A 51780-nucleotide genomic window follows, 5' to 3' on the forward strand; every position below is an offset into this window, starting at 1 on the left:
GCGCTGTTGGTGGCGGAGAACGCGCCGGCGGGGCGGCGGGGGCGGTACGGGGGGTTCCTGCAGTTGGGGCCGACGCTGGGGTTCGTGTTGGCGAACGGGGTGTTCCTGGTGCTGCAACTCGGTTTGAGTGAGCGGGCGTTCAGGGACTGGGGGTGGCGGGTGCCGTTCGTCGCCTCGCTCGCACTGGTGGCGGTGGGGCTGTTCGTGCGGTTGCGGCTGGAGGAGTCGCCGTTGTTCCGCGGGGAGGAGTGCGCCCGAAAGGTGAGGCTGCCGCTGGCGGAGGTGCTGCGGGAGCACTGGCGGCGGGTGCTGGCGGGCTGCGGGGTGATCACCGTGGGGTACGCGCTGTTCTACCTGACGACCACCTTCGCCCTGGCGTACGCGTCCACCGGTCTGGGGCTGGGGAGCACGCTGGTGCTGTCGGTGCTGCTGGTGGGCGCGCTGGGCATGGGCGGCACGGTGTGGCTGAGCGCCTCGCGCAGTGACCGGTGGGGGCGGCGGCGGACGCTGGGGTGGGCGACGGCGCTGGCGGGGTCGTGGTCGCTGGTGCTGTTCCCGCTGCTGGAGAGCGGGCGCAGGCCGTTGGTGTTCGCCGCGCTGGTCGGGGCGATGCTGGTGCTGGGGGCGATGTTCGGGCCGGTGGCGGCGTTCCTGCCGGAGCTGTTCCCGACGCGGGTGCGCTACACGGGCGCGGCGCTGACGTACAACCTGGGTGGTGTGGTGGGCGGGGCGACGACACCGCTGGTGGCGACCAGGCTGACGGAGGCGTACGGGACGGCGCAGCCGGTGGGCTGGTACCTGGCGGGGCTGGGCGTGGTGGCGCTGGCCTGTCTGCGGCTGCTGCCGGAGACGGGCGGTACGGAACTGGCGAAGGCAGGCCGCCGGGCGCCCGCGTTCAACGCGGACCCGGCGGCCTGAACCACGGATCAGGCGGAGAGGGCGGCCCGGCCGGCGAGGAGGACGGCGGTGTGGCGGGCGACGCGCTCGCCGAGGTGCTCGGCGGTGGCGATGTCGGCCTTGTGGACGGCCTCCGGGCCGGCGTCGGCCGGGGAGGAGGCGGCGGCGCCGTTGGAGAAGCCGAGGCGGTTGAGGTCGTCCTCGCTGGCGGTGGTGGCGTTCCAGCCGGGCTTGAGGCCGAGGTTGACCCAGCTCATGCCGTGCTGGGCGGCGAGGGTCTGGAAGTAGCCGAGGGTGCCGGACTTGTCGCCGCTCTTGGAGGCGGAGTTGGTGAAGCCGGCGGCGACCTTGTCCTTCCAGGTGTCGGTGAACCAGCGCTTGCTGGTGGCCTCGGCGAAGACGTGGAAGGCGCCGGAGGCGGTGCCCATATAGGTGGGGGAGCCGAAGACGATCGCGTCGGCGGCGTCGAGCTGGGCCCACTGCTCCTCGGTGATGGTGTCGACGGCGATCGACACGACCTCGGCCCCGCCGGAGGCGGCACCGCGGGCGACGGCCTCGGCGAGGACGGCGGTGTGGCCGTAGCCGGAGTGGTAGGCGAGGGCGACGGTCGGGCGGACGGCGGTCATGCGGGACTCCTGGCGATGAGGAACGGCGAAGGACGGACGCGGGGAGCGAGCCCCGCCTCGACGGTCTCCAATATAGACCAGGTCTCCATCGGTAACCAAGGGTGGATCGGAGACCGGAGGGCTACGCTGGACGGCATGACGACGGCGCAAGCCGCCCGGGCCGCGACGACCGGCCGGGGCGAGACGAGGGAGACCGGGGAGCCGGTGCTCGAACAGGCGGTGCTCGAGCACGACGTGTTCGCCCAGCTCTGCCCCAGCCGCGCGATGTTCGCCGAGCTGGCCGACAAGTGGTCGATGCTGATCCTGATGAGCCTGGTCGCCTGCGGCCCGCAGCGGTTCTCCGAACTGCAGCGCGGGGTCGGCGGGGTCAGCCGCAAGATGCTCACCCAGTCGCTGCGCACCCTGGAGCGCAGTGGCCTGGTGCGGCGCACGGTCTTCCCGGAGACGCCGCCGCGGGTGGTCTACGACCTGCTGCCGCTCGGCCGCGAGCTGGCCGAGCTGCTCGGGCCGCTGGGCCGCTGGACGGAGCTGCGCACCGGGCAGATGCTCGCCGCCCGTGAGGAGTTCGACGCCGCGCACGCCCCGGAGGCGGAGTAGGGCCGGGATCGATTTCCCTTCCGGCCGGGCGGCCGTGTAATGTCTTCCTTGTTCGACCGGCCCGGCGGAAACGCCCGGCAAGCCCCTATAGCTCAGTCGGTAGAGCGTCTCCATGGTAAGGAGAAGGTCTGCGGTTCGATTCCGCATGGGGGCTCCACACGAAGACCCCCGCCTCACGGCGGGGGTCTTCGGCATTCCCCGGCGAGGTCTGGCAGGTCGGGTACGGAATGCGCTGTGATGGTGCGTCATCGGCCGCCCGCCCGCCCGTGGGGCGCGGGCTCGGGCCGGGGCCCGACCTGGAGGCGTCATGGGCGTTCGACTCGTGGTGGTCGACGACCACCGGCTGTTGGCGGAGGCGTTGGCGACCGCGCTGCAACTGCGCGGCCACCGGGTGCTGGCGGTCGGCACCCCGGCCGCGACCGCGGCCGACCTGGTGGTCGGGCGCCGGCCCGAGGTGTGCCTGCTGGGCGTGGCGGCGCCGGGGGAGCCGGGGGCCTTCGACGGGCTGCGCCGGATCCGCCGCGAGCGCCCCGAGGTGGCGGTGATCGTGCTCGGCCCGGTGGGCGAACTGCGCGGCGTGGCAGGGGCGTTCGCGGCGGGCGCGGCGGGTTACGTGCCCAGCGACGAGCGGATCGAGGTGGTCGAGCGGGCGATCGGACGGGCCCGCGCGGGCGAGGCCGCCGTCGCCGTGGACGTGCTGCGCGGGGCCTTCGACCAGTTGCTTCGTCCGGCCGTCGAGCCGGACGACGAGGCCGTGCGGCTGCTGCGGCTGCTGACCCGCCGTGAGGTGCAGGTGCTGGCCCGGATCGCGGACGGCGAGGACACCGCGGCGATCGCCGCCGGGATGCGGATCGCCGCGAGCACCGCCCGTACCCATGTGCAGCGGGTGCTGATGAAGCTCGGCGCGCGCACGAGGCTGGAGGCGGCCGCGGTGGCGGCGCGCACGGGTCTGCTGGAGCGGATGTCCGGGAGCTGAGGGCCGGGAGCTGAGATCCGCTAGCCGGGATCCGCCCGCCGAGAACCGCGAGCCGAGATCCGCCCGCCGAGAACCGCGAGCCGATGCCCGGGGCCGCGCACGTGGTCCGGAGTACTCCGGCGGACAGGGAGAATGGCCCCAGTCGTTCGCACTTCTTCGACGGCGCCGCCGAAGGGGCGGGTCGTCGTCGCGCGCTGGAGGTCTTGACATGAGTAAGTACCTGGTCACGGGTGGCGCCGGCTACGTCGGCAGTGTGGTGGCCGCCCACCTGCTGGAGGCGGGTCACCAGGTGACCGTCCTGGACGACCTCTCCACCGGGTTCCGCGAGGGCGTCCCGGCGGGTGCCGAGTTCGTCGAGGGGCGCATCCAGGAGGCCGGCAAGGTGCTGGACGGCTCCTTCGAGGGCGTGCTGCACTTCGCCGCCTCCTCGCAGGTCGGCGAGTCGGTCGTGGACCCGGAGAAGTACTGGCGCAACAACGTGGCCGGCTCCCTGGAGCTGATCAGCGCGATGCGCGAGGCCGGCGTGCGCAAGCTGGTGTTCTCCTCCACTGCCGCCACCTACGGCGAGCCGGAGGTCGTGCCGATCGCCGAGACCGCCCGCACCGCGCCGACCAACACCTACGGCGCCACCAAGCTCGCCGTGGACCACCTGATCACCAGCGAGGCCGTCGCCCACGGCCTGGCCGCCGTCTCCCTGCGCTACTTCAACGTGGCCGGCGCGTACGGCGCCTACGGCGAGCGGCACGACCCCGAGTCGCACCTGATCCCGCTGGTCTTCCAGGCCGCGCTGGGTCAGCGCCCGCACATCGCGGTGTACGGCGACGACTACCCGACCCCGGACGGCACCTGCATCCGCGACTACATCCACGTCGCCGACCTCGCCGACGCCCACCTGCTGGCGCTGGACGCGGCCAAGCCGGGCGAGCACCTGATCTGCAACCTGGGCAACGGCAGCGGCTTCTCGGTGCGCGAGGTGATCGAGTCGGTCAAGCGTGTCACCGGCCGCGAGATCCCGGTGCAGGTCGCCGCCCGCCGCACCGGCGACCCGGCGGTGCTGGTCGCCTCCGCCGCCCGCGCCCACGAGGCCCTCGGCTGGACGCCGCGTCGCCCGAACCTGGACGACATCGTGGCCGACGCCTGGAAGTTCACCCTGGAGAAGAACGGTCGGTGATCCGGCCGCCGGGGGCGCCGCTTCCCATCCGGGAGCGGTGCCCCCGGTGTTTCCCGGGACGGTCAACACCGTTCACCTGCGCACCTCCTGACGAAACTTCACCAAACCGCCACGAGCGCCCTTTCCGGCCCGTACGCTGTTTGCGGCACCTGTGGGGGCGGGTGCCCTTCGGCCGGAACGGCCGGCTCGGACGGTCTGAGCAGGGGGGAACTGAGGATGGGGCGGATTCGGGTCCTGGTGGTGGACGACCACCGGATCTTCGCCGAGGCACTGGCCGCGTCACTGGCCGCCGAGCCCGACGTGGAGGTGGGCGCGGCCGGCAGCGCCGCCGCCGCCGAGCGGGCCCTGGAGCGGGCCGCCGGCGAGGGGCGGGCCTACGACGTGATGCTGGTCGACGCCGATCTCGGCTCCCAGGGCGCCGCCCCGGCGCTGCCGCCCTCCTCCGGCCCGGCCGTCGCACCGGGCCAGCCCGGCCAGGCGGGCGTGCGGCGGCGCCCTGCCCCGGCGGTGCCGCAGCCGCGCCGCCCGGCCGCCCCGCCCGGGTGCGCCCCGCCGGCCGGCGGGCACCCGGGGGACGCGCCGCGCGCCCAGCCGTCCCGCCCGGAGGCGCACCGGCCCGACCAGCTGAGGCCCGACCAGCCGAGGCCCGACCACCGGCCCGACCAGCTCAGGCCCGCGCCCCCGGCGCCGGACGGCATCACCCTGCTCGGCCGGCTGCGCCGCGCCCACCCGGGGCTGCGCGCCGTGGTGCTGGCCGCCGCCGACGACCCGCACCGGGCCGCCCGCGCCCTGCACGCCGGGGCCACCGGCTGGGTGGCGAAGGAGAGTTCACTGGCCAGGCTGCTCGCCGTGGTCCGGGGCGTGCTGCGGGACGAGACGCACCTGCCGCCCGCCCTGCTGACCGGGGTGATCCGCGAGCTGACCACCGCCCGGCGCGACCGCACCGAGAGCGAGCGGCTGGTGGACACCCTGACCCCGCGCGAGAAGCAGATCCTGCGCTGCATGGTCGCGGGGTTGGGCCGCCAGGCCGTCGCCGAGCGGCTCTACCTGTCGCCGCACACCGTCCGCACCCACATGCAGAACGTGCTGGGCAAGCTGGGCGTGCACTCCACGCTGGCCGCCGTCGCGGTCGCCCGCCGGGCCGGGGTCAGCCCGGCCGAGCCGGCCGCGCCCGCGCCGACGCAGCCGGTGGCGAGCAGCTCCGAGCGCGGCTGAGAGCACGGCCCGAGAGCGCGGCCGAGAACGGGGTAGCCGAACGAAGCAGCCGAACGGGGCAGCCGAACGGCCGTGTCAGCCCGGGAAGTTGTCGAACGGCGCGACCAGCAGCCGCAGCAGGGCCGCGAGTTCGCCCTGCTGGCCCGAGGTGAGCTGGGCGAGCAGCTCGCGCTCGTGGACGAGCAGCCCGGCGAGGGCCTGGTCGGCGCGGTCGCGGCCGTCGTCGGTGAGGCGGACGAGGACGCCGCGCCGGTCGTCCGGGTCGGGCAGCCGCTTGACGAGGCCCTTGCCGGTGAGGCGGTCGATCCGGTTGGTCATGGTGCCGGAGGTGACCAGGGTCTGGGTGAGCAGCTGGCCGGGGGAGAGCTGGTACGGGGAGCCGGCCCGCCGCAGGGCGGTCAGGACGTCGAACTCCCAGGGCTCGAGGCCGTGCTCGGCGAAGGCGGTGCGGCGGGCGCGGTCGAGGTGCCGGGCGAGCCGGCTGACCCGGCTGAGCACCTCCAGCGGCTCCACGTCGAGGTCGGGGCGCTCCCGGCGCCATGCTGCGACCAGCCTGTCGACCTCGTCCTCCATGACGATCAGTGTATCGGTGGATGTGTCGATGTGAAGTCTCTTGACATCGAGAAATGTGCCAGCAAGGCTACATATGGATATCTTGATATCGAGATACATGAGAGGTGCGCCGTGACCACCCCCGTCTGGGACCCCGCTCAGTACCTGCGCTTCGCCGACGAACGCAACCGTCCGCTGCGCGAACTGCTCGCCCGCGTCCCCGCCCTTCCGCACCCCGGCGCCGAGGTGGTCCTCGACATCGGCTGCGGCCCCGGCAACTCCACCGCCGCCCTGCGCGAGCGCTGGCCCGACGCCCACCTCACCGGCGTCGACTCCTCCGCCCCCATGCTCGCCACCGCCCGGGCCGAGGGCGAGCCCCGCGCCGAGTACCTGCTCGCCGACGCCCGCGACTACGACCCGGCCCCGGCCGCGCCCGACCTGGTCTTCTCCAACGCCCTCCTCCAGTGGGTGGACGGGCACCTGGCCGTGCTGACGCGCTGGGCCGACGCGCTGCGCCCCGGCGGGGTCGTCGCCTTCCAGGTGCCGGGCAACTTCGAGGCCCCCAGCCACACCCTGCTCGCCGACCTGCGCCGCAGCGCCCGCTGGCGCGACGCGGTCGGGGAGGAGGCCGTACGCGCCGGGGTCCACCGGCCCGAGCGCTACCTCGACGTCCTGGCCGGCGCCGGCTGCCTGGCCGACGTCTGGGAGACCACCTACAGCACCCTGCTCCCGGGGGAGGACCCCGTCCTGGAGTGGGTCAAGGGCTCCGCGCTGCGCCCCGTCCTCACCCGGCTCACCGACCCGGCCGACCGGGCCGCCTTCCTCGCCGAGTACGGGCGGCTGCTGCGCGAGGCGTACCCGGCCGGGGAGCACGGCACGGTGTTCCCGTTCCGGCGGATCTTCGCCGTGGGGACCAAGGGCTGACGCGGCCCCGTGCTCACCCCTTGCGGTCGCCGACCAGCCTCGGGTGCCGCTCCAGGCCCTCCAGCCCGTGCCAGGCCAGGTTCACCAGGTGCGCCGCCACCGTCGCCTTGTCCGGCTTGCGGACCTCCAGCCACCACTGGCCGGTCAGGGCGACCATCCCGACGAGCATCTGCGAGTACATCGGGGCCAGTCGCGCGTCGAAGCCCCGGGACTTGAACTCCAGGCCGAGGATGTCCTCGACCTGGGTGGCGATGTCGCTGATCAGCGAGGCGAAGGTGCCGGTCGACTGGGCCACCGGCGAGTCGCGGACGAGGATGCGGAAGCCGTCCGTCGAGGTGTCGATGTAGTCCATCAGCGCGAAGGCCGCCTGCTCCAGCAGCTCCCGGGAGTGCCCGCCGGTCAGCGCCCCGGTGACCATGTCCAGCAGCAGCTGCATCTCGCGGTCCACGACGACCGCGTACAGCCCCTCCTTGCCGCCGAAGTGCTCGTACACCACCGGCTTCGACACCCCGGCGCGCTCGGCGATCTCCTCCACCGAGGTGCCGTCGTAGCCGCGCTCCGCGAAGACCGTCCGGCCGATCTCCAGCAGTTGCTCGCGGCGCTGCTTGCCCGTCATCCGGACCCGCCCGCCGCGCCGGCGCGGGGCCGCGGCCCCGCCCCGCTCCGTACCCCCGTCGACGGCCCCCGTCGGTGCAGCGGCGCGCGGACGGGCGGGCGCCGCATCGGGCGCCGCGTCCGTCCGCGTGCTGTGGTGACCGCCTGTGCTGTCTGCGCTGCTCCCGTTCACCCCTACATCATGCTGGAAGCGCCGCCTCATGCGGCGCGGCGGGCGGCGATCCGCTGCGCGTCCGGCCAACGGACGTCCCGGACCCAGCCGGCCAGCTCGAACCAGCGGATCAGCCGGGCCGAGGAGTCGATCTGCCCGCGCAGCACCCCGTGCCGGGCGGCGGTCGGGTCGGCGTGGTGCAGGTTGTGCCAGGACTCGCCGCAGGACAGGACTGCGAGCCACCAGACGTTGCCGGAGCGGTCCCGGGAGCGGAAGGGGCGCCGGCCGACGGCGTGGCAGATCGAGTTGATCGACCAGGTGACGTGGTGCAGCAGCGCCACGCGCACCAGCGAGCCCCAGAAGAAGGCGGACAGCGCGCCCTGCCAGGAGAGCGTCACCAGGCCGCCGACCAGCGCGGGCAGCAGCAGGGAGATGAGCGTCCAGAGCCAGAACATCCGGGAGATCCGCCTCATGGCCGGGTCCTGGACGAGGTCGGGGGCGTACTTGAGCTGCGGGGTCTGCTCCTCGTCGAACATCCAGCCCATGTGGGCCCACCACAGGCCCTTCATCAGCGCCGGGACGGACTCGCCGTAGCGCCAGGGGGAGTGCGGGTCGCCGTCCTTGTCGCTGAAGCGGTGGTGGCGGCGGTGGTCGGCGACCCAGCGCACCAGCGGGCCCTCGACGGCCAGGCTGCCGGCGATGGCCAGGGCCAGGCGCATCGGGCGGTTCGCCTTGAAGGCGCCGTGGGTGAAGTAGCGGTGGTACCCGACGGTGACCCCGTGGCAGGTGAGGAAGTACATGGCGACGGTGATCGTCACGTCCGTCCAGCCGAGCCCCCAGCCCCAGGCCACCGGGGCGGCGGCCACCAGGGCGGCGAAGGGCACGAGGATGAACAGCACGAGCGCGAGCCGCTCGGCGAAGCCCTGGCTCTCCCCGCCGCGGGTGGCGGACAGCTGGGTGGCGTCGGCGGCGTCGGCGTCGAACACGGTGTCGGTGTCGGCGTCGGAATCGGCGGCGGAGTCGTCGGTGGAGGGATCGGGGGAGGGGGTGGGGAGCGCGGGGGTTCCCGCGCGCGCCTCGCCGGCCTGGATGGTCATGGGCGTCCCTTTGCGGCGTCCCGGAACGGGAGAGGAGCGGAAGCTACGTTCGCGTAACCTACGGCATCGTAGGTTGCGCTCCGTGGTCGTGGGAACACACCGCCGCGCGGCGCTTGAGTGAATTCACCCGACTGGATGGATGAACCGCCGTGTCGGTTCGGCGCCGCGAGGTCCGCGCCGGATCGGGCGGGACGGTTGGCGGCGGGTGGTAGATGTGAGGCCCGTCAAGCCGTACTCTTGGGCGAGCGCGCCGCCGGGAGTGACTGAGGGCGGCTGTGCGGTCCCGGATCGTCTAAGGGCAGGACAGCTGGTTTTGGTCCAGCTTATGGGGGTTCGAATCCTCCTCCGGGAGCACTCCGAACGGCCACGGGCGGGAATCCGCACGTCGAGGGCCCGGCGTTCGAGCCGGCTGCCTCGCACTATCCTCGAATGGCCAGGGCATCTGTGCGGATTCGCACCTCAGGCCGATCCGCCCTCGCTGTGAACCGATTGAGGAGCCTCCCCGCATGGCCAAGTCGCTTGCCGCCGTTGTCGTGCTCGCCGCCGGTGGCGGGACCCGGATGAAGTCCAACAAGCTGCCCAAGGTGTTGCACGAGGTGTGCGGGCGCTCGTTGGTGGGTCATGCCGTCTCGGCCGCCGGGGAGCTGAGCCCCGGTCAGCTGGTCGTGGTCGTCGGGCACCAGCGCGAGCAGGTCGAGGCGCACCTGGCCGCGCACCACCCGCAGGTGCGCGCGGTGGTGCAGGAGGAGCAGAAGGGCACCGGCCACGCCGTCCGTACGGCGCTGGAGGCGCTCGCCGGGGACGGCGTCGTGCTGGACGGCACGGTGATCGTCACCGCCGGGGACTCCCCGCTGCTCACCGGCGACACCCTGCGCCGGCTGGCCCGGGCGCACGAGGCGCAGGACAACGGCGTCACCGTGCTGACCGCCGTCGTCCCCGACCCCTTCGGGTACGGACGCATCCTGCGGGACGAGGACGGCACGGTCGCCGCGATCGTCGAGGAGCGCGACGCCAGCGACACCCAGCGGGCGATCACCGAGATCAACTCCGGCGTCTTCGCCTTCGACGCCAAGCTGCTCGCCGAGGCGCTGGCCGAGCTGACCACGGACAACTCCCAGGGCGAGGAGTACCTGACCGACACCCTGGAGATCCTGCGCAAGGCCGGCCACCGGGTCGGCGCCGTCGTCGCCGAGGACCACCGCGACATCCTGGGCATCAACGACCGGGTCCAGCTCGCCCAGGCCCGCCGGCTGCTGAACGACCGGCTGCTGGAGCAGGCGATGCGCGCGGGCGTCACCGTGGTGGACCCGGCGAGCACCTGGCTGGACGTCCAGGTGACGTACGAGCCCGACGCCGTCGTCCTGCCCAACACCCAGCTGCAGGGCGCGACCCACCTGGGCGAGGGCTGCGAGGTGGGCCCGAACTCCACCCTGACCGACACCCTGGTCGGCGCCGGCGCCCGCGTGAGCAACACCACGGCGGTCAGCGCCGAGATCGGCGAGCTGGCGGTCACCGGCCCGTACGCCTACCTGCGGCCGGGCGCGAAGCTGGCCCGCAAGGCGAAGGTCGGCACCTACGTCGAGGTGAAGAACTCCGAGCTGGGCGAGGGTTCCAAGGTGCCGCACCTCTCCTACATCGGCGACGCCACCATCGGCGAGGGCACCAACGTCGGCGCGGCCTCGGTCACCGTCAACTACGACGGCATCAACAAGCACCGCACGGTCATCGGCGCCCACTGCCGGACGGGCTCGGACAACATGTTCATCGCACCGGTCACGATCGGTGACGGCGCCTACACCGCGGCCGGCTCGGTCATCACCAACGACGTGCAGCCGGGCGCGCTCGGCGTGAGCCGGGCGCAGCAGCGCAACATCGAGGGCTGGGTGGAGCGCAAGCGCCCCGGGACCGCATCGGCGCAGGCCGCGAAGGCTGCGAAGGACGGGGCCGAGGAAGCCTGACGGGGCGGTCGGTTCGCCGAGGGAAGGTCCCGGGGCGGACGGTTTCCGCACGGGCGCGTAACCTTGGGGACATACGTGCGCCACTGGGCCTCACGGCCCGTGTCCAGGCGTACGGCAATTCCCCGATCCCTTGTTGCGCGCGGGCTTCGCCTGCCCGGAGCGGGCGGACGGGTTCAGCGTCCGCAACGCGAGGAGACGGTGCAGTGAGCGGGATCACGACGTCGGGTGAGAAGAAGCTGAAGCTCTTCTCCGGCCGTGCCCACCCGGAACTGGCGACGGAGGTGGCTGCGGCGCTGGGAACCGAACTGGTCCCGACCAAGGCCCTGGACTTCGCCAACGGCGAGATCTACGTCCGCTTCCTGGAGTCGGCGCGCGGTGCGGACTGCTTCGTGATGCAGAGCCACACGGCTCCCATCAACCAGTGGATCATGGAACAGCTGATCATGATCGATGCTCTGAAGCGGGCCTCCGCCCGGAGCATCACCGCGATCCTGCCGTTCTACGGGTACGCCCGCCAGGACAAGAAGCACCTGGGCCGCGAGCCCATCTCCGCCCGGCTGGTCGCCGACCTGCTGCGCCAGGCCGGCGCCGACCGCCTGATGGCCGTCGACCTGCACACCGCGCAGATCCAGGGCTTCTTCGACGGCCCGGTGGACCACCTGTTCGCGCTGCCGCTGCTGGCCGACTACATCGGCGGGAAGGTCGACCGCGACAAGCTCACCGTCGTCTCGCCGGACGCCGGCCGCGTCAAGGTGGCCGACCAGTGGTGCGACCGCCTGGACGCGCCGCTGGCGATCATCCACAAGCGCCGCGACATGACGCAGGCCAACACCATCCTGTCGGCCGACGTGGTCGGTGACGTCAAGGGCCGCGTCTGCGTCCTCGTCGACGACATGATCGACACCGCCGGCACGATCTGCGCCGCGGCCGACGCCCTGTTCGACAACGGCGCGGCCGACGTCCTCGTGGCGGCCACCCACGGCGTGCTCTCCGGCCCGGCCGCGGACCGCCTGAAGAACTCGCGGGTGAGCGAGTTCGTGTTCACCAACACGCTGCCCACCCCGGCCTCGCTGCAGCTGGACAAGATCACCACCCTCTCCATCGCCCCGTCGATCGCGGCCGCGATCCGCGAGGTGTTCGAGGAGGGTTCGGTCACGAGCCTCTTCGAGGGCGTGCACTGACGAAGCTCCGCCGTGGCGGCCCCGGTCCCTTCGGGGGCCGGGGCCGCCGCCGATTTCGCGTCAGCGCACCGGTGAGGTTAGACTCGTGAAACTGCTCGGCGAGGGATGCCGTGTGCCCGCTCTACGGGCGCCCGCTCCGTGATCGACGCGCTGCCGGTGCCGGATTCCCGTCCGCCGGCAGAGGTCGTTGCCGCCGAGTGACCCCCGAACGTACTGAGGGTGTGGTCCCGGCGGTTTTTCGTTGCCTGCACCCCCGCGCCATTTCACGAGGAGTGCAGTCGTGTCCGAGATCCGCATCGCCGCCGAGACCCGTTCCGAGTTCGGCAAGGGTGCCGCCCGTCGCGCCCGTCGCGCCGGCTTCGTCCCCGGTGTCGTCTACGGCCACGGCCACGCCCCGGTTCACCTGAACCTGCCCGGCCACGACCTGATGATGGCCCTGAAGACCCCGAACGCCCTGCTGGTCGTTCCGATCGAGGGCAAGGACGAGTACGTCCTGCCGAAGGCCGTCCAGCGCGAGGCCATCAAGCGCACCATCGAGCACGTCGACCTGCTGCTGGTCAAGCGCGGCGAGAAGGTCACCGTCGAGATCCCGGTCCACACCGAGGGCGAGCTGGCCCCCGGCGGCAACCTGCTGGAGCACGTCCTGCAGGCCCTGCCGGTCGAGGCCGAGGCCACCCACCTGCCCGAGGCCGTCACCGTGTCCGTCGAGGGCCTGGAGGCCGGTGCCTCGGTGCTCGCCAAGGACATCGCCCTGCCGGCCGGCACCACCCTGGCCGTCGAGGCCGACACCGTCGTGCTGCAGGTCATCGCCGCCCAGGCCGCCCCGGCCGAGGAGGCCGCCGAGGCCGAGGGCACCGAAGCCTGAGCTTCGCCCCGTAGCTGAGATCGACGGCTGACGCACAGCCGAGACCGCTGCCCCGGTCGCTCCCGCTGGAGCGTCCGGGGCAGCGGTGCGTCCGGGATGATGACCGCGAGCGCGAAGGAGAGGACCGAGATGGCGGACGAGTACGAGGGCCCCTGGCTGGTGGTGGGGCTGGGCAACCCGGGCGAGCAGTACGCCCGGAACCGGCACAACATCGGCTTCATGGTGGTCGACCTGCTGGCGCAGCGCATGGGCGCGAAGTTCAAGGCGCACAAGAGCCGGGCGCAGGTGGCCGAAGGGCGGCTGGAGGGCCGGCGGGTGGTGCTGGCCAAGCCCCAGTCGTTCATGAACCTGTCCGGCGGCCCGGTGACGGCGCTGCGGGACTTCTACAAGGCGCCCGCCTCGGCACTGATCGCCGTCCACGACGAGCTGGACATCGACTACGCGGCGCTGCGGCTCAAGCTCGGCGGCGGGGACAACGGGCACAACGGGCTCAAGTCGATCACCAAGTCGCTGGGCCCGGACTACTACCGGGTGCGCTGCGGGATCGGCCGCCCGCCGGGGCGGATGGACGTCGCGGACTTCGTGCTCAAGGACTTCTCCTCGACGGAGCGCAAGGAGCTGGACTGGTTCGTGGACCGCTCCGCCGACGCCGTGGAGGCGCTGCTGTCCGAGGGCCTGGAGCGGGCGCAGGGGACCTACAACTCCTGACCGCCGGCGCCTGACGTGTCGTCATGTGCACGGTGTGGCGGGTACGCAACAGTCGTACAACGCTTGCCGGTCCAAACCTGAATCCATGTGAGAACCCTGTGCGGGATCGGATACCGTCGCCCTGGTACGCGAACGAGTCCTGGGGAGTTCTCGATGCGGAGATTGCGTCCGGTGCGTCTGCTCCGGCGGCGCCGGGTGGTCCGGCTGGTGAAGCTCGGACGGCGGGTCGGCACGGTCGGCGCGCTGGGGGCGGCGGGGGTGCTGCTGTCGAGCGGTGCGTTGGCGCACGCCGACGCGGCCGCCGAGCCCGAGCCCGCGGCCACCCCCGAGCCTGCGGCGGCGCAGTTCGCCCCGCTCCTCGGCGACTCGGTCGGCCCGGATGCGGGCCTGTTCGCGGTCGGCGGGGGCCTGCTGGTCTCGGCCGGAGGCGCGGCCCTGTGGCTCAAGCGCCGCCGCGCGGGCGAGGCCGACGAGTAGGCGTACGCGGGTTCTTCGGGGCCGGTGTCCACGGGAGACGTGGGCACCGGCCCTTTTTTCCTCTCTCCGTGTCATCCGTTTTCCAGGGGCGGGGCGTCCAGGGGGTATGAAGCGCGAATCGGTACGTCAGGGGGACGGCGCCGGGGGTGATCCCTTCGACGAGTTCGTCGCGGCGAGGTACCAGGCCCTGCTGCGCGGGGCCTACCTGATCACGGGTGACGTCCACGACGCCCGTGACCTCCTCCACGACGCCCTGGCCCGGGTGTACCCGAAGCGTTCCGCGATCCGCGACCCGCAGGCGGCCGAGGGGTACGTGCGGACCACGATGGTCCGTGCGCATGTCTCGCGCTGGCGGCGGACCAGGCGGGAGGTGCTGACCTCCGAACTCCCGGACGCCCCGGGCGAACCGGTGGCCGTCGAGGACGAGCAGCTGGCCGCCGCCCTGCGGGCGCTGCCGGGGCGCCAGCGGGCCGCGGTGGTGCTGCGGTACTACCTGGACCTCCCGGTCGTGAAGGTGGCCGAGGAACTGGGCTGTTCCCTGCCGACGGCCAAGACCCACCTCGCCCGGGCGATGAAGTCGCTTCGCCAGGACCTTGCCGGTGAGAGGGAGTTGATGGGCCATGTCGGCTGAACGGCGGGACACGTTCGAGGAGCAGTTGGTCGTCAGGCTCGGCGTGAGGGCGGAGTCGGTGGGCGGCAGCGCGCCGCTGGCGGCGCTGCGGGAGGCCGGACGGCGGCGGGCGCGGCGGCAGTTGGCGGTGCGCGGGGTGGCCTCGGTGGTGCTGCTGGCGGCCGGGGTGGGGGCGCTGGGGCAGCTCGGCGGCGGCTCGGGCGGGGCGCCGCCGGCGGCCGGGACGTCGACGGGGGCGCCGACGGGGGCGCCGTCCGCCACGATGCCCTGGCGGGCGGCGGGGCCCGTGAACGGCTGCCAGGCGGGGCCGAGTTCGCTGCGGACCCCGGGGTGGTACGTGCCGCCGGGGGCTGGGCGGACGGCCGGGAACGAGCCGCTGGGGGCTCAGCAGAACATGCCGGGCATGGCCCCGGAGTCGGTGATGGCGACCCGCACGGACAGCTGGTTCCCGTTCGACCCGGCGCTCGACCAGGCGGCCCGGGCCGTCGCGGACCTGGGAGTCGGCAAGTACCGGGACCAGTTCTTCGGGATGTGCGTCGACACCGCCACCAAGACGCTCTACGTGATGCGCAAGCAGGGGGCGTACGCCTTCGACAGTGCCGTGCGGGAGCGGGTCTTCTCGGGGAACGTCCGCTACGAGTTCCGGGACGCCGCCGAGAGTCGGGTCGTCCTGGACGCGCTGGGCGCCCGGATCACGGAGGAGGCCCGGTCCTACTGGCCGTCGAAGGGCGTGACGCTCATCGCCGTCGCGGTCTGCGGCGACGGAGCCGGGGTGCGGGTGGACGTCGGGCCGCAGGCCGATCTCGAGGCCGTGCGGGCGGCGGTCCTCGCCCGCTACGGCCCCCTGGTCGTCGAGGTCGTCCAGCGCCACGGGTGACCTCGACGGCGAAGCGCCGGTGATCCACGGGGGTGGTCACCGGCCCTTCGCCGTTCTCCGGGGCGTCAGCCGGTGTTGCGCAGGCCGGCGGCGATGCCGTTGACGGTGAGCAGCAGCGCGCGGGCGCGCAGCGGGTCCTCGTGGCGGCCGGTGGCGACCTCCTCGCGCTGGCGGCGCAGGAGGGCGACCTGGAGGTAGGAGATCGGGTCGAGGTAGGCGTCGCGGACGGTGAAGGTCTGCTTCAGCACCGGGTTGTGCTCGAGCAGTTCGCTCTCCCCGGTGAGGCGCAGGACCTCGCGCAGGGTGAGGTCGTGCTCGGCGACGATCTGGTCGAAGACGTGGTGCAGTTCGGCGGGCACCAGCTGCTCGACGTAGTGGCGGGCGATCCGCAGGTCGGTCTTGGCCAGCGTCATGGCGACGTTGGACAGGAAGTTCTGGAAGAAGTGCCACTGGCCGTACATCTCGTCCAGCACGGCGCCCAGGCCCGCCTCGCGGGCGGCGGCGAGGCCGGAGCCGACGCCGTACCAGCCGGGGACGATCTGGCGGGACTGCGTCCAGCCGAAGACCCACGGGATGGCCCGCAGGCCGTCCAGCCCGGCGCCGGAGTCGGGGCGGCGGGAGGGGCGCGAGCCCAGGTGCAGGGAGGCGAGCTGGTCGACCGGGGTGGCGGCGAAGAAGTACTTCGGCAGGTCGTCCTGCTCGACGAGGGCGCGGTAGGAGGTGTGGGCGGCCTCGGAGACCTGGTCCATCGCGGCGTCCCAGCGGGCCAGTTCCTCGGGGGCCTGGCGCGGGGCGGTGTGCAGCGCGGAGGCGGAGAGGGTGGCGGAGAGCGTCAGTTCCAGGTTCTCCCGGGCGAGGGAGGGGAGCAGGTACTTGTCGGAGATGACCTCGCCCTGCTCGGTGACCTTGATCTCGCCCTCCAGGGTGCCCCAGGGCTGGGCGAGGATCGCCTCGTGCGAGGGGCCGCCGCCGCGGCCGACGGTGCCGCCGCGGCCGTGGAAGAGGCGCAGGCGGATGCCGTAGCGGTGGGCGACGTCGCGCAGGCGGCGCTGGGCGCGGTGGATCTCCCACTGGGAGGTGGTGATGCCGCCGAACTTGGAGGAGTCGGAGTAGCCGAGCATGACCTCCTGGACGTCGCCGCGCAGCGAGACGAGCAGCCGGTAGGAGGGGTCGGAGAGCATCTCGTCGAGGATGCGGTCGGCCTGCTGGAGCTCGTCGGTGGTCTCCAGCAGCGGCACGATGCCGATCTTGGCGATCCCGGCGTGCAGGTCGATCAGGCCGGCCTCGCGGGCCAGGACGGTGGCGGCGAAGACGTCGTCGGCGCCCTGGCACATGGAGATGATGTAGCTCTCGACGATCTCGTCGCCGAAGCGCTTGAAGCCCTCGCGGATGGTGTTGAAGACGCCGAGGGTCTTGGTGCCGGCCTCGTCGAGCGGGGCCGGGGTGGGGGCGAGCGGGCGGCGCGAGCGCAGCTCCTTGGCGAGCAGGCGCTGGCGGTACTCGCGGGGCATGTCGGCGTAGCGCCACGCCTCTTCGCCGAGGCGGTCGAAGAGCTGGCCGAGGGCGTGGTGGTGGGCCTCGGCGTGCTCGCGCACGTCCATGGTGGCGAGCTGGAGGCCGAACGCCTCGATGGTGCGGATGGTGCGGGCCAGGCGGCCGTCGGCGATGAGCTCGCCGCGGTGGGAGCGCAGGGAGTCCTGGATGAGGCGCAGGTCGGTGATCAGCTCGCGGGTGCCGAGGTAGTCGCGGCCCTCGACGTGCGGGGTGCCGCCGGCCAGGCGCTCGCGGGTGTTCTCCAGCTTCAGGCGCACGCAGGTGGCCTTGAGGCGGTAGGGCTCCTCGGCGTTCATCCGCTTGTAGCGGGGGCTGAGTTCGGGGAGCCGGTGCAGGTCGTTGTTGAGCGAGGCGAGCAGTTCGACGGAGGCGCCGGCGAGCCGCTCGGAGGTGGAGAGGGTGTTGCGCAGGTCGTCGATCGCGGCGAGGGCGTCCTTGATGCCGTACTCGTGCTGGAGGTTGAGGACGTCCCAGGTGACCTGCGGGGTGACGTTGGGGTTGCCGTCGCGGTCGCCGCCGATCCAGGTGCCGAAGGTGAGCGGGCGTACGCCGTCGGGCAGGTTCAGGCCGACGCGGGCGAGCTCCTCGTGCAGCTCCTCGAGTACCTCGGGGACGGCCTCGCGGTAGAGCTCGTCCAGGTAGTAGACGGCGTTGCGGGCCTCGTCGGTGGGCTCGGGGCGGGCGATGCGCAGCTCGTCCGTCTGCCAGAGCAGGTCGATGACCTCGGCGAGGCGGCGGTCGGCGGAGCGGCGGGCGCTGCTGACGCGGGCCGGGTCGGCGGCGGCCAGGCCGGAGCTGATCTCCTGACGGTGGATGCGGTCGAGGAGTTCGCCGATCCTGCGCAGCTTGTTGAGGACGCTGCGGCGGGCGGCCTCGGTGGGGTGGGCGGTGAAGACCGGGCGGACCGCGAGGTGGGCCAGGGTGTCCTGGAGGTGCTTGGGGTCGGCCTCGGCGAGCTGGTCCGCGGTCTGGGCGAGCAGCGAGCCCTCGCGGGCGCGGCGGGTGGCGAGCTCGCGGCCGCGGTGCACCTGTTCGGTGACGTTGGCGAGGTGGAAGTAGGTGGAGAAGGCGCGCACCAGCTTGGCGGCGGTCTCCAGGTCGATGTCGGAGAGCAGTTCGGCGGTGGCCTCGCCGTCGGTGCGGCTGAGCAGGCGGACCTGTTCGACCAGGCCCAGCAGCTGGGGGCCCTCCTGACGGACCAGGGTCTCGCCGAGGAGGTCGCCGAGACGGCGGATGTCCGCGCGCAGGGCTGAGTTATCGGCTTCCGGGCCGGCGGCGACGACCGGAGTCGGGCTGTCCGCCGGGCTGGGGACCGGAGCGGTCACGGCTGGCTCCCTGTGGTGGTGGGGTTCGGCAACGGCTCATCGTCACAGGTCCACGCGCAGAGTGGCGGGTGTGACGCGTGCGGACCGCGCTGTCCGACGCGACCAGCATAGGTGTCGGGACGTGCGGTGTCCGCGAGGTGGCCGGATGCCGGACAGAGCTGCCGAAAGGCACCTGTGGTCTGGACCACTTGGTGCGGGGCGCGGGTGTGCCGGGCGAACCGGGTGGGGAGGGGGGAAGGTTGCACCTTAGTCTGTGAGGCATGAGCAAGTCGCCTGGGGAGCGCGCGCCGGTCACGTCGTTCTTGTGGTGGAAGCGGCCGCGCAGCGCCTTCCTGGACATCGGGCTGGCGGTGCTCGCCGCGCTCGAATGCGTGGTGAACGGCGTCAACTTCTTCGACAGCCGGGTGCACGTGTCGGGCGCGGCCTCGATCGGGATCGGGCTGGCGGGCGTGCTGGCCGGCGGCACGCTGGTGCTGCGGCGGCGCTGGCCGGCCGTACCGGTGCTGGTGACGTTGCTGCTGATGCCCGTCATGCTGAGCGTGACGCTGCTGGTGGTGGCGCTCTACACGCTGGCGGAGACCTGGGAGTGGCCCTCGACCCGGCGGCGGGTGGTGGGTCTGTCCGCGCTGGCCTTCGCCGAGTGCGTCCTCGTCATGCTGGTCTCGATGCTCCACCCCGGCGACGCGCAGGTGGAGCAGCCTCCGTTGTGGGGCCAGGTGCTGCTCTCGGTGCTGGTGTCGGTCGGGCTGACCGTCCCGTCGGTGGTCACGGGACTGTACGTGGGGGCGCGGCGGCGCCTGATCGAGTCGCTCCAGGACCGCGCGCACGGCCTGGAGGCGGAGCTGGACCTGCTGGCCGAGCAGGCGCGCGAACGGGCCCGCCGGGCCCGGCTGGAGGAGCGCACCCGGATCGCCCGGGAGATGCACGACGTGGTGGCCCACCGGGTGTCGCTGATGGTGGTGCACGCCGGGGCGCTGGAGCGGATCGCCGCCAAGGACCCGGAGAAGGCCGCGCAGAGCGCCAAGTTGATGGGCGAGGTCGGCCGGCAGGCGCTGAACGAGCTGCGCGAGATCCTCGGCGTGCTGCGGATGGACGACGAACGGGGCCAGCCCGAGCAGGACTCGCTGGCCGGGCTGCCCAGGCTGGTGGACCAGTCGCGGGCGGCCGGGATGGCGGTGACGCTGACCGTCAGCGGCAGCCGCCAGGAGTTCACCGGCGAGGCGGAGCAGACCGCGTACCGGGTCGTCCAGGAGGGGCTGACCAACGCGCACAAGCACGCGGGCGGCGCCCAGGTGTCCGTGCTGCTCGCGTACGCGCCGAACGGGGTGCGGGTGAGCGTGGTCAACGCCTGCCCGGGCGGGGAGAGGGGTGCGGCGCAGCTGCCCAGCGGCGGCAACGGGCTGGTCGGGATGCGGGAGCGGGTGATCGCGCTGGGCGGCACCTTCTCGTCCGGGCCCGAGGCGGACGGCGGGTTCCGGGTGGAGGCGGTGCTGCCGTCCCGGCTGGCCGTGCGGACGGACCGGCTCGGCACGTAGGCCCCGCAGTCCTCGGCGCTCCCTCTTCAGCCCTCCTCGGCGGTGAGCAGCCGCTGCGGGGCGGTGCCCAGGACCAGGGCGGTGATCGCCTGGTCGATGCCGTGGCCGAGGAACCACTCGCCGGTGTGGTCCAGGCTGTAGACGCGGCCCTCCTCGTCGATGGCCAGCAGCGCCTGCCCGTACGCCTCCTCGCCGAGCGGGGCGAGCTGGGTGCCCAGGGCCCGGCCGAGGTCGAGCAGGGTGCGCGGCTGGTGCAGCCCGCACAGCGGGTCGAGCAGGAACGGGGAACGGGCGACCTGGCGGCCGGGGCCGCCCAGGTCGAAGGCGAGGCCCCCGAACTCGGCCCAGACCTCCACCGCCGCCGGGAACACCGCGTGCTGCGCGCCCGTCGGGGCGCCGTGCCCGACCAGCGTGTCGGCCCACTCCTCGGCCTGCCGGATCTCCCAGCGCCCGGGGTGCCAGCCGGCCGTCTTCAGCTCGGCGGCGACCTCGGCGGGGAAGCGCGGGCGGGTCCGCCCGAGGGCGCCGGGTGCGAGGGTGGCCGGCGGCGGCGGTGGCGGGCTGGGCGGATTCAGGACTGGCTCCGGGGCTCGGGGACGGGGGCGCCGTGCGTGATGCTCTGGGCGGGGCGCGGGCGGCGGTCAGTGCGCGGGTGGGCCGACCGCGACGCTCCGTACGGTGAAGTGCTCCAGCATCGGCGCGCAGGAGCGGCAGGGCGGGGCGTGGGTGCCGTGCGCCGGGTCGCCCTCCTCGCGGATGCGCACGGTCGTCATCCGCGCGCCCTTGAGCGCCTTGCGCGCCTCGTGCAGCGTCATCGGCTTGCGGGCGGAGCGCTTGGAGCGCTTCCCGTCGACCGTGGTCAGGTACCGGGAGAGCAGGACGGCCTCCGGGCACCGGCCGGTGAACCGCTCGCGCGCGTCGACGGGCAGGGCGTCCAGGAACTCGCCGACCAGCGGGTGCAGGGCCGGTCGGCGGGCGTCCTTGTCGCCCGCCAGGGTGTGCACCTCGCCGTCCTTGAGCGAGAGCGCGGCGGCGACGGCGGGCAGCAGGCTGTCGCGGTGGTGGCGCAGCACGGGCGCGCCGTCCGGCTCACCGGTGGTCATCCGTCCTCCCCCTCCTCGCTCCTGCTCGTCCCTCGGCGGCCCGGCCGTTCGGCCCGGTCCCGGTTCTTCCGGTGCAAGCCTGTCAAACGGCACCGACAACCGCACAACCGGGGTTGCGGGGCGCGCGCCGTCCCACCGCGCGCTCACCCGATGCTGCCCGAATCCCCACATTCCCGTCAGGACTTGTCCGCCGATTTCCGGAAACCGATCCGGGCCGGGGCACCGGCCGGTAACGTTCCGGCACCGCGCCGGGCGGCGGCCGGCGCCATAGCTGAGAGGGCCTAGACGATGACGTCGCGGCAGTGGGCGGCCGAGGCCGCCAACCAGGCGCCCGGAGGCCATGTGCCCACCCCGGGCGCGCCGCCGGAACCCGTGCCCGAGCGGCCGGTCGGGCTGGCCGTGGTCGGGGCCGGCTACTGGGGTCCCAAGCTGGTGCGCAACGCGCAGCACACCCCGGCGCTGCGGCTGCACTGGCTCTGCGACCTGGACGGCGCCAAGGCCCGCACCGTGCTGGGGGAGTACAGCACCGTCGGCGCGACCGACGACTACCGGCGGGTGCTCGCCGACGAGCGGGTCGGCGCCGTCGCGGTGGCCACCCCGGCCGCCGGGCACTACCGGCTGGTGCGGGCCGCGCTGGAGGCCGGCAAGCACGTCCTGGTCGAGAAGCCGATCACCACCTCCGCCGCCGAGGCTTCCGAGCTCGTCGAACTGGCCGGGCGTTCGGGGCTGGTGCTGATGTGCGACCACACCTTCTGCTACACCCCGGTGGTGCGCCGCATCCGCGAACTGGTGCACGGCGGCGAGATCGGCGACGTGCAGTTCTTCGACTCGGTGCGGATCAACCTGGGCCTCGTCCAGCCGGACGTGGACGTGCTCTGGGACCTCGCCCCGCACGACCTGTCCATCCTCGACTTCGTGCTGCCGCCCGGCGTCGAACCCGTCGCCGTCTCCGCCCAGGGCGCCGACCCGATCGGCGCGGGCCGCGTCTGCGTGGCGTACCTGACGCTGCGGCTCAGCAACGGCGCGCTCGCCCACTGCCACGTCAACTGGCTCTCCCCGACGAAGGTGCGCACCACGCTGATCGGCGGCTCCCGGCGCACCCTCGTCTGGGACGACCTCAACCCGCAGGCCCGCCTCGCCGTGCACGACCGGGGCGTGGACCTCACCCCGCCCGACGAGCTGACCGACGCCATCCGGCACCGGGCGCTGATCTCCTACCGGGTCGGCGACATGGTCGCCCCCGCGCTGGTCGAGCAGGAGGCGCTGCGCAACGTCATGGCCGAGTTCGCCGCCGCCATCCTGGAGGGCAGGCCCCCGCTGACGGACGGCCGGGCGGGGCTGCGGGTGCTGCGGTTGCTGGAGGCCGCCTCGCTGAGCCTCGAACTCGGCGGCGCCACCGTGCCGGTGGGCTCCGACGAGCGGGAGGCGGTGCGGTGACCGGCTCCGTTCCGCTGGTCGACCTGGCCGCCGCGCACGCCGAGGTCGAGGCCGAGGTCCGGGCCGGCTTCGACCGGGTGCTCGCCAGCGGCGCGTACGTCAAGGGCCCCGAAGTGGCCGCCTTCGAGCGGGAGTACGCCGCGTTCACCGGCGTACGGCACTGCGTGGGCGCCGCCAACGGCACCGACGCCCTCGAACTCGCCCTGCGCGCCCTCGACCTGCCGCCCGGCGGCGGGGTGGTGCTGCCCGCCAACACCTTCGTCGCCACCGCCGAGGCCGTGCTGCGCGCCGGGCTGCGGCCCGTCCTCGTCGACGCCGACCCCGAGCACCTGCTGATCGACCCCGGCCGGGCCGCCGAGGCCCTGCCCGGCGCGGTGGCGCTGCTGCCCGTCCACCTGTACGGGCAACTCGCGCCGATGAGGGCGCTGCTGGAGATCGCGGACGGCCGGCCGGTGATCGAGGACGCCGCCCAGTCCCAGGGCGCCCGCCAGCACGGGCGCGGCGCGTACGGGCGGATCGCGGCCACCAGCTTCTACCCCGGCAAGAACCTCGGCGCCTACGGCGACGCCGGCGCGGTGCTCACCGACGAACCCGAACTGGCCGACGCCGTCCGCCGGATCGGCGACCACGGCACACGCGGCAAGTACGACCACGAGCGGTTCGGCTTCAACTCCCGGATGGACGCCCTGCAGGCCGTCGTCCTGCGGGCCAAGCTGCGCCGGCTGCCCGCCTGGAACGCCGCCCGCCGCGCCGCCGCCGACCGCTACGGCGCCCTGCTGGGCGCCCTCGCCGGGGCCGGCGCGCTCACCCTGCCGGGCACCGTTCCCGGCAACGAGCACGTCCGGCACCTCTACCCGGTACGGATCGCCCCCGGCCGGGACCGGGACGCCGTGCTCGCCGCCCTGCACGCCGCCGGCATCGGCGCCGGGGTGCACTACCCCGCCCCCGTCCACCTCCAGCCCGCGCTGCGTCACCTCGGCCACCGCGCCGGGGCGTTCCCCGTCGCGGAGCGGGCCGCCCGCGAACTGCTCAGCCTGCCGCTGCACCCCCACCTCACCGAGGCCCAGCAGACGCGGGTCGTGGAGGTACTGGGCCGGGCCCTGGGTGCGGAGGGGTACGCCGGCCGGGTGACCCCCTAGGCTGGTGCCCGGCAAGCGCACCAGAGGACGCAGCAGCAGTGGGGGCTCCCAGATGACGACAGGTCGGCCCGGCGTCGCCGTCGCACCGAACGCGGCGTACGCAGGTCAGGTGGTGCAGTTCCCGGACCCGGTCCGTGCGGAGCGGCACCCTGCCGGGGTCCGGGTGGACGAGTACGGCTACCCGGACTTCGGCCCGTACGCCGCCGCCGCGGCCGAGGTCGCCGACCCGCCCGAGGGCTTCGGCGTGGACGAGCTGCGGCTGACCGACTACGTCTCGGCCAACGCCGCGCTGTTCACCCAGGGCCACCCGCTCTGGGCCGACCAGGAGACCGCCGTCGCCACCCCGGCCGGCTGGACCTGGCACCACGTGGCCGGCCACTCGGCGCCCGGCTGGCGGCGGATGGAACTCGTCCCCGTCGAGGTGAAGGCCCTGCTGCGCCACCACGGCGGCCTGGCCACCTCCGGCGCCGACCACACCCGGCGCGGCACCCGCCCGCTCCAGGAGCGCCGGGCCGTCCACTTCTCGCTGGCCAAGGACGGCGGGGACCCGATCGGCGTCCCCGAGGACCTGGTGCAGCGCGCCGAGGAGCGCCTCGGCTACCGGCTGCCCGGCGCCTACCGCTCCTTCCTCAAGGTCGGCGGCGGCCGCACCCCGGTCGGGGTGGCGCTGGACACCGAACTGGGCATGCTGCTCGACCAGCCGTTCCTCACCCTCACCGAGGAGTACGGCACCGAGGACGTCGTGTACGCCAACAAGTGCCTGCGCGACCACCTCACCAAGGACTACCTGGGCATCGCCTACGCGCAGGGCGGCCTCGTCGCGCTCAAGGTGCGCGGCGAGGGGGCCGGCTCGGTCTGGTTCCACCTCTACGACGACGCCCGCGACACCGGCGCGCCGGAGAGCCCGGAGGAGCGCTGCGCCCGGCTGCTGCTGCCCTGCGGGGACGACTTCGACGCGTTCCTGCTGCGGCTGGCCGGCAGCCCGCCGGAGCTGGAGACGGTCGCGGAGCTGATGGTGGACGGCGGGTTCGCCCGGGCCGTCCCGATGGGCTGAGCGGGATCTGACGGGTTCTGACGGGATCGACGGGGACTGACGAGGATGCGGACGACAGGGGTGAACCGGGCGTGGTGACGTACGCGCAGGCGCAGGAGCTCGCCGAGGAGTGGATCAACGGCGGGGTGCCGCTCGCGCGGCAGCGCGAGGTACGGGTGCGGGAGTTCGACCTGGGCTTCGTCTGCTGGGCGGTGCAGCCCGCGGACGCCGGGCCGGACGCCGACACGGGCGAGGCGCGGCTGGTGATCGCCCGGGACTCGGGCGCCAGCACGCTGTGGCCGGCGCTGCCGGTCAACGAGGTCGTCCGGCAGTACGAGGAGGCGTACGGGCGGCCGGTCGCGGCCAACCCGGCGGGGGCGGCGAAGCCCGCGCCCGGGCCGGTGGAGGCGACCTCCTTCCTGCTCAGCCCGCCGCAGTGGCTGCAGGAGGCGGGGGCCGCGGCGATCGCGGCGGAGGCGGAGAAGCTGGGAGGCCCGGCGGCCGCCGCGCCTGCCGAACCCGTCGTGCCCGCGGCGCCCGTCGCGCCCGCCGTGCTGACCACGCCGCCGGTCTCGGACCGGCCCGCCGGGGACGCGCCGACCATGCTCGCCCCGCCGCCCGGGGCCGAGGAACCGTTCTGGGCGCCGCCCGTACCGCCGAAGGCCGAGGAGTGGGCACCACCCGCACCGCCCCGGGCGGAGGACTGGGCGCCGCCCGCGCCGCCCGGGGCCGAGGAGTGGGCGCCGCCCGCGCCCCCCGCGCCCGTCCCGCCCGTGCTGATGCCCGAGGGCCTGCGGACCAGCGGCTCCGACCTGCCCGACACGCCCCCGCCGCCCGGCGCCGAGGCCGCGACCGTGCTGATGCCGCCGCCGCCCGCCCCTGCGCCCCAGGCCCAGGCCCAGGCCCCGGCCCCCGCGCCCGCTCCGGCCGCCGCCCCGGCCGCCGAGCTGGCGCCGACGCTGCTCGCGTCGCCGGAGGCCATGGCGGGCCTGATGGGCCTGCCCGGAGCCCCCGGCGCGCCCGGCACCCCTGGAACCCCCGGCACCCCGCCCGCGGGAACGCCCGCGGGCCCGGTGGAGCACGCGCCCACCATGCTGGCCGCCCCCGGCTCCGTGCCCGGCCTGATGGGTCTGCCCGGGGCCCCCGGCACCCCGCCGTCGGGCATCCCGGCCGGCCCGCCGCCGCCTCCGCTGCCCACCGCGCCCTCCCCGCAGGGCGGTCTCGGCCGTGCCGCCGCCTCGGCTCCGCCGCCGCCCCCGCCGGCCGCGCTGCGCGGCAACTCCTCCGGCCCGGCCGCCTCGGGCGGCTCGCTCGGCCGTGCCGCCGCCTCCGCCCCGCCGCCGCCCCCGCCCGCCGGGCTGCGGCACACCCCGGGCTCGGGCACGCCCGCCGCCGCTCCGCAGGCACCCGCCCCGGCTCCCGCACCCGCCCCGGCGCCGGGCGCGGGCACGGCGTACGAGGCGACCCAGCTGGCCGGCGCCCTCGACCCGGCGCTGCTCGGCGGCGTCCCGGCCGACCCGGGCACCCCGCCCTCGGGCGGCCCCGCCGTCCCGCCGCCGCCCGGCGGCCCGGCGGCCCCCGCCGCGCCCGTCGCCGGGTACGGCTACCCGGCCACGGGTGGCGCCCAGGGCGTCGTCCCGCCCGCGCCGGTCGCCGGCCAGCCGCCGGCCCCGGTGCCGCCGGGCGTGCCCGTGGTCGGGCCCGGCTACTTCGCCGCGCTCAGCTACCGGGGCCCGGACGGCTCGGAGCAGAAGCTGCTGCACCGCAGCGAGCCCGGCACCCCGCACCCGGAGTGGAAGATCCTCCAGGACCTGCGGCGGCTGAACGTGCCGCCGGAGCAGGTGCTGGAGCTGTACACCGAGCTGGAGTCCTGCGATCTGCCCGGCGGCTACTGCAACCGCATGATCGCCGCCTCCTGGCCGAACGTGCGGCTCACCCACACCGCCCCGTACGGCCAGGACCACGCCTCACGCCAGGCCGGGATGGCCGAGCTGCTGGACCACCTGGACGAGCTGCACCAGCAGGCCGCCGGCGCCCAGCGGGTCCGCCCGTCCCGGGTGCCGCCGCCCGCGCCCGGCACCGTCCAGGCCCTGCCGCCGCTGCCCCCGCAGCAGCTCGCGCAGGAGGTCGGCGCGGCCTTCGGGCAGAACCTGTTCCGCTACGAGCAGCGCGCCGTCGCGCGCCAGGGCGTGCCGGAACCGGTCGCGCAGAGCCTGATGTGGGCCGGGCTGCCGCGCGACTTCGGCCCGTTCTTCTGGGCCCAGGCGCAGGAGGGCCGCCCGATCCCGACGCTGGCCGAGCTGGCCGCCGAGCGGGGCCTGCCCGCCGCCCCGGACTTCGGCGGCTACCTGGTGCTCGGCAACGACTACGGACGGCAGCTGTGCGTGCAGTACGGCACCGCGAACGTCGTCGCCGTGGACGTCGACGGAACCGGCCGGCCGCCCCGCTTCGTCAACAGCGGTGTGCCGGAGTTCGTCCGCGCGCTGGCCCTGCTGGGCCGGATGTGGCGGCTGCGGTACGGGCTGACGCCCGACCAGGCCGGTCGCTGGACGACCGACTTCCAGGCGCAGCTCGCCGCGATCGACCCGGCGGCCCTGCAGAACGCGGACACGTGGTGGGCCGTGCTGTTGGAGCAGTTCTGGGACGGCCTGCTGTAGCGGGCCGCCGCAGATCCTCGCAGGTGGGGAGGGGTCGTTCCGGTGTCCGGAGCGGCCCCTCCGGCGTACCGCAGCGGCGGTGCCTCGTTGGGGTTTCGTCCGGATCTGCGCAAAATAGGTCAAGAGGATGGGTCTATTCGTCCATCCTTGACGCATTCCGGTCCGCGAGACGACCGGATCCGGCTCCGGCGACGGAACCGGTTCCGGATCCGTCCGCTCCGCACGATCATGGGCTCCGCAGCCCGCGAAACGAGGGGAAGAGCCCATGAGCGACGCCGTCCCCCAGTACGGCTTCACACAGGCCCGGCGCGGTTACGCGCCCGATCAGGTCGAGCGCGCCCTGACGGCGCTGACCGCGCAGCGCGACGAGGCGTGGGAACGGCTGAGTGTCCTCGGCGCCGGGATCCGGCAGATGGAGGGCCGGCTGGCCGACATCCGCCGGGCCGCCGAGGACGCGCCCGAGCCCGACTACGAGGTGCTCAGCGAGCAGGCCGCGGGCCTCGCCGCGATGGCGCACAACGAGGCCCGGGCCGTACGGGAGAAGGCCGAGCGCTTCTCCGAGGACCTGCGCGACGAGACGTACGACGCCGGGCAGGCCCTCGACAAGGCCGCCAAGGAGTACGCCGCGGCCACCCGCAAGGAGGCCGACGCGGCCGCCCGACGCACCGAGGAGCGCACCCGCGCCGAGGCCGAGGGCCTGCGCTCCGCCGCCGACCGGGACGCCCGCACCGCCCGGGACACCGCCACCGCCTACGCCGCCGGGGTGCGGGTGGCCGCCGCCGAGGCCAGCGAGAGCGCCGAGGCCGAGCTGGCCGCGCGGCGCCGCAAGGCCGACGAGACCTTCGCCGCGGCCCAGGCCAAGGCCGACGCCGAGGACGCCCAGGTGTCCTCCACCGCCGAGCGCCGGGTCAAGGAGGCCGAACAGCAGCGGGAGACCGTGCTCTCGCAGATCAAGCAGCAGGAGGCCGACGCCCAGGCCAAGGCCGACCAGCTGATCGAGCAGGCCCGCCGGGAGGCCGAGGAGATCAACGCGCGGATCGAGCGGGAGCAGCGCGAGTTCGACGCCCGGCTGGAGACGGTGCAGAAGCACCTCGACCACATCAAGGCCACCCTGGCCTCGCTGACGGGCTCGGCGGTCGGGCAGATCGAGCCCGAGCTGCTCGCCGAGGTGCTGCCGGCCGCCGCTGCCGCCTCGGCCGCTGCCGCCTCCGCCGGTCCCGCATCCGTCGGTCCCGCCGACGCGGCGCCCGCGGACGCCGTGACGGTGGCTTCGGCGGTGGACTCGGAGGCGGACACCGGTGAGATCCCCCGGCCGAGCCTGCGCAAGGTGCCGGTGGGGGAGGCGACGGCGGTGCTCCGGGCGCCGGTGCTCGGCGGTGCGGCGGACAAGAAGCCGGCGGAGAAGAGGCCGGCGGAGAAGAGGCCGGAGGTCGGGAAGCCGGTCGCCGACAAGCCGGTCGCGGACGAGCCCGCCGACACGGCCCCGGCGGACCGGAAGCCCGCCGCCGAGGGCGAGCCCGCGGTGGTGACCGGCCCCGTCGCGCCGTCCGCGCTGCCGCCCAGGCCCGCGACGCCGCCCGCCGCTCCGCCTGCGCCGCCCGTCCCGTCGGCGGTGTCGGCCGAGGAGGACGAGACCAAGATCGTCCCGAAGATCATCATCGTCGACGACGGCAGCGGCTACGCGACCCCGAATACGGTCTCCTACCGCAAGCGTTAGCTCTTCCCCTCACCGGTGATCGGCTTGGTGAGTTTCTCGTCCTGGGCCCTGACCGCCTCTCACGGCGGTCAGGGCCTTCGGCGAGGAGAAACGCGGAGGGGACACGGAGAGATCGGGCGGCGCCTTTGCCGGTTCCCCGGAGCGACTCGCGGAGGGGGCGGCCGGAAACAACTGTCCGCCTACGGTGCGTCGTGCGAATCTAGGGAGTTTCGAAGGGTGGTCCCGATCCGCCGGGCCGGTGCGGCGGCCCCCGGAGTGAGGACCCCGTGAAAGCGAAGAGGCCGAGACCCGTGGCGCCCTCCAGGAAAGGGCGCCACGGTTCCCGGCGCTTGGGCGGGCGCCCCCACCCAGGGTCGCCCGGCCTCGCACCCCCGACCCCCATCGGTGGTGCGACAGGTGCCCTCCACAGCCATCCCCCACGGTTGGGTGCGGCGGGCACATTCACCATGGTGCAGGAACTCCATGGACAGGCAGTGACAGGAGTATGTCCAGTTCGTGGCACCTGGGGCCTGTCAACCTTTAGGTCGCCCCCGGGCTGGTTCGTCCACCGGCCGCTCGGTGTTCCGTCCAGTCGTTCGTCCCCGGTCGTGTCCCTGACAGCGGGGGTGTGTACGGGAGCGGAGCATCTCGCGGCGCGCTCGACCCCCGGCGCCGCCACGGCCGTACGCCGCGTGGGTGTCCGTGGCGCGGCGTAGGCTTGAACCCCCCGGCCGCTCGGCGTGCCGGGCCGTTCGCGTTGCCCCGGCGGGCCTTCGCCGCCCGGAGGCAGCACCAGCCACGGGACGAAGAAGAGACCCCAGATGAGTCTGACCGGACTGCTCGACGTCGTCGCCCGGGACGCGGCGCTCGCCGAGGCGATCGAAGCGGCCACCGCCACCGGGGCCGCGGGCGGCGGCCGCCGCCACCTGGACCTGGTCGGACCGCCCGCCGCCCGGCCCTTCGCCATCGCCGCGCTGGCCCGCGCCCTCGCCGGACAGGCCGCCGGCGAGCGCGGCCGGCCGGTGCTCGCCGTCACCGCCACCGGCCGGGAGGCCGAGGACCTCGCCGCCTCGCTGCGCTCGCTGCTGCCGCCGGACGCCGTGGCCGAGTTCCCCGCCTGGGAGACCCTGCCGCACGAGCGGCTCTCGCCCCGCTCCGACACCGTGGGCCGCCGCCTCGCCGTGCTGCGCCGGATCGCGCACCCGAGGGCCGACGACCCGGCGGCCGGGCCGGTGCAGGTGGTCGTGGCCCCCGTCCGCTCGGTGCTCCAGCCGCAGGTCAAGGGGCTGGCCGAGCTGGAGCCCGTGGCCGTCCGGCGGAGCGAGTCGCACGACCTGGAGGAGGTGGCCCGCAGGCTCGCGGCCGCCGCCTACGCCCGGGTCGAACTGGTCGAGAAGCGCGGTGAGTTCGCCGTGCGCGGCGGCATCCTGGACGTCTTCCCGCCGACCGAGGAGCACCCCCTGCGGGTGGAGTTCTGGGGCGACGAGGTCGAGGAGATCCGCTACTTCAAGGTCGCCGACCAGCGCTCGCTGGAGATCGCCGAGCACGGCCTGTGGGCCCCGCCCTGCCGCGAGCTGCTGCTGACCGACGAGGTACGCGCCCGCGCGGCCGAACTCGCCGCCGAGCACCCGGGGCTGGCCGAGATCCTGGACAAGATCGCCGAGGGCATCGCGGTCGAGGGCATGGAGTCGCTGGCGCCCGTCCTGGTCGACGACATGGAACTGCTGGTCGACGTGCTGCCGCTCGGCTCCGTCGCCGTGGTCTGCGACCCCGAGCGGGTCCGCACCCGGGCCGCCGACCTGGTGGCGACCAGCCAGGAGTTCCTGCACGCCTCCTGGGTCGCCGCCGCGGCCGGCGGGGACCGGCCGATCGACCTGGAGGCGATCGACGTCTCCGCCGCCTCGCTGCGCTCCATCGCCGACGTGCGCGAGCACGCCGCCGAGATCGGGCTGCCCTGGTGGTCCGTCAGCCCGTTCGCGACCAGCGAGTCCACGGTCGACGGGATCCTCGAGTTCGACGCCAACACGCTGACGCTGGGCATGCACGCCGTCGAGGCGTACCGCGGCGACACCGCCCGCGCCATCGCCGACGCCAAGGAGCGGCTGTCCGCCGACTGGCGGGTCGTCATGGTCACCGAGGGCCACGGCCCCGCCTCCCGCCTCGCCGAGGTGCTCGGCAACGAGGGCATCCCGGCCCGCCTGGTCGCCGACCTCGCCGAGGCCCCCACCCGGGACGTCGTGTACGTCTCCTGCGGCTCCATCGAGCACGGCTTCGTCGACGAGAACCTCAAGCTCACCGTCATCACCGAGACCGACCTGTCCGGCCAGAAGTCCTCCACCAAGGACATGCGGCGGATGCCCTCCCGGCGCCGCAACGCCATCGACCCGCTGGCGCTCGTCGCCGGGGACTACGTGGTGCACGAGGCCCACGGCGTCGGCCGGTACGTCGAGATGGTGCAGCGCACCGTCCAGGGCGCCACCCGCGAGTACCTGGTGCTGGAGTACGCCCCCGCCAAGCGCGGCCACCCCGGCGACCGGCTCTTCGTGCCCACCGACCAGCTCGACCAGGTCACCAAGTACGTCGGCGGCGAGGCCCCCACCCTGCACCGCCTCGGCGGGGCGGATTGGGCGAAGACCAAGCAGCGCGCCAAGAAGGCCGTCAAGGAGATCGCCGCCGACCTGATCAAGCTCTACTCGGCCCGCATGGCCGCCCCCGGCCACACCTTCGGGCCGGACACCCCGTGGCAGCGCGAACTCGAGGACGCCTTCCCGTACGCGGAGACCCCGGACCAGCTGACCACCATCGCCGAGGTCAAGTCCGACATGGAGAAGTCCGTCCCGATGGACCGGCTGATCTGCGGCGACGTCGGCTACGGCAAGACCGAGATCGCCGTGCGCGCCGCCTTCAAGGCCGTGCAGGACGGCAAGCAGGTGGCGGTGCTGGTGCCCACCACGCTGCTGGTGCAGCAGCACTTCTCCACCTTCGCCGAGCGCTACGCCAACTTCCCGGTCACCGTGAAGGCGCTCTCCCGCTTCCAGAGCGACAGCGAGGCCAAGGCCGTCCTGGAGGGCCTGTTCGAGGGCTCGGTGGACGTCGTCATCGGCACGCACCGGCTGTTCTCCTCCGAGACCAGGTTCAAGGACCTCGGCCTGGTCATCGTCGACGAGGAGCAGCGCTTCGGCGTCGAGCACAAGGAGCAGCTGAAGAAGCTGCGTGCCAACGTGGACGTCCTCACCATGTCCGCGACGCCGATCCCGCGCACCCTGGAGATGGCCGTCACCGGCATCCGCGAGATGTCCACCATCACCACCCCGCCGGAGGAGCGGCACCCGGTGCTGACCTTCGTCGGGCCGTACGACGAGAAGCAGATCTCGGCCGCGATCCGGCGCGAACTCCTGCGCGAGGGCCAGGTGTTCTACATCCACAACCGGGTCGAGTCGATCGACAAGGCGGCCGCCCGGCTCAAGGACCTGGTGCCCGAGGCCCGGATCGCCACCGCGCACGGGCAGATGGGGGAGACCCAGCTGGAGAAGGTCGTCGTCGACTTCTGGGAGAAGGAGTTCGACGTCCTGGTGTCGACCACCATCGTCGAGTCCGGCATCGACATCTCCAACGCCAACACCCTCATCGTCGAGCGCGGCGACACCTTCGGCCTCTCCCAGCTCCACCAGCTGCGCGGCCGCGTCGGCCGTGGCCGCGAGCGCGGCTACGCCTACATGCTCTACCCGCCGGAGAAGCCCCTCACCGAGACCGCCCACGAGCGGCTGGCCACCATCGCCCAGCACACCGAGATGGGCGCCGGCATGTACGTCGCCATGAAGGACCTGGAGATCCGCGGCGCCGGCAACCTCCTCGGCGGCGAGCAGTCCGGGCACATCGCGGGCGTCGGCTTCGACCTCTACATGCGGATGGTCGGCGAGGCCGTCGCCGAGTTCCGCGAGTCGCTGGCCGGCGGCGGCGAGCCGGAGGAGGAGCCGCTGGAGGTGAAGATCGAGCTGCCCGTGGACGCCCACGTGCCGCACGACTACGCCCCCGGCGAGCGGCTGCGCCTCCAGGCGTACCGCTCGATCGCGGCCGTCAACTCCGAGGAGGACATCCAGCAGGTCCGCGACGAGCTCGTCGACCGCTACGGCAAGCTGCCCGAGCCGGTCGAGAACCTCCTCCTGGTCGCCGCGCTGCGCCTGTACGCCCGCCGCTGCGGCATCGCGGACATCACCCTCCAGGGCAACTTCGTCCGCTTCGGCCCGGTGGACCTGCGCGAGTCCCAGGAACTCCGCCTCAACCGCCTCTACCCGCGCAGCCAGGTCAAGGCCGCCTCCCAGCAACTGCTGGTCCCCCGCCCCAGCACCGGCCGCATCGGGGGCAAGCCCCTCGTCGGGCGCGAACTGCTGGGCTGGAGCAGCGAGTTCCTGTCGGCCATGTTCGACGACCTGGCGGGGTCGAAGAAGTAGCCTCCGCGCCGCTCGCCGGTGCTCACGGCGGTCCCGGGCTCTGCCCGGGGCCGCCGTTTCCGTGTGTACGGGCTCGGCGGCGAGGCCGGTGGCGGAGGGTGTCGGCGGGCGGCGGCTGTGAACAGGGCCGTCAGCCGATCTTCCACTGGCCGGTCTGCGGGGCGAAGCCGCTGTCGAGGCCGAACTGGGCCTTGTCGAGCTTGGCGTCCTTGGGCACCTCGAAGGTGACGAAGCCGAGGGCGCTCTCGCCGGGGGCGATGTTGGCGGGGACCTGGAAGCTCGGGCCGGCCTTGGTGTCCGCGACCGTCGAGCCGTACGCCTGGCCCTGGGCGTCCAGCACCTTGGCGCCGTTGCCCGGGGCGTCGCTGTACGCCTTCTTGCCGGTCGCCTTGATCCGGAACTGGACCGCGACGAAGCGCTTTCCGTCCGCCGGGTGGATGAACTCGTTGTCGGGCTCGGCGCTGTCGACGACCTTCACCAGCGTCACGTCGGCGGTGTCGGCCGGGTCGTTGCCCTTGAGCGGGATGGTGTCGCCGAGCTTCGCCACCTTGGGGGCGTCGGTCGGCTTGCTCTCGGCCGGCTTGCCGCCGGCGGGCGCGCTCGCGGCGGCGCTCTGCTTGGGCTCGGTGGAGACGGAGGAGCCGCCGGTGGAGTTGCAGGCCGTCGCGGAGAGCGTGACCAGGGCGGCGCCCAGCAGCAGGGCGGCGGTGCGGCGGGTGGTCGCGGACATGAGGTTCTCCCGGTGATCGGTGAGGCGTGCCGGGTGGTCTCCGCCTTCCCGGCGCCGCCCCCGTTCGGTGGCGACGGAGAGATCACACCACTCGGCTGTGAACGATGTCAATGGCAATTCACAAAAGCTCTCTGTTTACAGCGTGAACAGGATCGAGAAGGTGCGTCGCTATGCTGTGTGGCCACACGCCCTAAGGAGCCCCCGTGCCGGACCGCCCCGAAGTGACCGCCACCGAGATCGCCCGGCTGGCCGGGGTCGGCCGGGCCGCGGTCAGCAACTGGCGCCGCCGCCACCCCGACTTCCCGCCCCCCGCGGGCGGCACCGACACCAGTCCGACCTTCGCCCTCGACGAGGTCGAGACCTGGCTGCGCGCCCAGGGCAAGATCGCCGAACTCCCCCTGCTGGAACGGGTCTGGCAACTGGTCGACACCCTCCGCGACCCGGCCGGCCACCCCGCCGCCCCCCTGGTCGAGGCCGGCGCCCTGCTGCTCCTGCTGCACCGCACCCCCGCGCGCTGGGCCGAGCTCGCCGACCAGCCCGACACCCGGCTCGCCACCGCGCTGCCCCGAGCCGTCGCCGACACCGCTGTTCACGCCCTCGGCCCGGACGCTCCCCGCACCCTCCAGTTGTCCCACCTGCTCGGCAGCACCCAGCTCGACCTCGCCCGCGGGCTCGCCGCCCTCGCCGCCCGGTCCGGCGGCCCCGCGGACGCGTACGAGCAGCTGCTCACCCGCCACGCCGAGGCCAACACCCGCCAGCTCAGCCCCACCCCGCCGGAAGCGGCCCGGCTGCTCGCGGCCGTCGCCGGCGTCCCCGCCACGGTGCTCGACCCGGCGGCCGGACTCGGCGCCGTCCTGCTCGCCCACCCCCCGACCACCGGCCGCTACGGCCAGGACGCCGACCCGGTCGCCGCGGCCCTCACCCGGCTGCGGCTCGCCCTGCACACCCCCGCCGACGAACCCGGCCCGCTCCCGCTCGACCTGCGCACCGGCGACGCCCTGCGCGCGGACGCCTACCCCGGCGACACCTTCGAGGCGGTGCTCTGCCAGCCCCCGTACAACGAACGGGACTGGGGGCACGACGAGTTGCAGTTCGACGCCCGCTGGCCCGGCGGGCTCGTCCCGCCGCGCGGCGAGTCCGAACTCGCCTGGGTCCTGCACTGCCTCGCCCACACCCGCCCCGGCGGCCTCGCCGCCCTCCTCCTCCCGCCGACCGTCGCCACCCGCCGGGCCGGCCGCCGCATCCGCGCCGAACTGCTCCGCTCCGGCGCCCTGCGGGCCGTCGTCGCCCTGCCCGCCGGCGCCGCCCCGCCGTACGGCGTCCCGCTGCACCTGTGGGTGCTCCGCGCGCCCCGGCCGGGCGACGACTTCCGCCAGGTCCTGCTGGTCGACGCGGCGGCGGGTGCGGCCGGCTCCCCGAGCGCCCCCTCGACGGCCGCGGAGGGCGGCCGGGACAAGGTCGACTGGCCCGGGCTGCACCGCACCGTCCTGGACGCCTGGAGCGCCTTCGACCTCGCCGCCCGCGAGGGCCTGCCCGTCCCGGCCGACCGGCCCGGCGTCCACCGCGCCATGGCCGCCATCGACCTGCTGGACGACGAGACCGACCTCTCCCCGGCGCGGCACGTCCCGTCCGCCGCCCCGATCGGCGGCGCGGCCGAACTCTCGCACCTCGGCGGCCGGTTGGCCGAACTGCTGGCCGGGCTGGCCGACCCCGCCACGCTGCTCCCGCAGGACGGCCCCGGACTCGCGGCCGCGGGCGTGGTGACGGTGGGCGAACTGGTCCGCAGCGGTGCGCTGGAGGTGTACTCCTCCGGTACCGGCGCCGCCGTCCGCCCGGCCGGCACCGGCGGCGCCGCCCTCGGCGGCACCCTCGTGATCACCGACCAGGACCTCGCCGCCGACACCCCGCCCAGTGCCTTCCTGGCCGAAGCCCCCGAGGGCACCGAAAGCACCGGCGCCACCGGCCCCGCCGGCCCCGCCGGTGACGTCCGCACCCGCCCCGGCGACGTCCTCGTCCCCGCCCTCGGGAGCGGCCCCGCGCGCGTCGTCCCCGCCGAAGGCCCGCTGGTCGGCGCCGCCCTGGGCCGCCAGCTCCACCTGCTGCGGCCCGACCCGGCCGTCCTCGACCCGGAGTTCCTGGCCGGCCAGTTCCGCTCCACCGCCGGCACCCGGCGCGCCGCCAGCCACGCCACCACCACCGCCCGCCTGGACATCCGCCGGGTCGAACTGCCCCGCCTCCCCCTCCCCGCCCAGCAGCACCTCGGCACGGCCTTCGCCCGCCTGGCCGCCTTCGACTCCGCCCTCACCCGGGCCGCCGCCCTCGGCCGCGTCCTCACCCAGGCCGCGACGGACGCCCTGGCCACCGGTGCCCTCACACCGCCGGAGCGCTGAACCCGCATCGGCGTCCGTAACCGTCAGGCTGACGTCGGCTCAGCACGGGTGCGCCACCGGCGAGGTGCCGACCGGACGGAAGCCCTCCGTGGCGACCCGGCCGGACGGTACCGTGGGCCGGGCCGGGCCGTCCCCCGGTCGGCATCGGTTCCCATCAGCTCAGGAGCGCACATGTCAGGGCAGTACCCCGGGCCGTTCGGACCACCGCCCGGCGGCACGCCGTACGTTCCGGGACCGCCCCCGGCGCCGGCCGCGATACCGGGCCGCCTCGGCACGACCGCGCGGGTGCTGTTCGCCCTCGCCCCCGTCGTGACCTTCGGCCTGCTCGGCGCCGTCCCGTCGCTGGTCCTGGCGGTCCGGCGCCGACGGGCGTACGACATCGCCGGCGCCGTCGTGTTCTGCGGGCTGCTGCTGACGCTGATCGTCTCCGCCGGGATCGCGGGCCGCCTGAAGGACCCGACGGCCGACCTCACCGGCCAGATCACCCTGTTCGTGCTCTGGTTCGCGCCGACGCCCCACTTCCTGCTGATGGACCGCCGCGAGGTCTGGGAGGCGGGCCGCCCCGCACCGCAGCCGTCCCCGTCGTACGCGGCGCCGCAGGCCCAGCCCCACACCTCGCCGTACGCGCCGACCGCGCCCGGGTACGGCGCCCCGGCGGCCCCCTACGCCCCGCCCCCGCCGCAGGCAGCCGCAGCCCCCGCAGCCCTCGCAGCACCCGCCACCCCCGTCGCCCCGGTCACCGGGGCCGCCGACGACCTGAAGGAGCTCGGCGAACTGCTGCGCCGCCAGTCCCGCGAGGGCCGGCCGTGACGGCTCCCCGGCTGATCGCCTGCCGCTACCGCCTCACCGAGAAGATCGGCCACGGCGGGATGGGCCAGGTCTGGGCCGGCCGGGACGAACGCCTGCACCGCGCGGTCGCCGTCAAACTGCTGCGCCCCGAGCACCTGCTGCCCGGCACCGGCGCGGGCGCCGATCCCCGCAGCAGCGTCGGCGACAGCGGCATCGGCACCGGCACGTCCACCGAACGCCGCCGCCACGGCGACGAGTTGCGCCGCCGCTTCCTGCGCGAGTGCCGGGTCACGGCCGCGCTCGACCACCCGGGGCTGGTCACCGTCTTCGACGCCGGGGAGGACGGGAGCGAGCTGTACCTGGTCATGCAGCGCGTCCCCGGCGTCAGCCTCGCCGACCTCATCGCCGAGGACGCGCCGTTCCCGATCGAGCGGGCGGTGGCCGTCGCCGCCCAGCTGTGCGCGGCCCTGGCCGCCGTCCACGCCGTCCCGGTCGTCCACCGCGACCTCAAGCCCAGCAACGTGATGGTCCGGGAGGACGGCCGCACCGTCCTGCTCGATCTCGGCATCGCCACCGCCCTCGACACCGAGACCACCCGTCTGACCCTCACCGGGGTGCCGATCGGCAGTCCCGCGTACATGGCCCCCGAACAGGCCCTCGCCTCCACCACCGATCCGCGCAGCGACCTGTACGCGCTGGGCTGCATGCTGCACGAGATGCTCTCGGGCGAGGAGCCGTTCAGGGCGCCCACCGCCCTCGGCATCCTGCGCCGGCACGTCGACGAACCGCCCGTCCCGCTGCGCGACCTGCGCCCGGACGTGCCGCCGGCGCTCGAACGGCTCGTCCTCGACCTGCTCGCCAAGCAGCCCGCCGACCGCCCGGCCGACGCCCAGGCCGTGTACGGGCGGCTGCTCCCGCTGCTGCCCCCGGCCGCCGCCGCCCCGCAGCCCCGCTACACGCCGCTGCCCGACCCCGTACGGCCGTTCCGCTACCCGCACCAGCCGCGTCCCGCCGCCGTGGCGGGTGCGGCGGCGGCCCCGCCGGAACCGCGCCCGTTCCTGGTGCCGCCCGCCCCCGCCGTCCCGCCGGCGCCACCCGCCGCCCCGGTCGCACCCGCCGCCCCGGTCGTTCCAGCCGTTCCAGCCGTTCCGGCCGTCGGCTTCGACCTGGCGGCCGAGTGCGCGCGCCTCTCCGACCTGGTCGACGCCGGGCGCCACGAGGAGGTCCTCGACCTCGCGGCCCGCCTGCTGCCCCGCGCCGAGGCCGAGCAGGGCGGGCACGTGCCGCTCGTGCGCACCATCCGCACCATCTACGCCCGCACCCTCCTCCACCAGGGGCACCCCGGGCGGGCACTCCCCGAGTACCAGCGCCTCGCCGTCACCGCGGAGGGCGGACCCCACGGACCCCAGGGCCTCGACCACCGCTACCGCGCCGCCGTCTGCCTCGACCGCCTCGGCCGCGGCCCCGAAGCCCTCGCCGAGTACCGGGCCCTTCTCACCGCCCACGCGGAGGACCCCGATCCCGAGCGGGCCTTCGACCTCCGCGAGCGCATCGGCCTCCACCTCGCGGCCGCCGGCGATCCCCAGCAGGCGTGGCAGTGGCTGCTCCAGCTCCTGCTCGAACGCGAACGCCGCGACGGCCCCCACCACCCGGCCGTCCGTCGCCTGCGCCAGTCCCTCGACACCCTCCACCCCCAGCAGCCGACGCCCTGGCCCCCCGTCTCCCGCTGAACCCCCTGCCTCCCGCTGAACCCCCGTCTCCCGCTGAACGGCAGCACCGGGACCGGTAGGTTCGGAGGGTGACGACGAATGGTGCGGACGCCAAGCTGATCCTGCTCACGACGACCCACCGGGTGGCCCCCGGCCTGCTGTCCTGGCCCGCGTGGGAGGCGCTGCGTTCGGCGGGGAGGGTGCTGGCGGCCGATGCCGGGCATCCGCAGCTGCCCGCGCTGCGCGGGGCCGGGGTGGAGGCGGAGATCGTCGCGGAGCTGTCCGCGCCGGCGCTGGCGCGGCTGCTGACCGGGCAGCCGGCGGGCGAGGGCCCGGTGGTGTGGCTGGGGAGCCCGGACGGGGACCCGGGGCTGACCGACGCGCTCGCCCGCCTCGCCGTGGAGCACGCCGGGGAGGTGCCCGAGATCGAGGTGCTGCCCGGCTCGTACGACCTGCCGGGGGCCCGCCTGCTGGACCTGGTGTCGGTGATGGACCGGCTGCGCTCGCCCGGCGGCTGCCCCTGGGACGCCGAGCAGACGCACGAGAGCCTGGTGAAGTACCTGGTCGAGGAGGCGTACGAGCTGGTCGAGGCCATCGAGGAGGGGGACCGCGACACCCTGCGCGAGGAGTTGGGCGACGTCCTGCTCCAGGTGTTCTTCCACTCCCGCATCGCCGAGGAGGACGAGCGGGAGCCGTTCTCGATCGACGACGTGGCCGGGGACATCGTCGACAAGCTGATGTACCGGCACCCGCACGTGTTCGGGGACGCGGAGGCCGAGGGCGCCGCCGAGGTGGAGGCGAACTGGGAGCAGTTGAAGGCGGCCGAGAAGTCGGACCGCGAGTCCGTCCTGGACGGCGTCCCGGCCGGGCTGCCGGCGCTGGCGTACGCGGCGAAGCTGGTCTCCCGGGTGCGGCGGGCGGGCTTCGGCGGGGTGGCGGACGAGCCGTACGAGCTGCCGGCGGAGCTGACCGCCGAGTCGGCGGGCCGGCTGCTGCTGGCGGTGGCGCAGCGGGCGCACGACGCCGGGGTGGACGTGGACGCGGCGCTGCGCTCGGCCGCGCGGGGCTACCGGGACGCGGTGCGCGCGGCCGAGGGGCTGACGTCGTAGGAGGGGCTGAGGTCCTGAGCGGTCAGGCCGCGGCCTGACGGGGCAGCGGGAGGACGACCTCGGCGATGGCGTCGCCGACGAGGGCGACGAGTTCGGCCAGCCGCTCCAGGTCGAGATGGTCGGGCAGGTCGGCGAGGGAGACGATCCGCTCGCCGTCCGGCCCGGCGACGCAGAACAGGTCGATCGGGCCGAGGTGCTTCTCGGCGGTGTCGACGACGGCGGCCACGTCGCTGGGGCGGCGCACGTCCCCGTGGACGCCGACGACGGGGCAGCCCGGGCGGTCGAGTTCGGCGGCGAGGTCCTCCGCGACGCCGACGTGCTGGTCGGCGATCAGCATCCCGGCGGCGCCGGCGGCGGTGAACCGGCGGGCGAGGTCGGCCCCCGACCCGCCGTCCAGTACCGCGATGACGACGACTGCCCCGGCGACCCGCATGGCCTGCTCCTCCCTGTGGGCGACACCGCACCGGCGCCCACGCGTACTGCGGAGGATCGTAGGCTCGTCCTGACCCTCCGCAACAGGAATTACCCCGCAGGTGACCAGGCTCACGCCGGGTGCCTGGCCAAGAGCTGTCCAAGAACCGTCCACGTACCGGGCACGAAGCGTCGACACGCGGGAAACGAGTCGTTCGCGGACCGTTCGCACGCCGTTGACGGGCCGGGCGCGCCGCGTCCACCGGATACCGTCGACCCATGCCAGCTCAGCCCGACGCCACCGCCCCCCAGCTCTTCACCTGGGAGTTCGCCGCCGACCCGTACCCGGCCTACGCCTGGCTGCGCGAGCACTCCCCGGTGCACCGCACCACCCTGCCGAGCGGCGTCGAGGCGTGGCTGGTGACCCGGTACGCGGACGCCCGCCAGGCGCTCGCGGACGGACGGCTGTCGAAGAACCCGGCGCACCACAGCGAACAGGCGCACCGCACCGGCCGGGTGGGCATCCCGGGGGAGCGGCAGGCGGACCTGATGACCCACCTGCTGAACATCGACCCGCCGGACCACACCCGGCTTCGCCGCCTGGTGTCGAAGGCGTTCACCCCGCGCCGGGTGGCCGAGTTCGAGCCGCGCGTGCAGCAGCTCACCGACCGGCTGATCGACGGCTTCGCGCAGCGCGGATCGGCCGACCTCATCCACGAGTTCGCCTTCCCCCTCCCCATCTACGCGATCTGCGACCTGCTGGGCGTCCCGTCCGAGGACCAGGACGACTTCCGCGACTGGGCCGGGATGATGCTGCGACACACGAAGCCGGGCCACGGAAGCGGCCAACGCGGAGGTGTGGGGCGGGCGGTGAAGCAGATCCGCGCCTACCTGCTGGAGCTGATCCACCGCAAGCGCGCCGACCTCGGGGACGACCTCATCTCCGGCCTGATCCGGGCGAGCGACCACGGTGAGCACCTGACGGAGAACGAGGCTGCCGCGATGGCCTTCATCCTCCTGTTCGCCGGCTTCGAGACGACCGTCAACCTGATCGGCAACGGCACCTACGCGCTGCTGCGCAACCCGGACCAGCGCCGGCTGCTCCAGGAGTCGGTGGCCCGCGGCGAGAGCGGGCTCCTGGAGACGGGCATCGAGGAACTCCTGCGCTACGACGGGCCGGTGGAGCTGGCGACCTGGCGGTTCGCGACGAAGCCGCTGTCGATCGGCGGGGTGGACATCCCGGTGGGCGATCCGGTGCTGGTGGTGCTGGCGGCGGCGGACCGCGACCCGGCCCGGTTCTCGGACGAGAACACCCTCGACCTGGCCCGGACGGACAACCCGCACCTGGGTTTCGGGCACGGCATCCACTACTGCATCGGCGCCCCGCTGGCCCGGCTGGAGGGCCGCGCCGCGCTGGCCACGCTGCTCACGCGACTGCCCGATCTGAGGCTGGCGGAGGAGCCGGAGAACCTGCGCTGGCGAGGCGGTCTGATCATGCGTGGACTACGGGAGCTTCCGGTCGAATTCAGTCCGGAAATGCACTCTCCGCACGCACTTCCGGCCGACCGGTGAATCCACGTGACGCTCGGACACGCTGACGCGCCGTCGCCGGTAGCCTGCCGATCGGGGTGTGAACACGCATCAAACCGGACAAACCGGTGCCGTGCGTAGGCGAGCGACCACGCGCCGTAATTTCTGTGTGATGTCGGCGAGATGAGCTTGTGATCGAGCTGATGATCTGTCTAGTCTCCGTGGAGTTCGCAGCTGCGGACCCCGTGCGCGGAACGCCGAGTCCTGCCCGTCGCGCCACGGGAAACCGACCAGACCCTGGGCAGGGGCGGGGGACCCAGGTTTGTTGCCGTCCCCACGGCTTGGGGTGAAGCCGCCCGCGCGGAGCCGATTCCGCGTCACGGCGGCCGGGCCACCTCCCGGTCCGAACCCGACAGCTCACCTCGCAGGCGTGCGGAGAGGGACCTCTTCATGCTGCTCGTTGGATCTGGCCGTCACCGTCGTCGCACCCAGACCGAGAAGGTCATCGCCGTCGCCGGTGTGGCCGGCGTCGGACTCGCACTGCCGCTCCTCACCGCCACCGGCGCCTCCGCGGCCCCCGCCTCCACCTGGGACGCCGTCGCCCAGTGCGAGAGCGGCGGCGACTGGGGCATCAACACCGGCAACGGCTTCTACGGGGGCCTGCAGTTCACCCCCAGCACCTGGAAGGCGTACGGCGGCACCGCCTTCGCCGCTCAGGCCAACCAGGCCAGCAAGGGCCAGCAGATCGCCATCGCCGAGAAGGTGCTGGCCTCCCAGGGCCCGGGCGCCTGGCCCGTCTGCTCCCAGAAGGCCGGCCTGAGCAAGGGCGGCCCGGCGGCCTCCGTCGACACCTCCTCGGACACCAAGGCCCAGTCGGCGCCCGGGAAGCAGGCCCCGAAGGCCGAGAAGCCCGCGCAGAAGCCGGTGCAGCAGTACGCGCCCAAGCACGCCGCGCCCAAGGCCGAGAAGCCCGAGCAGCCGGCACAGCCGTACGCGCCGAAGCACGCGGCCCCGCAGAGTGCGGCCCCGCAGTCCGCCGCGCCGAAGGCCGGGGACTACACCGTGCGCTCCGGTGACACCCTGTCGACCATCGCCACGGTCCAGGGCGTCTCCGGCGGCTGGCAGTCGCTGTACGACCACAACCGCTCCACCGTCGGCGGCGACCCGGACCTCATCCTCCCGGGCCAGGTGCTGCACCTCGGCTGAGCCGTGCGGACCTGACGAGGGGGCCGGCCGCGGTGCCGGCCCCCTTCGTCCGCATTCGCCCCGTCCCGTGCGGACATTCCGGGGCGGGAAGGTGAACTACCGGTGGGTAGCCGGGCCACACGCTGAGACGGGACCGAGGCCGACGTGGCCCCGGAGGCCCGGGCGGTTAGGCTCTGGTCGTAACGACTCCGCAATCGCCCCGCCGCTGATCACCACCCCTGTCGGCGGGACCTGCTTCCGCAAGGAGATGCCTCGTGCCGTCCATCGATGTCGTCGTAGCCCGTGAGATCCTCGACAGCCGCGGCAACCCCACGGTCGAGGTCGAGGTCGGCCTCGACGACGGCAGCACCGGCCGTGCCGCCGTTCCGTCCGGTGCCTCCACCGGCGCCTTCGAGGCGCTGGAGCTGCGCGACGGTGACAAGAACCGCTACTTCGGCAAGGGCGTGGAGAAGGCCGTCCTGGCCGTCATCGAGCAGATCGGCCCGGAGCTGGTCGGCTACGACGCCACCGAGCAGCGCCTGATCGACCAGGCCATGCTCGACCTGGACGCCACCCCGGACAAGTCCTCGCTCGGCGCCAACGCCATCCTCGGCGTCTCCCTGGCCGTCGCCCACGCCGCCTCCGAGGCCAGCGACCTGCCGCTGTTCCGCTACCTGGGCGGCCCGAACGCGCACGTCCTGCCCGTCCCGATGATGAACATCCTCAACGGCGGCTCGCACGCGGACTCCAACGTCGACATCCAGGAGTTCATGATCGCCCCGATCGGCGCGGAGTCCTTCTCCGAGGCCGTCCGCTGGGGCGTCGAGGTCTACCACACCCTCAAGGGCGTGCTGAAGGAGCGCGGCCTGTCCACGGGCCTCGGCGACGAGGGCGGCTTCGCCCCCGACCTGGACAGCAACCGCGAGGCCCTGGACCTGATCGTCGAGGCCATCCAGAAGGCCGGCTACGAGCCCGGCCGCGACGTGGCCCTGGCCCTGGACGTCGCCGCCTCCGAGTTCTTCGAGGACGGCGCCTACCAGTTCGAGGGCAAGGCCCTCACCGCGGCCGAGCTCATCGAGTACTACGCCGAGCTGGTCGACGCCTACCCGCTGGTCTCCATCGAGGACCCGCTGGACGAGTCGGACTGGGACGGCTGGAAGGCCATGACCGTCAAGCTGGGTGACAAGGTCCAGCTGGTCGGCGACGACCTGTTCGTCACCAACCCGCAGCGCCTGGCCCGCGGCATCGAGACCGGCACCGCCAACGCCCTGCTGGTGAAGGTCAACCAGATCGGCTCGCTGACCGAGACCCTGGACGCCGTCGAGCTGGCCCAGCGCAACGGCTACCGCTGCATGATGTCGCACCGCTCCGGCGAGACCGAGGACGTCACCATCGCCGACCTGGCCGTCGCCACCAACTGCGGCCAGATCAAGACCGGTGCCCCGGCCCGCTCCGAGCGCGTCGCCAAGTACAACCAGCTGCTGCGCATCGAGGAGATCCTCGACGACGCCGCCGAGTACGCCGGCCGCGGCGCCTTCCCGCGCTTCCGCTCTGCGGAGTAGTCAGCACGGCCGAGCCGCACGCCTGACCGGTGCCCCGCCGTTCACCCCGTAGGGTGGTCGGCGGGGCACCGTCGCGACCAGGAGGGGATACCGCAGATGGCAGGCTGGAGGATCCCGGGCTTGGCGGCCCGTCCTCGGTTCACGAGCCGGGCGACCGTCCTCGTCCTGGTGCTCTGCTCACTGGTGGCGATCCTCGCGTACCCGACACGGCAGTTCATCTCCCAGCGGGCCGAGATCTCCGCCCAGCGGGCGAAGGCCGACCACGCCCGCCAGCAGGTGGAGCAGCTGCGCCGGGACAAGGCCCGCTGGCAGGATCCGGAGTACGTGAAGGCGCAGGCCCGCGCCCGGCTGCACTTCGCGGTGCCGGGGGAGACCCCGTACATCGCGGTGGATCCGGCCGGCCGTGACGGCGCCCAGCCCTCCGCGCCCGCCAGGCCCTCGGGGGGCACGGCGGCCGGCCCGGTGAAGGCGGCCAAACCCTGGTACGCCGGCATCTGGGACTCGGTGGACGCGGCCGACACCGCCGCGGCCGCCCCCGCCGCTCCTGCCGCCCCCCGTCCGACCCCATCGTCATCCGCTGGAGACACCTCCCCCCATGACCACTGAGAACCACCCCGCCGTCTCCGACGCCGACGTCGCGGCCATCGCCGCCCAGCTCGGCCGGGTGCCGCGCGGCCTGCGCGGCGTGGCGCACCGCTGCCCCTGCGGCAACCCGGACGTCGTCGAGACGGCCCCCCGCCTGCCGGACGGCACGCCGTTCCCCACGCTGTACTACCTGACCTGCCCCAAGGCCGCCTCGCTGATCGGCACCCTGGAGGCCGACGGCGTGATGAAGGACCAGACCGCGCGCCTGGCCGAGGATCCGGAGCTGGCCGCCGCCTACCAGAAGGCGCACGAGGACTACATCGCCCGACGCGACGCGATCGAGGTGCTGGAGGGCTTCCCGAGCGCCGGCGGCATGCCGGACCGGGTGAAGTGCCTGCACGTGCTGGTCGGCCACTCGCTGGCGGCCGGCGAGGGCGTCAACCCGCTCGGCGACGAGGCGATCGGCATGCTGGAGGACTGGTGGGCCAAGGGCCCCTGCGTCTCCCCGGCCGAGGTCCAGGCCGCCGGCGAGCGCGTCCTGCGCAACCGCGCCAAGGAGCAGGACCACGAGGCCGTCATCGCGGCCAAGCAGCAGAAGACCGCCGAGCGGGCCGCGAAGAAGGCCGCCGAGGAAGCCTCGCAGGAGGAGTCCGAGTGAGCATGACCCGCGTGGCCGCGATCGACTGCGGCACCAACTCCATCCGCCTGCTGGTCGCCGACCTCGACGCGGAGACGGGCGAGATCACCGACCTGGACCGCCGGATGGTCATCAACCGGCTGGGCCAGGGCGTGGACCGCACCGGCCGGCTGCACCCGGACGCGCTGGAGCGCACCTTCGCGGCCTGCCGCGAGTACCTGGAGATCATCCGGGGCTTCGGCGTCGGCCCGGAGCGCACCCGTTTCGTCGCCACCAGCGCCTCGCGGGACGCCGAGAACAGCGACGAGTACGTCAAGGGCGTGCGGGAGATCCTGGGCGTCGAGCCCGAGGTGGTGAGCGGCGAGGAGGAGGCGCACCTGTCCTTCGTCGGCGCCACCAAGGAACTGACCGGTGGTCGGTTCCCGGCCCCCTACCTGGTCTTCGACCTCGGCGGCGGCTCCACCGAGTTCGTCCTCGGCGGTGCGGACGTGCAGGCGGCGCGCTCGGTGGACATCGGCTGCGTCCGGCTGACCGAGCGGCACTTCGAGGGCGCCGAGCTGCCCTCCGAGGAGCAGATCGCGGCCGCCAGGGCGCACGTGCGGGCCGAGCTGGACAAGGCCGAGGAGGTGGTCCCGCTGACCGGCGCGGCCACCCTGGTGGGCCTGGCCGGGACGGTCACCACGGTCTCCGCGATCGCCCAGGACCTGCCCGCCTACGACTCGGAGCGCATTCACCACTCCCGGATCGGCCGCGAGCGCGTCGCGGAGATCGCCCGCGAGCTGCTGGCCGCCACCCACGCCGAGCGCGCGGCCATCCCGTCGATGCACCCGGGCCGGGTGGACGTGATCGCCGCCGGGGCGCTGGAGCTGCTGGAGATCATGGAGCGGACGGGCGCCGCCGAGGTGGTCGTCAGCGAGCACGACATCCTGGACGGCATCGCCTGGAGCATGGCCGTCTGACTCCCCTGCGGAACGCCTGTGGACCGGCCCCGGTACCCCCTTGAGGGGGCCGGGGCCGGGGCGCGCCCCGGCCCGTGCGGGAAAGTTCGTGAATTTCTTCACATGGCGATCCAGTCATTCGTCGCACTCCGTCGCCCGAGACGTCCGAATTGTGGGACCGAAGGTCCGATGACCATGAAGCCCGCTGGTTCGCAGGCCAGCGCTCGGTTGGGGTTTGAAAATCGAAATCGCGCGCGGGAACGCAGGCTCCGTGCGGATCGTTGCTGCTCAACGGGGTAGTGCTCCGGCGCGTGTTCCCACGCGCCCGCGCGGGGTGGTGAACCCTCGCGCCGGGCCCGGTTTTGCGGCCGCGCAGTGTATCACGGGGTGTCCAGCAACTTGTGACCGGGCTCACGAAGGCTGCTTCGGACGGTGCTGGATACTTTCGGATATGAGCACCACGGAGCGTCCTCGCATCCTCATTGTCGGCGGTGGTTACGTCGGCCTGTATGCCGCGATGCGCATCCTCAAGAAGATGCGCTACGGCGAAGCGACCGTCACGGTCGTGGACCCGCGGTCGTACATGACGTACCTGCCCTTCCTTCCCGAGGCGGCCGGCGGCAGCGTCGCGCCTCGCAACCTCGTCGCCCCGCTGCGCGGCGTCCTCAAGCAGGCGGAGGTGCTGACCGGGTCCGTCACCGGTATCGACCACGCCCGTAAGGTCGCCACCGTCCAGCCCGCGGCCGGCGACAGCTACGAGCTGCCGTTCGAGTACCTGGTCGTCGCGACCGGCTCGGTCTCCCGCACCTTCCCGATCCCGGGTCTGGCGGAGAACGGCATCGGCATGAAGACGGTCGAGGAGGCCATCGGCCTCCGCAACCACGTCATGGCGCAGCTGGACAAGGCCGAGTCCACCACGGACCCGGAGATCCGGCGCAAGGCCCTGACCTTCGTCTGCATCGGCGGCGGCTTCGCCGGCGTCGAGACGCTGGCCGAGATCGAAGACATGGCCCGCGACGCGGCCAAGCTGTACAAGACCTTCACCCGTGACGACATGCGCTTCGTCATGGTCGAGGCCGCCAACCGCATCCTCCCCGAGGTCGGCCCGGAGCTGGGCCTGTGGACCAAGGAGAAGCTCGAGGAGCGGAAGATCGAGGTCTACATCGAGACCTCGATGGACTCCTGCATCGACGGCCACGTCATGCTGAAGAACGGCATGGAGATGGACGCCGCCACCATCGTGTGGACGGCCGGCGTGAAGCCGAACCCGGTTCTCTCCAACTTCGGCCTGCCGCTGGGCCCGCGCGGCCACGTGGACACCGCCCCGACCCTCCAGGTCCAGGGCTTCAGCTACGTCTGGTCCGCCGGCGACAACGCCCAGGTGCCCGACCTCGCCGCCGGCGAGGGCGCCTGGTGCCCGCCGAACGCCCAGCACGCCTGCCGCCAGGCCGTCGTCCTCGGCGACAACGTGATCTCCGGCATGCGGGGCTTCCCGCAGAAGGAGTACAAGCACAAGAACCTCGGTGCCGTCGCGGGCCTCGGCCTGCACAAGGGCGTCGCGATCCTCTTCGGCAAGGTCAAGCTCAAGGGCCGCCCGGCCTGGTGGTTCCACCGCCTGTACCACGGTGCGATGGTCCCGACCTTCAACCGCAAGGTCCGCGTCTTCATGGACTGGACGCTCGCGATGTTCTTCAAGCGCGAGATGGTCGGCCTCTCCCAGATGGAGCAGCCGCAGCTGCCCATCCAGGAGGTCACGCCGCCCACCAAGCCGGTCGAGGCCGCCAAGCCCGCCGCCGAGAAGGAACTCGCCGCGAAGTAAGCGACTGAGACCCCGGTGTGGGAGCGCCGGGGTATGAGTCGGAGGCCCTCCGCCCGGCAGTGTCGCCGGACCACGACCTCCGTGGTGCTCAGCCGGCCGTACGACCGGGCGGAGTACAGCAGTAGAGAGCCCCTGCCGAAACCCTCCGGCAGGGGCTCTTCTGTGTCGGTCCGCGCCCGCACCCCCCGGTGCGGGCGGGCCGTCAGTCCGTCTTGATGCTCTCCAGGATGTCCAGCCTGGACGCCCGGCGCGCGGGCCAGAGGGCGGCCACCAGGCCGACCAGACCGGCCAGGCCCAGGAAGAGCGCCAGCTGGCCGTACGGCAGGACGGTGGTCAGCCCGGACAGGCTGTTCCTGAGGGTGCCGTTGATCGCCCAGGCGATGAAGCAGCCGAGCGCCAGGCCGATGCCCGCGCCGAACACCGAGATCACCACGGACTCCAGACGGACCATCCGCTTGATGCCCCGGCGGTCCAGGCCGATCGCGCGCAGCATCCCGATCTCGCGCTTGCGCTCGAAGACCGACATCGCCAGCGTGTTGATCACGCCCAGGATCGCGACCAGCACGGACATCGCCAGCAGGCCGTACATCATGTTCAGCGCGAAGGTGATCGCCTGGCTGAAGCCCTTGCGCACGTCCTGCATGGACTTGACCTCGATCACCGGGTTGGCGCCGGTCGCGTCCGTCAGGGACTGCTTGAGCGCCTCGGTGGCCCCGTCCTGGCCCTTCACCAGGACGGCGGAGGTGTGCGCCTTGGGTTCGTGCTTGACGAGCTCGGCGTTGGCCATGACGGCCGAGCCGAGCACGCCGCCCTTCTCGTACACGCCGCCGACGGTGACCGGGCCGGAGGTGCGGTCGGGGAAGGAGGTCGTCACGGTGGAGCCGGCGGTGACGTTCAGCTTCTTCGCGAGGTCCGAGTCGACGAGGAGCTGGCCCTTGCCGAGGGCGTCCGCCGCGCCGCTGGTCAGCTTCATCCGGACGAGCTGCTCGTAGGACTTCGGGTCCAGGCCCGTGACCTTCACGGAGGTGTCGGCCACCGACCAGTGGGACTCGACCAGCGGCGAGGAGGCGGCGACCCCGGGGGCCTTGGCGATCTGCTCGGCCAGCGAACCGGTCAGCGGCATCCCGTTGGCGGCGTCGACCAGGTAGTCGGCCTTCACCGAGCTGGTCAGCGTGCGGTCCAGGGCGTCGGTGACCGAGGAGCCGATCACGGTGAGGCCGCTGACCAGGGTCAGGCCGATGGTGAGCGCGGCGGCCGTGGCGGCGGTGCGGCGCGGGTTGCGCACCGCGTTCTGCTGGGCGAGCTTGCCGGGGGTGCCGCCCAGGCCGCGCAGCAGCGGGCCGACCAGCGCGACCACCGGGCGGGAGAGCAGCGGCAGCAGGACGAACACGCCGATCAGCGAGAGGAAGGCACCGATGCCGACCGGCATCCGGCCGGAGTCGTCGCCGGTGGAGGCGCCGTAGGCGATCAGGGACAGGCCCGCGGCGGTCAGCAGCGCGCCGATGGTGTTGCGGATGAGCAGGCTCTTTTGGGTGGCGGGCTGGTCCCCGCTGCTCATCGCGGCCACGGGGGCGATCCGGGCGGCGCGGCGGGCGGGCAGCAGGGCCGACAGGACGGTGACCAGGACGCCGACCACGATGGTCACCAGGATCGTCACCGGCTTGATGACCAGCGAGCCGCTCGGCATGTTCTCGTCCAGGCTGCCCATCAGCGACTGCAGCCCGGCGCCGATCCCGACGCCGGCGGCCAGACCGGCCACGGCCGAGATCGTGCCGATCAGGAGCGCCTCGACGAGCACCGAGCGGGTCACCTGCTTGCGGCTGGCGCCGATGGCGCGCAGCAGGGCCAGCTCCTTGGTGCGCTGGGCGACGAGCATGGTGAAGGTGTTGGCGATGATGAAGATGCCGACGAACAGCGAGATGCCGGCGAAGACCAGCAGCATGGTGCGCAGGCTGTCGGTGCCCCGGGTGATCATGGCCTCGTCGTCGGCCTTGAGCTGGGCGCCGGTCTGGATGTCGAACTGCCTGTCGGTGCCGATCTTGGCCTGTACGTCGTTGAGCAGCGCGTCCTGGCTGGTGCCGGGCTTGGCGGTCAGCACGATGCTGCTGTAGCGGCCGGGCTCCAGGAGCACCTGCTGGGCGGTGGCGCGGTCGAACAGGGTGAGGGTGCCGCCGGTGTTGACCACCGGGTCGTCGGTGGTGAAGACGCCGGTGAGCTTGGCCGAGACCACCGGGCCGGTGGAGGCGACGCGGACGGTGTCGCCGACCTTGTAGCCCGCCTTGTCGGCGGTCCTGCGGTCGAGGGCGACCTCGCCGGCGTCCTTCGGGCCGCGGCCCTCGGCCATCGGGTAGCGCGGGTCGGCGCCGTCCGGGCCGGGGGCGAAGTTGGCGCCCTTGGCGGCCCAGGTCTGGCCGATCAGGCTGCCCTTCTTGTCGGCGACCCCGGTGAAGCCGCTGACCACGCCCCGGGCGTTGGCGGTGCCCGGGAGGGCGGCCAGTGCCTTCACGGAGGAGTCGTCGAGCGTGCCGGTGCCGCTCTCGCTCCTGTGCCGGCCGGAGGACCCGGAGTCGGCCGCGCGGTCCACGACCTGGACGGAGACGTCCGAGTAGCTCTTGGAGTTGCTGTCCCGCATGGCCTTGCCGAAGGTGTCGGAGAAGACCATGGTGCCCGCGACGAAGGCGGTGCCGAGCATGACGGCGAGCGCCGTCATCAGCAGCCGGCCCTTGTGGGCCAGCACGTTGCGCAAAGCGGTGCGATACATGAGGTGTCCTGGAGGTCGGTGAAGCGGTCGGCAGGGCTGCCGGGCTGTCAGCTGGTGCGGCCCTTGGCGTCGAAGCGCCGCATGCGGTCCAGGACGGTGTCGGCGGTGGGCCGGTGGAGTTCGTCGACGATGCGGCCGTCGGCGAGGAAGACGACGCGGTCGGCGTAGGAGGCGGCG

41 protein-coding genes, 2 tRNA genes, 1 pseudogene and 1 riboswitch are annotated in these 51780 nt (G+C 73.8%); of the genes and pseudogenes, 33 read left to right on the top strand and 11 right to left on the bottom strand.

The window, feature by feature from the left end:
• Window positions 1–918, top strand: a 918-nt coding sequence (locus tag IH61_RS0128390) for an MFS transporter (RefSeq protein WP_051838191.1), incomplete at its 5' end; no start/stop codon positions are given.
• A gap of 8 nt (window positions 919–926) precedes the next feature.
• Here IH61_RS0128390 and IH61_RS0128395 read toward each other — a convergent pair.
• Window positions 927–1523, bottom strand: coding sequence for a flavodoxin family protein (locus IH61_RS0128395; RefSeq protein WP_031074935.1), 597 nt, complete (start codon window positions 1521–1523; stop codon window positions 927–929).
• Between the two features lie 135 nt (window positions 1524–1658).
• Here IH61_RS0128395 and IH61_RS0128400 point away from each other — a divergent pair, with 135 nt between their 5' ends.
• From IH61_RS0128400 to IH61_RS0128420, 5 genes are all read left to right on the top strand, one after another.
• Window positions 1659–2120 carry a winged helix-turn-helix transcriptional regulator gene (locus IH61_RS0128400; protein WP_037973476.1) on the top strand — a complete coding sequence of 154 codons (462 nt, stop codon included), beginning with the start codon at window positions 1659–1661 and terminating at the stop codon, window positions 2118–2120.
• 81 nt (window positions 2121–2201) lie between these two features.
• Window positions 2202–2277 (top strand) — tRNA-Thr (locus IH61_RS0128405).
• A 150-nt stretch (window positions 2278–2427) separates the two neighbouring features.
• Window positions 2428–3096, top strand: a complete 669-nt coding sequence (locus IH61_RS0128410; RefSeq protein ID WP_031074939.1) for a response regulator transcription factor — start codon at window positions 2428–2430, stop codon at window positions 3094–3096.
• 208 nt (window positions 3097–3304) lie between these two features.
• The gene (galE, locus tag IH61_RS0128415; protein WP_031074942.1) at window positions 3305–4267 is read left to right on the top strand and encodes a UDP-glucose 4-epimerase GalE; all 963 of its coding nucleotides are present in this window, start codon (window positions 3305–3307) and stop codon (window positions 4265–4267) included.
• 216 nt (window positions 4268–4483) lie between these two features.
• Entirely contained in the window at window positions 4484–5482 is a 999-nt protein-coding gene (locus IH61_RS0128420) for a LuxR C-terminal-related transcriptional regulator (protein ID WP_037973477.1), read from the top strand.
• Window positions 5483–5557: 75 nt separating this feature from the next.
• On the opposite strand, the gene IH61_RS0128425 is transcribed toward IH61_RS0128420, so the two are convergent.
• Complete coding sequence (locus IH61_RS0128425; protein ID WP_031074948.1) at window positions 5558–6055, bottom strand: MarR family winged helix-turn-helix transcriptional regulator; 498 nt, start codon at window positions 6053–6055, stop codon at window positions 5558–5560.
• Window positions 6056–6166: 111 nt separating this feature from the next.
• Between IH61_RS0128425 and IH61_RS0128430 the strand changes: the two genes are divergently transcribed.
• Window positions 6167–6958 carry a methyltransferase domain-containing protein gene (locus IH61_RS0128430; protein WP_031074951.1) on the top strand — a complete coding sequence of 264 codons (792 nt, stop codon included), beginning with the start codon at window positions 6167–6169 and terminating at the stop codon, window positions 6956–6958.
• A gap of 13 nt (window positions 6959–6971) precedes the next feature.
• On the opposite strand, the gene IH61_RS0128435 is transcribed toward IH61_RS0128430, so the two are convergent.
• Complete coding sequence (locus IH61_RS0128435; protein ID WP_030259955.1) at window positions 6972–7574, bottom strand: TetR/AcrR family transcriptional regulator; 603 nt, start codon at window positions 7572–7574, stop codon at window positions 6972–6974.
• A gap of 197 nt (window positions 7575–7771) precedes the next feature.
• Window positions 7772–8821, bottom strand: a complete 1050-nt coding sequence (locus IH61_RS0128440; protein ID WP_107057252.1) for an acyl-CoA desaturase — start codon at window positions 8819–8821, stop codon at window positions 7772–7774.
• A gap of 281 nt (window positions 8822–9102) precedes the next feature.
• On the opposite strand from IH61_RS0128440, the gene IH61_RS0128445 reads away from it, so the two are divergent.
• From IH61_RS0128445 to IH61_RS0128480, 8 genes are all read left to right on the top strand, one after another.
• Window positions 9103–9173, top strand: a tRNA-Gln gene (locus IH61_RS0128445).
• Window positions 9174–9327: 154 nt separating this feature from the next.
• Window positions 9328–10779 (top strand): bifunctional UDP-N-acetylglucosamine diphosphorylase/glucosamine-1-phosphate N-acetyltransferase GlmU, encoded by a 1452-nt coding sequence (gene glmU / locus IH61_RS0128450; protein WP_031074956.1) that lies wholly within the window; start codon window positions 9328–9330, stop codon window positions 10777–10779.
• Window positions 10780–10982: 203 nt separating this feature from the next.
• Window positions 10983–11960: a ribose-phosphate diphosphokinase gene (locus IH61_RS0128455; RefSeq protein ID WP_031074957.1), complete on the top strand. Its 978-nt coding sequence runs from the start codon at window positions 10983–10985 to the stop codon at window positions 11958–11960.
• Between the two features lie 280 nt (window positions 11961–12240).
• Window positions 12241–12825 (top strand): 50S ribosomal protein L25/general stress protein Ctc, encoded by a 585-nt coding sequence (locus IH61_RS0128460; protein ID WP_031074959.1) that lies wholly within the window; start codon window positions 12241–12243, stop codon window positions 12823–12825.
• Window positions 12826–12954: 129 nt separating this feature from the next.
• A complete protein-coding gene (pth, locus tag IH61_RS0128465; protein WP_031074961.1) occupies window positions 12955–13533 on the top strand; it encodes an aminoacyl-tRNA hydrolase in 579 nt (192 codons plus the stop codon).
• Between the two features lie 171 nt (window positions 13534–13704).
• Complete coding sequence (locus IH61_RS0128470) at window positions 13705–14010, top strand: hypothetical protein (RefSeq protein WP_031074962.1); 306 nt, start codon at window positions 13705–13707, stop codon at window positions 14008–14010.
• A gap of 106 nt (window positions 14011–14116) precedes the next feature.
• Window positions 14117–14641: a SigE family RNA polymerase sigma factor gene (locus tag IH61_RS0128475; protein WP_051838193.1), complete on the top strand. Its 525-nt coding sequence runs from the start codon at window positions 14117–14119 to the stop codon at window positions 14639–14641.
• Window positions 14631–15518 (top strand): hypothetical protein, encoded by an 888-nt coding sequence (locus tag IH61_RS0128480; RefSeq protein ID WP_031074966.1) that lies wholly within the window; start codon window positions 14631–14633, stop codon window positions 15516–15518. The genes IH61_RS0128475 and IH61_RS0128480 overlap by 11 nt, the downstream gene beginning before the upstream one ends.
• 65 nt (window positions 15519–15583) lie before the next feature.
• On the opposite strand, the gene ppc is transcribed toward IH61_RS0128480, so the two are convergent.
• Window positions 15584–18397: a phosphoenolpyruvate carboxylase gene (gene ppc / locus IH61_RS0128485; protein WP_031074968.1), complete on the bottom strand. Its 2814-nt coding sequence runs from the start codon at window positions 18395–18397 to the stop codon at window positions 15584–15586.
• A 260-nt stretch (window positions 18398–18657) separates the two neighbouring features.
• On the opposite strand from ppc, the gene IH61_RS0128490 reads away from it, so the two are divergent.
• A complete protein-coding gene (locus IH61_RS0128490) occupies window positions 18658–19932 on the top strand; it encodes a sensor histidine kinase (RefSeq protein WP_031074970.1) in 1275 nt (424 codons plus the stop codon).
• Window positions 19933–19958: 26 nt separating this feature from the next.
• Here IH61_RS0128490 and IH61_RS0128495 read toward each other — a convergent pair whose 3' ends face one another.
• Both IH61_RS0128495 and IH61_RS0128500 read right to left on the bottom strand, forming a co-directional pair.
• The gene (locus IH61_RS0128495; protein WP_078911459.1) at window positions 19959–20507 is read right to left on the bottom strand and encodes an SUKH-3 domain-containing protein; all 549 of its coding nucleotides are present in this window, start codon (window positions 20505–20507) and stop codon (window positions 19959–19961) included.
• 66 nt (window positions 20508–20573) lie between these two features.
• Window positions 20574–21035: a YwqJ-related putative deaminase gene (locus IH61_RS0128500; RefSeq protein WP_051838195.1), complete on the bottom strand. Its 462-nt coding sequence runs from the start codon at window positions 21033–21035 to the stop codon at window positions 20574–20576.
• 288 nt (window positions 21036–21323) lie between these two features.
• Between IH61_RS0128500 and IH61_RS0128505 the strand changes: the two genes are divergently transcribed.
• The 6 genes from IH61_RS0128505 to mfd all read left to right on the top strand — a co-directional run bounded on the left by IH61_RS0128505 (window position 21324) and on the right by mfd (window position 33448).
• Entirely contained in the window at window positions 21324–22472 is a 1149-nt protein-coding gene (locus IH61_RS0128505) for a Gfo/Idh/MocA family protein (RefSeq protein ID WP_078911460.1), read from the top strand.
• Window positions 22469–23611, top strand: coding sequence for a DegT/DnrJ/EryC1/StrS family aminotransferase (locus IH61_RS0128510; protein WP_031074978.1), 1143 nt, complete (start codon window positions 22469–22471; stop codon window positions 23609–23611). The genes IH61_RS0128505 and IH61_RS0128510 overlap by 4 nt, the downstream gene beginning before the upstream one ends.
• Before the next feature lie 52 nt (window positions 23612–23663).
• Complete coding sequence (locus IH61_RS0128515) at window positions 23664–24665, top strand: SMI1/KNR4 family protein (RefSeq protein ID WP_031074980.1); 1002 nt, start codon at window positions 23664–23666, stop codon at window positions 24663–24665.
• A gap of 71 nt (window positions 24666–24736) precedes the next feature.
• A complete protein-coding gene (locus tag IH61_RS0128520; RefSeq protein WP_031074983.1) occupies window positions 24737–27301 on the top strand; it encodes an SUKH-4 family immunity protein in 2565 nt (854 codons plus the stop codon).
• 265 nt (window positions 27302–27566) lie between these two features.
• The gene (locus IH61_RS0128525; RefSeq protein ID WP_031074984.1) at window positions 27567–29018 is read left to right on the top strand and encodes a hypothetical protein; all 1452 of its coding nucleotides are present in this window, start codon (window positions 27567–27569) and stop codon (window positions 29016–29018) included.
• Between the two features lie 800 nt (window positions 29019–29818).
• On the top strand, window positions 29819–33448 hold the full coding sequence (gene mfd, locus IH61_RS0128530) for a transcription-repair coupling factor (protein ID WP_031074986.1): 3630 nt from the start codon (window positions 29819–29821) through the stop codon (window positions 33446–33448).
• Between the two features lie 130 nt (window positions 33449–33578).
• On the opposite strand, the gene IH61_RS0128535 is transcribed toward mfd, so the two are convergent.
• Window positions 33579–34178 carry a DUF4352 domain-containing protein gene (locus IH61_RS0128535; RefSeq protein ID WP_051838196.1) on the bottom strand — a complete coding sequence of 200 codons (600 nt, stop codon included), beginning with the start codon at window positions 34176–34178 and terminating at the stop codon, window positions 33579–33581.
• Window positions 34179–34381: 203 nt separating this feature from the next.
• Between IH61_RS0128535 and IH61_RS0128540 the strand changes: the two genes are divergently transcribed.
• From IH61_RS0128540 to IH61_RS0128555, 4 genes are all read left to right on the top strand, one after another.
• Window positions 34382–36568 carry an N-6 DNA methylase gene (locus tag IH61_RS0128540; protein ID WP_031074990.1) on the top strand — a complete coding sequence of 729 codons (2187 nt, stop codon included), beginning with the start codon at window positions 34382–34384 and terminating at the stop codon, window positions 36566–36568.
• 171 nt (window positions 36569–36739) lie between these two features.
• Window positions 36740–37378: a hypothetical protein gene (locus tag IH61_RS0128545; RefSeq protein ID WP_158845369.1), complete on the top strand. Its 639-nt coding sequence runs from the start codon at window positions 36740–36742 to the stop codon at window positions 37376–37378.
• A gap of 59 nt (window positions 37379–37437) precedes the next feature.
• The gene (locus IH61_RS0128550; RefSeq protein ID WP_051838202.1) at window positions 37438–39087 is read left to right on the top strand and encodes a protein kinase domain-containing protein; all 1650 of its coding nucleotides are present in this window, start codon (window positions 37438–37440) and stop codon (window positions 39085–39087) included.
• A gap of 68 nt (window positions 39088–39155) precedes the next feature.
• Window positions 39156–40175, top strand: a complete 1020-nt coding sequence (locus IH61_RS0128555) for a MazG family protein (RefSeq protein ID WP_031074997.1) — start codon at window positions 39156–39158, stop codon at window positions 40173–40175.
• Between the two features lie 22 nt (window positions 40176–40197).
• On the opposite strand, the gene IH61_RS0128560 is transcribed toward IH61_RS0128555, so the two are convergent.
• Window positions 40198–40608: an SDR family NAD(P)-dependent oxidoreductase gene (locus IH61_RS0128560; RefSeq protein WP_031075000.1), complete on the bottom strand. Its 411-nt coding sequence runs from the start codon at window positions 40606–40608 to the stop codon at window positions 40198–40200.
• A 257-nt stretch (window positions 40609–40865) separates the two neighbouring features.
• Here IH61_RS0128560 and IH61_RS0128565 point away from each other — a divergent pair, with 257 nt between their 5' ends.
• From IH61_RS0128565 to IH61_RS0128595, 7 genes are all read left to right on the top strand, one after another.
• A complete protein-coding gene (locus tag IH61_RS0128565) occupies window positions 40866–42158 on the top strand; it encodes a cytochrome P450 family protein (RefSeq protein WP_051838197.1) in 1293 nt (430 codons plus the stop codon).
• 236 nt (window positions 42159–42394) lie between these two features.
• A riboswitch (cyclic di-AMP (ydaO/yuaA leader) is annotated at window positions 42395–42561 on the top strand.
• Between the two features lie 5 nt (window positions 42562–42566).
• Complete coding sequence (locus tag IH61_RS0128570; RefSeq protein ID WP_031075005.1) at window positions 42567–43322, top strand: transglycosylase family protein; 756 nt, start codon at window positions 42567–42569, stop codon at window positions 43320–43322.
• A gap of 254 nt (window positions 43323–43576) precedes the next feature.
• On the top strand, window positions 43577–44863 hold the full coding sequence (eno, locus tag IH61_RS0128575) for a phosphopyruvate hydratase (RefSeq protein ID WP_031075007.1): 1287 nt from the start codon (window positions 43577–43579) through the stop codon (window positions 44861–44863).
• Window positions 44864–44983: 120 nt separating this feature from the next.
• Entirely contained in the window at window positions 44984–45469 is a 486-nt protein-coding gene (locus tag IH61_RS41545) for an FtsB family cell division protein (protein ID WP_051838198.1), read from the top strand.
• On the top strand, window positions 45441–46106 hold the full coding sequence (locus tag IH61_RS0128585; RefSeq protein ID WP_078911462.1) for a DUF501 domain-containing protein: 666 nt from the start codon (window positions 45441–45443) through the stop codon (window positions 46104–46106). Before IH61_RS41545 ends, IH61_RS0128585 begins: the two co-directional genes overlap by 29 nt.
• 2 nt (window positions 46107–46108) lie before the next feature.
• Complete coding sequence (locus IH61_RS0128590; protein WP_031075012.1) at window positions 46109–47044, top strand: Ppx/GppA phosphatase family protein; 936 nt, start codon at window positions 46109–46111, stop codon at window positions 47042–47044.
• 430 nt (window positions 47045–47474) lie between these two features.
• A complete protein-coding gene (locus tag IH61_RS0128595; protein ID WP_031075014.1) occupies window positions 47475–48842 on the top strand; it encodes an NAD(P)/FAD-dependent oxidoreductase in 1368 nt (455 codons plus the stop codon).
• A 202-nt stretch (window positions 48843–49044) separates the two neighbouring features.
• Here IH61_RS0128595 and IH61_RS0128600 read toward each other — a convergent pair whose 3' ends face one another.
• Window positions 49045–51603 (bottom strand): ABC transporter permease, encoded by a 2559-nt coding sequence (locus tag IH61_RS0128600; protein WP_031075016.1) that lies wholly within the window; start codon window positions 51601–51603, stop codon window positions 49045–49047.
• Between the two features lie 47 nt (window positions 51604–51650).
• Window positions 51651–51780, bottom strand: a pseudogene (locus IH61_RS47235) (ABC transporter ATP-binding protein); the annotation flags it as partial.

The organism is Streptomyces sp. NRRL WC-3742 (genome assembly GCF_000720635.1).
Lineage (GTDB): Bacteria > Actinomycetota > Actinomycetes > Streptomycetales > Streptomycetaceae > Kitasatospora.

Excerpts from the sequence above, each read along its gene's own strand:
- IH61_RS0128600 (WP_031075016.1), bottom strand. The coding sequence starts at position 51,603 with ATGTATCGCACCGCTTTGCGCAACGTGCTGGCCCACAAGGGCCGGCTG.
- IH61_RS0128490 (WP_031074970.1), top strand. The coding sequence starts at position 18,658 with ATGAGCAAGTCGCCTGGGGAGCGCGCGCCGGTCACGTCGTTCTTGTGG.
- IH61_RS0128550 (WP_051838202.1), top strand. The coding sequence starts at position 37,438 with ATGGGCCAGGTCTGGGCCGGCCGGGACGAACGCCTGCACCGCGCGGTC.
- IH61_RS0128590 (WP_031075012.1), top strand. The coding sequence starts at position 46,109 with ATGACCCGCGTGGCCGCGATCGACTGCGGCACCAACTCCATCCGCCTG.
- IH61_RS0128440 (WP_107057252.1), bottom strand. The coding sequence starts at position 8,821 with ATGACCATCCAGGCCGGCGAGGCGCGCGCGGGAACCCCCGCGCTCCCC.
- IH61_RS0128395 (WP_031074935.1), bottom strand. The coding sequence starts at position 1,523 with ATGACCGCCGTCCGCCCGACCGTCGCCCTCGCCTACCACTCCGGCTAC.
- glmU (WP_031074956.1), top strand. The coding sequence starts at position 9,328 with ATGGCCAAGTCGCTTGCCGCCGTTGTCGTGCTCGCCGCCGGTGGCGGG.
- IH61_RS0128570 (WP_031075005.1), top strand. The coding sequence starts at position 42,567 with ATGCTGCTCGTTGGATCTGGCCGTCACCGTCGTCGCACCCAGACCGAG.
- IH61_RS0128565 (WP_051838197.1), top strand. The coding sequence starts at position 40,866 with ATGCCAGCTCAGCCCGACGCCACCGCCCCCCAGCTCTTCACCTGGGAG.
- IH61_RS0128545 (WP_158845369.1), top strand. The coding sequence starts at position 36,740 with ATGTCAGGGCAGTACCCCGGGCCGTTCGGACCACCGCCCGGCGGCACG.
- IH61_RS0128410 (WP_031074939.1), top strand. The coding sequence starts at position 2,428 with ATGGGCGTTCGACTCGTGGTGGTCGACGACCACCGGCTGTTGGCGGAG.
- IH61_RS0128425 (WP_031074948.1), bottom strand. The coding sequence starts at position 6,055 with ATGGAGGACGAGGTCGACAGGCTGGTCGCAGCATGGCGCCGGGAGCGC.
- IH61_RS0128500 (WP_051838195.1), bottom strand. The coding sequence starts at position 21,035 with ATGACCACCGGTGAGCCGGACGGCGCGCCCGTGCTGCGCCACCACCGC.
- IH61_RS0128475 (WP_051838193.1), top strand. The coding sequence starts at position 14,117 with ATGAAGCGCGAATCGGTACGTCAGGGGGACGGCGCCGGGGGTGATCCC.
- IH61_RS0128560 (WP_031075000.1), bottom strand. The coding sequence starts at position 40,608 with ATGCGGGTCGCCGGGGCAGTCGTCGTCATCGCGGTACTGGACGGCGGG.
- IH61_RS0128480 (WP_031074966.1), top strand. The coding sequence starts at position 14,631 with ATGTCGGCTGAACGGCGGGACACGTTCGAGGAGCAGTTGGTCGTCAGG.
- IH61_RS0128435 (WP_030259955.1), bottom strand. The coding sequence starts at position 7,574 with ATGACGGGCAAGCAGCGCCGCGAGCAACTGCTGGAGATCGGCCGGACG.
- IH61_RS0128595 (WP_031075014.1), top strand. The coding sequence starts at position 47,475 with ATGAGCACCACGGAGCGTCCTCGCATCCTCATTGTCGGCGGTGGTTAC.
- IH61_RS0128505 (WP_078911460.1), top strand. The coding sequence starts at position 21,324 with ATGACGTCGCGGCAGTGGGCGGCCGAGGCCGCCAACCAGGCGCCCGGA.
- IH61_RS0128420 (WP_037973477.1), top strand. The coding sequence starts at position 4,484 with ATGGGGCGGATTCGGGTCCTGGTGGTGGACGACCACCGGATCTTCGCC.
- pth (WP_031074961.1), top strand. The coding sequence starts at position 12,955 with ATGGCGGACGAGTACGAGGGCCCCTGGCTGGTGGTGGGGCTGGGCAAC.
- IH61_RS0128515 (WP_031074980.1), top strand. The coding sequence starts at position 23,664 with ATGACGACAGGTCGGCCCGGCGTCGCCGTCGCACCGAACGCGGCGTAC.
- IH61_RS0128400 (WP_037973476.1), top strand. The coding sequence starts at position 1,659 with ATGACGACGGCGCAAGCCGCCCGGGCCGCGACGACCGGCCGGGGCGAG.
- mfd (WP_031074986.1), top strand. The coding sequence starts at position 29,819 with ATGAGTCTGACCGGACTGCTCGACGTCGTCGCCCGGGACGCGGCGCTC.
- IH61_RS0128535 (WP_051838196.1), bottom strand. The coding sequence starts at position 34,178 with ATGTCCGCGACCACCCGCCGCACCGCCGCCCTGCTGCTGGGCGCCGCC.
- IH61_RS0128525 (WP_031074984.1), top strand. The coding sequence starts at position 27,567 with ATGAGCGACGCCGTCCCCCAGTACGGCTTCACACAGGCCCGGCGCGGT.
- galE (WP_031074942.1), top strand. The coding sequence starts at position 3,305 with ATGAGTAAGTACCTGGTCACGGGTGGCGCCGGCTACGTCGGCAGTGTG.